Annotated in this window: 61 protein-coding genes and 4 tRNA genes (2 of these 65 running past the window's edge); 56 read left to right on the top strand and 9 right to left on the bottom strand. The window is 68.8% G+C overall.

Annotated features, from left to right (window positions below; genetic code table 11):
- On the top strand, window positions 1-591 hold the final stretch of the coding sequence (locus tag ABZX40_RS24230) for an NADH-quinone oxidoreductase subunit N (protein ID WP_355741526.1). It extends 936 nt beyond the left edge of the window; the window shows 591 of its 1,527 coding nt (coding positions 937-1,527); the start codon falls outside the window, past its left edge; the stop codon is at window positions 589-591.
- 293 nt (window positions 592-884) lie between these two features.
- The gene (htpX, locus tag ABZX40_RS24225; RefSeq protein ID WP_355741528.1) at window positions 885-1,751 is read left to right on the top strand and encodes a zinc metalloprotease HtpX; all 867 of its coding nucleotides are present in this window, start codon (window positions 885-887) and stop codon (window positions 1,749-1,751) included.
- A 12-nt stretch (window positions 1,752-1,763) separates the two neighbouring features.
- Here htpX and ABZX40_RS24220 read toward each other — a convergent pair whose 3' ends face one another.
- Window positions 1,764-2,165, bottom strand: coding sequence for a YccF domain-containing protein (locus ABZX40_RS24220; protein ID WP_355741529.1), 402 nt, complete (start codon window positions 2,163-2,165; stop codon window positions 1,764-1,766).
- Between the two features lie 1,498 nt (window positions 2,166-3,663).
- Between ABZX40_RS24220 and ABZX40_RS24215 the strand changes: the two genes are divergently transcribed.
- Window positions 3,664-4,230 carry an SMI1/KNR4 family protein gene (locus ABZX40_RS24215; protein ID WP_355741530.1) on the top strand — a complete coding sequence of 189 codons (567 nt, stop codon included), beginning with the start codon at window positions 3,664-3,666 and terminating at the stop codon, window positions 4,228-4,230.
- 68 nt (window positions 4,231-4,298) lie between these two features.
- Here ABZX40_RS24215 and ABZX40_RS24210 read toward each other — a convergent pair whose 3' ends face one another.
- Window positions 4,299-5,552, bottom strand: a complete 1,254-nt coding sequence (locus tag ABZX40_RS24210; protein ID WP_355741531.1) for an APC family permease — start codon at window positions 5,550-5,552, stop codon at window positions 4,299-4,301.
- A gap of 267 nt (window positions 5,553-5,819) precedes the next feature.
- Here ABZX40_RS24210 and ABZX40_RS24205 point away from each other — a divergent pair, with 267 nt between their 5' ends.
- Entirely contained in the window at window positions 5,820-6,086 is a 267-nt protein-coding gene (locus ABZX40_RS24205; protein WP_355741532.1) for a GlsB/YeaQ/YmgE family stress response membrane protein, read from the top strand.
- A gap of 278 nt (window positions 6,087-6,364) precedes the next feature.
- On the opposite strand, the gene ABZX40_RS24200 is transcribed toward ABZX40_RS24205, so the two are convergent.
- A complete protein-coding gene (locus ABZX40_RS24200) occupies window positions 6,365-6,853 on the bottom strand; it encodes a YajQ family cyclic di-GMP-binding protein (RefSeq protein ID WP_355741533.1) in 489 nt (162 codons plus the stop codon).
- 225 nt (window positions 6,854-7,078) lie between these two features.
- Between ABZX40_RS24200 and ABZX40_RS24195 the strand changes: the two genes are divergently transcribed.
- Together ABZX40_RS24195 and ABZX40_RS24190 are read left to right on the top strand one after the other, a co-directional pair.
- Window positions 7,079-7,160 (top strand) — tRNA-Tyr (locus ABZX40_RS24195).
- A 230-nt stretch (window positions 7,161-7,390) separates the two neighbouring features.
- Window positions 7,391-7,603: a hypothetical protein gene (locus ABZX40_RS24190; RefSeq protein ID WP_355741534.1), complete on the top strand. Its 213-nt coding sequence runs from the start codon at window positions 7,391-7,393 to the stop codon at window positions 7,601-7,603.
- Window positions 7,604-7,700: 97 nt separating this feature from the next.
- Here ABZX40_RS24190 and ABZX40_RS24185 read toward each other — a convergent pair whose 3' ends face one another.
- Complete coding sequence (locus ABZX40_RS24185; RefSeq protein ID WP_355741535.1) at window positions 7,701-8,357, bottom strand: SDR family oxidoreductase; 657 nt, start codon at window positions 8,355-8,357, stop codon at window positions 7,701-7,703.
- Between the two features lie 121 nt (window positions 8,358-8,478).
- Entirely contained in the window at window positions 8,479-9,708 is a 1,230-nt protein-coding gene (locus tag ABZX40_RS24180) for an amidohydrolase family protein (protein WP_355741536.1), read from the bottom strand.
- Between the two features lie 737 nt (window positions 9,709-10,445).
- Here ABZX40_RS24180 and ABZX40_RS24175 point away from each other — a divergent pair.
- From ABZX40_RS24175 to ABZX40_RS24135, 9 genes are all read left to right on the top strand, one after another.
- Window positions 10,446-10,518: transfer RNA gene (locus ABZX40_RS24175), tRNA-Thr, on the top strand.
- 46 nt (window positions 10,519-10,564) lie between these two features.
- Window positions 10,565-10,637, top strand: a tRNA-Met gene (locus ABZX40_RS24170).
- An 88-nt stretch (window positions 10,638-10,725) separates the two neighbouring features.
- Complete coding sequence (gene rpmG / locus ABZX40_RS24165; protein WP_003948671.1) at window positions 10,726-10,890, top strand: 50S ribosomal protein L33; 165 nt, start codon at window positions 10,726-10,728, stop codon at window positions 10,888-10,890.
- Between the two features lie 98 nt (window positions 10,891-10,988).
- Entirely contained in the window at window positions 10,989-11,441 is a 453-nt protein-coding gene (locus tag ABZX40_RS24160; RefSeq protein ID WP_355741538.1) for a MaoC family dehydratase N-terminal domain-containing protein, read from the top strand.
- A gap of 5 nt (window positions 11,442-11,446) precedes the next feature.
- Window positions 11,447-11,875, top strand: coding sequence for a MaoC family dehydratase (locus ABZX40_RS24155; RefSeq protein ID WP_355741540.1), 429 nt, complete (start codon window positions 11,447-11,449; stop codon window positions 11,873-11,875).
- A 170-nt stretch (window positions 11,876-12,045) separates the two neighbouring features.
- The gene (locus ABZX40_RS24150; protein WP_355741542.1) at window positions 12,046-12,615 is read left to right on the top strand and encodes a TetR/AcrR family transcriptional regulator; all 570 of its coding nucleotides are present in this window, start codon (window positions 12,046-12,048) and stop codon (window positions 12,613-12,615) included.
- A gap of 191 nt (window positions 12,616-12,806) precedes the next feature.
- Complete coding sequence (locus ABZX40_RS24145; RefSeq protein WP_355741543.1) at window positions 12,807-14,327, top strand: MFS transporter; 1,521 nt, start codon at window positions 12,807-12,809, stop codon at window positions 14,325-14,327.
- Between the two features lie 70 nt (window positions 14,328-14,397).
- Window positions 14,398-14,787: a DUF3291 domain-containing protein gene (locus tag ABZX40_RS24140; RefSeq protein ID WP_355741545.1), complete on the top strand. Its 390-nt coding sequence runs from the start codon at window positions 14,398-14,400 to the stop codon at window positions 14,785-14,787.
- Window positions 14,788-14,831: 44 nt separating this feature from the next.
- Window positions 14,832-15,887, top strand: coding sequence for a UDP-N-acetylmuramate dehydrogenase (locus ABZX40_RS24135; protein ID WP_355741547.1), 1,056 nt, complete (start codon window positions 14,832-14,834; stop codon window positions 15,885-15,887).
- A 70-nt stretch (window positions 15,888-15,957) separates the two neighbouring features.
- Here the strand turns inward: ABZX40_RS24135 and ABZX40_RS24130 are convergent, their stop codons facing one another.
- On the bottom strand, window positions 15,958-16,590 hold the full coding sequence (locus ABZX40_RS24130) for an NAD(P)H-binding protein (protein ID WP_355741549.1): 633 nt from the start codon (window positions 16,588-16,590) through the stop codon (window positions 15,958-15,960).
- A 127-nt stretch (window positions 16,591-16,717) separates the two neighbouring features.
- Between ABZX40_RS24130 and ABZX40_RS24125 the strand changes: the two genes are divergently transcribed.
- Window positions 16,718-17,362, top strand: a complete 645-nt coding sequence (locus tag ABZX40_RS24125; RefSeq protein WP_355741551.1) for a TetR/AcrR family transcriptional regulator — start codon at window positions 16,718-16,720, stop codon at window positions 17,360-17,362.
- A gap of 13 nt (window positions 17,363-17,375) precedes the next feature.
- Here ABZX40_RS24125 and ABZX40_RS24120 read toward each other — a convergent pair whose 3' ends face one another.
- Together ABZX40_RS24120 and ABZX40_RS24115 are read right to left on the bottom strand one after the other, a co-directional pair.
- Window positions 17,376-18,413, bottom strand: a complete 1,038-nt coding sequence (locus ABZX40_RS24120; protein WP_355741553.1) for an adenosine deaminase — start codon at window positions 18,411-18,413, stop codon at window positions 17,376-17,378.
- A 205-nt stretch (window positions 18,414-18,618) separates the two neighbouring features.
- Window positions 18,619-19,845, bottom strand: coding sequence for a pyridoxal phosphate-dependent aminotransferase (locus ABZX40_RS24115; protein ID WP_355741555.1), 1,227 nt, complete (start codon window positions 19,843-19,845; stop codon window positions 18,619-18,621).
- A 283-nt stretch (window positions 19,846-20,128) separates the two neighbouring features.
- Here ABZX40_RS24115 and ABZX40_RS24110 point away from each other — a divergent pair.
- From ABZX40_RS24110 to ABZX40_RS24060, 11 genes are all read left to right on the top strand, one after another.
- Window positions 20,129-20,201, top strand: a tRNA-Trp gene (locus tag ABZX40_RS24110).
- Between the two features lie 105 nt (window positions 20,202-20,306).
- Window positions 20,307-20,594: a preprotein translocase subunit SecE gene (secE, locus tag ABZX40_RS24105; RefSeq protein WP_355741723.1), complete on the top strand. Its 288-nt coding sequence runs from the start codon at window positions 20,307-20,309 to the stop codon at window positions 20,592-20,594.
- A gap of 77 nt (window positions 20,595-20,671) precedes the next feature.
- Entirely contained in the window at window positions 20,672-21,586 is a 915-nt protein-coding gene (gene nusG, locus ABZX40_RS24100) for a transcription termination/antitermination protein NusG (protein WP_355741557.1), read from the top strand.
- A 241-nt stretch (window positions 21,587-21,827) separates the two neighbouring features.
- Window positions 21,828-22,262: a 50S ribosomal protein L11 gene (gene rplK / locus ABZX40_RS24095; RefSeq protein ID WP_355741559.1), complete on the top strand. Its 435-nt coding sequence runs from the start codon at window positions 21,828-21,830 to the stop codon at window positions 22,260-22,262.
- A 73-nt stretch (window positions 22,263-22,335) separates the two neighbouring features.
- Window positions 22,336-23,061 carry a 50S ribosomal protein L1 gene (gene rplA, locus ABZX40_RS24090; protein WP_355741561.1) on the top strand — a complete coding sequence of 242 codons (726 nt, stop codon included), beginning with the start codon at window positions 22,336-22,338 and terminating at the stop codon, window positions 23,059-23,061.
- A 173-nt stretch (window positions 23,062-23,234) separates the two neighbouring features.
- Entirely contained in the window at window positions 23,235-24,089 is an 855-nt protein-coding gene (locus ABZX40_RS24085) for a hypothetical protein (RefSeq protein ID WP_355741563.1), read from the top strand.
- A 168-nt stretch (window positions 24,090-24,257) separates the two neighbouring features.
- Window positions 24,258-25,112: a DUF1396 domain-containing protein gene (locus tag ABZX40_RS24080; protein ID WP_355741565.1), complete on the top strand. Its 855-nt coding sequence runs from the start codon at window positions 24,258-24,260 to the stop codon at window positions 25,110-25,112.
- A 337-nt stretch (window positions 25,113-25,449) separates the two neighbouring features.
- Complete coding sequence (gene rplJ / locus ABZX40_RS24075) at window positions 25,450-25,980, top strand: 50S ribosomal protein L10 (RefSeq protein WP_355741566.1); 531 nt, start codon at window positions 25,450-25,452, stop codon at window positions 25,978-25,980.
- Window positions 25,981-26,100: 120 nt separating this feature from the next.
- Entirely contained in the window at window positions 26,101-26,487 is a 387-nt protein-coding gene (gene rplL / locus ABZX40_RS24070) for a 50S ribosomal protein L7/L12 (protein WP_355741726.1), read from the top strand.
- 591 nt (window positions 26,488-27,078) lie between these two features.
- Window positions 27,079-30,564, top strand: coding sequence for a DNA-directed RNA polymerase subunit beta (rpoB, locus tag ABZX40_RS24065; protein ID WP_355741568.1), 3,486 nt, complete (start codon window positions 27,079-27,081; stop codon window positions 30,562-30,564).
- A gap of 97 nt (window positions 30,565-30,661) precedes the next feature.
- The gene (locus ABZX40_RS24060) at window positions 30,662-34,561 is read left to right on the top strand and encodes a DNA-directed RNA polymerase subunit beta' (protein WP_355741570.1); all 3,900 of its coding nucleotides are present in this window, start codon (window positions 30,662-30,664) and stop codon (window positions 34,559-34,561) included.
- Between the two features lie 140 nt (window positions 34,562-34,701).
- Here ABZX40_RS24060 and ABZX40_RS24055 read toward each other — a convergent pair whose 3' ends face one another.
- Complete coding sequence (locus ABZX40_RS24055; protein WP_355741572.1) at window positions 34,702-35,118, bottom strand: helix-turn-helix transcriptional regulator; 417 nt, start codon at window positions 35,116-35,118, stop codon at window positions 34,702-34,704.
- A gap of 390 nt (window positions 35,119-35,508) precedes the next feature.
- Between ABZX40_RS24055 and ABZX40_RS24050 the strand changes: the two genes are divergently transcribed.
- The 29 genes from ABZX40_RS24050 to map all read left to right on the top strand — a co-directional run.
- Window positions 35,509-36,000 carry a DUF1707 and DUF4190 domain-containing protein gene (locus tag ABZX40_RS24050; RefSeq protein ID WP_355741574.1) on the top strand — a complete coding sequence of 164 codons (492 nt, stop codon included), beginning with the start codon at window positions 35,509-35,511 and terminating at the stop codon, window positions 35,998-36,000.
- Window positions 36,001-36,984: 984 nt separating this feature from the next.
- The gene (gene rpsL / locus ABZX40_RS24045) at window positions 36,985-37,356 is read left to right on the top strand and encodes a 30S ribosomal protein S12 (RefSeq protein WP_007823146.1); all 372 of its coding nucleotides are present in this window, start codon (window positions 36,985-36,987) and stop codon (window positions 37,354-37,356) included.
- A gap of 2 nt (window positions 37,357-37,358) precedes the next feature.
- Entirely contained in the window at window positions 37,359-37,829 is a 471-nt protein-coding gene (gene rpsG, locus ABZX40_RS24040; RefSeq protein WP_007384059.1) for a 30S ribosomal protein S7, read from the top strand.
- A 39-nt stretch (window positions 37,830-37,868) separates the two neighbouring features.
- Complete coding sequence (fusA, locus tag ABZX40_RS24035) at window positions 37,869-39,995, top strand: elongation factor G (RefSeq protein WP_355741577.1); 2,127 nt, start codon at window positions 37,869-37,871, stop codon at window positions 39,993-39,995.
- A gap of 157 nt (window positions 39,996-40,152) precedes the next feature.
- Window positions 40,153-41,346, top strand: coding sequence for an elongation factor Tu (gene tuf / locus ABZX40_RS24030; RefSeq protein WP_355741579.1), 1,194 nt, complete (start codon window positions 40,153-40,155; stop codon window positions 41,344-41,346).
- A 1,400-nt stretch (window positions 41,347-42,746) separates the two neighbouring features.
- Entirely contained in the window at window positions 42,747-43,055 is a 309-nt protein-coding gene (gene rpsJ / locus ABZX40_RS24025) for a 30S ribosomal protein S10 (protein WP_003948644.1), read from the top strand.
- An 18-nt stretch (window positions 43,056-43,073) separates the two neighbouring features.
- Window positions 43,074-43,718 (top strand): 50S ribosomal protein L3, encoded by a 645-nt coding sequence (rplC, locus tag ABZX40_RS24020; protein ID WP_355741581.1) that lies wholly within the window; start codon window positions 43,074-43,076, stop codon window positions 43,716-43,718.
- An 8-nt stretch (window positions 43,719-43,726) separates the two neighbouring features.
- A complete protein-coding gene (gene rplD, locus ABZX40_RS24015) occupies window positions 43,727-44,386 on the top strand; it encodes a 50S ribosomal protein L4 (RefSeq protein ID WP_355741583.1) in 660 nt (219 codons plus the stop codon).
- Window positions 44,386-44,805, top strand: coding sequence for a 50S ribosomal protein L23 (gene rplW / locus ABZX40_RS24010; protein ID WP_355741585.1), 420 nt, complete (start codon window positions 44,386-44,388; stop codon window positions 44,803-44,805). The genes rplD and rplW overlap by 1 nt, the downstream gene beginning before the upstream one ends.
- Before the next feature lie 40 nt (window positions 44,806-44,845).
- Window positions 44,846-45,682 (top strand): 50S ribosomal protein L2, encoded by an 837-nt coding sequence (rplB, locus tag ABZX40_RS24005; RefSeq protein WP_355741587.1) that lies wholly within the window; start codon window positions 44,846-44,848, stop codon window positions 45,680-45,682.
- A 12-nt stretch (window positions 45,683-45,694) separates the two neighbouring features.
- Entirely contained in the window at window positions 45,695-45,976 is a 282-nt protein-coding gene (gene rpsS, locus ABZX40_RS24000) for a 30S ribosomal protein S19 (protein ID WP_355741589.1), read from the top strand.
- Between the two features lie 44 nt (window positions 45,977-46,020).
- Window positions 46,021-46,368, top strand: a complete 348-nt coding sequence (rplV, locus tag ABZX40_RS23995) for a 50S ribosomal protein L22 (protein ID WP_030619142.1) — start codon at window positions 46,021-46,023, stop codon at window positions 46,366-46,368.
- A complete protein-coding gene (gene rpsC, locus ABZX40_RS23990; protein ID WP_355741591.1) occupies window positions 46,368-47,213 on the top strand; it encodes a 30S ribosomal protein S3 in 846 nt (281 codons plus the stop codon). Before rplV ends, rpsC begins: the two co-directional genes overlap by 1 nt.
- 5 nt (window positions 47,214-47,218) lie before the next feature.
- Window positions 47,219-47,638, top strand: a complete 420-nt coding sequence (gene rplP, locus ABZX40_RS23985) for a 50S ribosomal protein L16 (RefSeq protein WP_009327094.1) — start codon at window positions 47,219-47,221, stop codon at window positions 47,636-47,638.
- Complete coding sequence (gene rpmC, locus ABZX40_RS23980) at window positions 47,638-47,862, top strand: 50S ribosomal protein L29 (protein WP_355741593.1); 225 nt, start codon at window positions 47,638-47,640, stop codon at window positions 47,860-47,862. Before rplP ends, rpmC begins: the two co-directional genes overlap by 1 nt.
- A complete protein-coding gene (gene rpsQ / locus ABZX40_RS23975) occupies window positions 47,862-48,152 on the top strand; it encodes a 30S ribosomal protein S17 (protein ID WP_355741595.1) in 291 nt (96 codons plus the stop codon). The genes rpmC and rpsQ overlap by 1 nt, the downstream gene beginning before the upstream one ends.
- Before the next feature lie 99 nt (window positions 48,153-48,251).
- Window positions 48,252-48,620 (top strand): 50S ribosomal protein L14, encoded by a 369-nt coding sequence (rplN, locus tag ABZX40_RS23970; RefSeq protein WP_003992364.1) that lies wholly within the window; start codon window positions 48,252-48,254, stop codon window positions 48,618-48,620.
- A gap of 2 nt (window positions 48,621-48,622) precedes the next feature.
- Window positions 48,623-48,946: a 50S ribosomal protein L24 gene (rplX, locus tag ABZX40_RS23965; protein WP_355741597.1), complete on the top strand. Its 324-nt coding sequence runs from the start codon at window positions 48,623-48,625 to the stop codon at window positions 48,944-48,946.
- Window positions 48,946-49,503 carry a 50S ribosomal protein L5 gene (rplE, locus tag ABZX40_RS23960; protein WP_355741599.1) on the top strand — a complete coding sequence of 186 codons (558 nt, stop codon included), beginning with the start codon at window positions 48,946-48,948 and terminating at the stop codon, window positions 49,501-49,503. The genes rplX and rplE overlap by 1 nt, the downstream gene beginning before the upstream one ends.
- A gap of 5 nt (window positions 49,504-49,508) precedes the next feature.
- Entirely contained in the window at window positions 49,509-49,694 is a 186-nt protein-coding gene (locus ABZX40_RS23955; RefSeq protein ID WP_003948630.1) for a type Z 30S ribosomal protein S14, read from the top strand.
- A 210-nt stretch (window positions 49,695-49,904) separates the two neighbouring features.
- Complete coding sequence (rpsH, locus tag ABZX40_RS23950) at window positions 49,905-50,303, top strand: 30S ribosomal protein S8 (protein ID WP_014674378.1); 399 nt, start codon at window positions 49,905-49,907, stop codon at window positions 50,301-50,303.
- A gap of 24 nt (window positions 50,304-50,327) precedes the next feature.
- Window positions 50,328-50,867, top strand: a complete 540-nt coding sequence (gene rplF / locus ABZX40_RS23945; RefSeq protein WP_355741601.1) for a 50S ribosomal protein L6 — start codon at window positions 50,328-50,330, stop codon at window positions 50,865-50,867.
- A gap of 3 nt (window positions 50,868-50,870) precedes the next feature.
- The gene (gene rplR, locus ABZX40_RS23940) at window positions 50,871-51,254 is read left to right on the top strand and encodes a 50S ribosomal protein L18 (RefSeq protein ID WP_355741603.1); all 384 of its coding nucleotides are present in this window, start codon (window positions 50,871-50,873) and stop codon (window positions 51,252-51,254) included.
- Between the two features lie 36 nt (window positions 51,255-51,290).
- Entirely contained in the window at window positions 51,291-51,896 is a 606-nt protein-coding gene (gene rpsE / locus ABZX40_RS23935) for a 30S ribosomal protein S5 (RefSeq protein WP_094054455.1), read from the top strand.
- A gap of 2 nt (window positions 51,897-51,898) precedes the next feature.
- Complete coding sequence (gene rpmD, locus ABZX40_RS23930) at window positions 51,899-52,081, top strand: 50S ribosomal protein L30 (RefSeq protein ID WP_129307387.1); 183 nt, start codon at window positions 51,899-51,901, stop codon at window positions 52,079-52,081.
- 2 nt (window positions 52,082-52,083) lie between these two features.
- Window positions 52,084-52,539 carry a 50S ribosomal protein L15 gene (gene rplO / locus ABZX40_RS23925; protein ID WP_355741606.1) on the top strand — a complete coding sequence of 152 codons (456 nt, stop codon included), beginning with the start codon at window positions 52,084-52,086 and terminating at the stop codon, window positions 52,537-52,539.
- Between the two features lie 317 nt (window positions 52,540-52,856).
- Window positions 52,857-54,170, top strand: a complete 1,314-nt coding sequence (gene secY, locus ABZX40_RS23920; protein ID WP_355741608.1) for a preprotein translocase subunit SecY — start codon at window positions 52,857-52,859, stop codon at window positions 54,168-54,170.
- The gene (locus ABZX40_RS23915; RefSeq protein ID WP_355741610.1) at window positions 54,170-54,820 is read left to right on the top strand and encodes an adenylate kinase; all 651 of its coding nucleotides are present in this window, start codon (window positions 54,170-54,172) and stop codon (window positions 54,818-54,820) included. The genes secY and ABZX40_RS23915 overlap by 1 nt, the downstream gene beginning before the upstream one ends.
- A gap of 156 nt (window positions 54,821-54,976) precedes the next feature.
- Window positions 54,977-55,233: the start of a type I methionyl aminopeptidase gene (gene map / locus ABZX40_RS23910; protein WP_355741612.1), read on the top strand. It continues 580 nt past the right edge of the window; 257 of the gene's 837 nt are visible here — the first part of the coding sequence; its start codon is at window positions 54,977-54,979; its stop codon lies off the right edge, out of view.

Raw genomic sequence — 55,233 nt, 5'->3', positions numbered from 1 at the left:
CGGCAGCGCCCCACGCGCGCGTACAGCGCCGTACGCCTGCTCGCCTGGTCCTCCGTGGGCCAGGCCGGCTACCTCCTCGTCCCGATCGCCGCCGCCGCGTACTCCGACGACCCCCGCCGCTCCATCGGCTCCACCCTCGCCTACGCCCTGATGTACGCCGCCGTGAACCTCGGCGCGTTCGCGGTGGCCGCCCTGGTGGCCCGTACGAAGCCCCGCAACCGGGTCGCCGACTACCGGGGCCTGTACGCCACAAGCCCGCTCACCGCGCTCCTGATGGCGTTCTTCCTGCTCTGCCTCGCCGGACTGCCGCCGGGCATCATCGGCCTCTTCGCCAAGGTCACCGTGTTCGGCGCGGCCGTGGACGCGGGCCTCGGCTGGCTCGCCGTCGTCATGGCCGCCAACGTCGTGATCGCCCTGTACTACTACCTCCAGTGGACGGCGCTGCTCTTCCGCGCCCCCGAGGGCACCCCCGCCGCCCTGCGGGCCCCCGCCCCCGTCACCGCCGCCATCGCCCTCACCGCCGTCATCGGCATCGCCCTGTCGGGAGCCCCCCAGCTCGTCCTGCGCTTCGCGGACACGACCCTCTTCTGACCCTCCCGGCCCCCCTCCAGCCCACTCCCGCCCCTCCCGAGCGGCCTCCGCCCACCGCGCCCCGCCCCCTGACGCGTCCTACGCCCCGTCACCCGGACGGCCCACCCGTGCCCCGGCGAACAAAAGGGAACTAGTGGCCTTCGCCTGGCGTTGACCAGAACGGGAGGGTCCACTGGACCGTGACAGGACGTGACACCACGGCCCCAGTGGCATCGCACACCAGACAGCGCGTACCAGACAGCGCAGACCAGACAGCAAAGGGTTCCCCTGCCGCACCACTTGGAGGGCGTACCGTGCACCGCCGGCACAACGGGCTCAGGACCGCAGTACTCCTCGGGGGACTGTCCGCACTCATCATCGTCATCGGCAGCTTCTTCGGCCGCACGGGCCTGATCGTGGCGGTCCTGATCGCGCTGGGGACGAACGCGTACGCGTACTGGAACAGCGACAAGCTGGCGCTGCGCGCGATGCGGGCCCGTCCGGTGAGCGAGTTCGAGGCCCCCGCCCTGTACCGCATGGTGCGTGAGCTGTCCACGCAGGCCCGCCAGCCCATGCCCCGCCTCTACATCTCGCCGACGGAGGCCCCCAACGCCTTCGCGACCGGCCGCAACCCGCGCAACGCGGCGGTGTGCTGCACGGAAGGCATCCTGCGCCTGCTGGACGAGCGCGAGCTGCGCGGGGTGATCGGCCATGAACTGAGCCATGTCTACAACCGGGACATCCTGATCTCCTCGGTGGCGGGTGCCCTGGCCTCCGTGATCATGTTCCTGGTCAACTTCGCCTGGCTCATCCCCATCGGCCGCTCCGATGACGACGACGGCCCCGGTCTGCTCGGCATGCTGCTGATCATGATCCTGGGCCCGCTCGCGGCCGGCCTCATCCAGCTGGCCATCAGCAGATCCCGGGAGTACGAGGCGGACGCCTCCGGCGCCCAGCTCACGGGCGACCCGCTCGCCCTGGCCAGCGCCCTGCGCAAGCTGGAGACGGGCACCAAGCAGCTTCCGCTGCCCCCCGAGCCCCGGATCGAGACGGCGAGCCACATGATGATCGCGAACCCGTTCCGCCCCGGTCAGGGCCTGTCCAAGATGTTCTCCACCCACCCGCCGATGGCCGAGCGCATCGCCCGACTGGAGCGGATGGCGGGCGGCCGGGAGCAGTGACCCGCGCGCGGGTCACCAGCCGGCGAACCGCCGGTCGGTCGAGACGACCTCCTGCCCCAGCGGCATCAGGGACAGCGGAATCATCTTGAGGTTGGCCCAGCCGAACGGAATCCCGATGATCGACAGGAACAGCGGGATGCTGGTGATGATGTGCCCGATGGCCAGCCACCACCCGGCGAAGATGATCCAGATGACATTGCCGATCAGCGAGCCCACTCCGGCCTCCGGCTTGACCACGGTCGTGCGGCCGAACGGCCAGAGCACATAACCGGCGATCCGCAGCGAGGCGATGCCGAACGGGATGGTGATGATCAGGATGAAACAGATGATCGCCGCCAGCGTGTAGGCCAGTGCGAGCCAGATACCGCTGAAGATCAACCACAGGATGTTGAGGACAAGGTTGATGATTTTCACAGTCACTGCCCCTTCGCGGATTCCGCCCCGGGCCCGGTCCTACCTGCAAGTATCCAGCGTGCCCCGCGGAGGGGAAAACGCAGCGGCCCCACCTGGGCAGCAGTGACGCCCGAGTCGCGATCGACGCCGACGGCAGAACCCGCGCAGCCACCCCCCCCGCCACCCCACCTCCACCGAAGTACGCCCTCCTCTCGCACGACCAGAAGGCCGAGTACGAGGGCGAACCGGGCTACGAGGAGCCCTGGGGCACCCGCATGGACGCCACCGGCCCCCTGGCCGACACGCCCGCCCCCACCCCCGCCCGGGATTCATACGAACGGCTGGGCAGCGCCCCGGACGGCGCCCTGCGCGAAGCGGCGGCCCGCGCGTACCGACGGCTCGGCCCCGCCCGATGCCCTGACCCTGGAGATCCTCGACCGCCACGGAAGAGCCGTGGGGGAGTGGTGGCCGGAGGACATCCGCGTCCTCACCGCCCGCCCCTGCGCCCGCGACCTCTCCCGGACCGACATCACCATCAAGGGCACCCCCGCCGAGGACAACCCCAACGCCTACCCCCAGTGCCCACCCCTCTCCCCGGGCCACCGCACTCCGTCCCCGCCGGTCGAGCTGTACGGCACCTGCCGCGACCTGGCCCGCACCCCCATGCCCCCGACCCCGACGACCCGGAGCAGCCCCCCGGTACACCTGCTGGGCTGTTCCCCACGAGGCGCCCTGCGCTCCGCCCCGCACGGAACGGCGAAGAAGCCGAACGCAAGGGCCGGGCTGGGCCAGGCGAAACTGCTGCGCATCGACACCTCCGGCCACCCGGTGCAGTCGGCGACCGAGGGCCGACCGCTCTCCTGGACGCCATCGACACTCGCCCCCGACCTGGTCGACCTCACTCTCGACCGGGCTCGGACCGTCCCCCCTCGTGGCCGAGCAGGTCTGGCGGCTCTGGGACGACGGCAGGCCCACCGCACCGGGCCGCTGGGCGGAGCGCGCCACCGAAGCCCGCCAATTCTGACTGGGGACGGCACTCGACAACCACGACCACAACCATGCGCGCCGCCACCCATACCGCCGCCCCGCCGACCCCACCTACCACGTCGAGGGCCGCCACATCACGGACGCCCCCGGCTTCGTCTGCGCCCTCAGCGGAGCCGTCAACGGCCCCGGCGACTACTTCGGCTAGTGCTGCGGCGCCCTCATCGACTGCCTCGGAGGAACCCGGGGCACGGCCCCGGGCTTCACCCTCGTCCGGCACCACTCCGCCACCGCCCGCACCTGCCTGGGCGTCACTCCCCACGCCCACCCCCACACCGCAACCTTCGAGGAACTCCTCGCCCTCCTCGCGCACAACGGAGCCGCGGTACACCCCACCTGACTCTCCGCCCCCCCGAGCCACCCCAGCCACACACCTCACCGCCAGGACCGGCTTCCCGGCGAGGAAAGATATCCACAACCTCACGGTTGTCCACAGGGCTCCCCGATTGTCAGTGGCACCCGGCACCATGAAGTCATGACCGCGAACGAGCAGTTGCTGAGCCAGGTGCGGATGAAGGCAGCCAACGACCACCCGTGGGGCCGTACTTCCCTCCCCGCCCCGGTGGACCGGGACACCCTGTCCCGGGCCGAGGCCGCTCTGGGCTTCCGCCTGCCCGAACTGCTCGCGGACCTGTACCTGCGGATAGCCGACGGCGGGTTCGGCCCGGAGTACGGCCTGCTGCCCCTGCTCGACAGCTCCCCGTCCGAGGAGTCGTCGGCGGTCGCCGAGTACCTCGCCCGGCGCGGCTGGAGCAGCGACGACCCCGACTGGCTCTGGCCCGAGGGCGTCCTGCCGATATCCCACTGGGGCTGCGGCATGTTCGCCTGCGTCGACTGTCTGGCCCCGCACGCCCCGGTCCTGCTCTACGAGCCGAACGCCGACGACGCCGAACACGCCTGGTACGTGGACGCCCCGGCCCTGGAGGACTGGCTGCGCGCCTGGATAGCGGGCACGGGCTGGTACGAGGAGACCAACGAGGGCATGGACCTGACCCCCTGGGAGTCCTTCCGCACCCGCACGACCCAGACCCCCACCCCGTAGCCGCCACCGCACCGCCCCACCGAACCACCGACCACCCACCCCACCCCACAGTCCCACCCCCGGCCGCCCTACCGAGGCACGGACCCCCACCGCTTCCGCACGCCGTACGCGACCACACCCACCACCAGCACCCCCGCACCCACCAGCACGGACACCACCGGCAGAGCGAACGCCAGCACCACACACCCGACGAGCCCCACCACCGGCACCAGCCGTGTCCTCGCCGACGGATCCAGCGTCCAGGCCGAGGCGTTGGCGACCGCGTAGTACACCAGCACACCGAAGGAGGAGAAACCGATGGCACCGCGCACATCCACCGTGGCCGCCAGCACCGCGACCACCGCGCCGACCGCCAGTTCCGCCCGGTGCGGCACCTGCAACCGGGGATGGACGGCGGCCAGCGCGCCGGGCAGATACCGGTCCCGGGCCATGGCCAGCGTGGTCCGGGAGACGCCCAGGATCAGCGCGAGCAGCGACCCCAGCGCGGCCACGGCGGCGCCGACCCGCACCACCGGCGCCAGCTCCGGCATCCCGGCCGCCCGTACGGCGTCCGCCAGGGGCGCGCTCGCCCGCCCGAGACCGTCCGGCCCCAGCACGGAGAGCACGGCCACCGCCACACAGGCGTAGACCGCCAGGGTGATGCCGAGGGCCAGGGGAATCGCCCGGGGAATGGTCCGCGCCGGATCACGCACCTCCTCGCCCAGGGTGGCGATCCGCGCGTACCCCGCGAACGCGAAGAACAGCAGCCCCGCCGCCTGGAGCACCCCGCCCACCCCACCCGACGCCCCGAAGCCCAGCCGCCCGGCGTCGGACGCGTCCGATCCCAGAGACACGACCACCACGAGAGCGAGGACAGCCAGCACGACCGCCACGATCACCCGGGTCAGCCATGCGGACTTCCGGACCCCGCCGTAGTTCACCGCGGTCAGCGCCACCACAGCCGCCACCGCCACCGCATGTGCCTGCCCCGGCCACACATACGCGCCCACGGTGAGCGCCATCGCCGCACAGGAGGCCGTCTTGCCGACCACGAACGCCCAGCCGGCGAGATACCCCCAGAAAGGACCGAGCCGTTCGCGACCGTACACATAGGTGCCGCCCGACCGCGGATACCGTGCGGCCAGCCGCGCCGATGAGGCGGCGTTGCAGTACGCGACCAGGGCGGCCAGCGCGAGCCCGAGGAGCAGACCCGACCCGGCCGCGCGGGCTGCGGGCGCCAGCGCGGCGAAGACCCCGGCACCGATCATCGAGCCGAGCCCGATGACAACGGCGTCCCCGACCCCGAGGGTGCGCCGCAACTCAGGACCGGCGGACTGTGTCATGCGCCGCACCCTACTGATCGCTGCAACCACCACACACCGGGCGGACGTCCTTCCCACCAACGCGACACGAACGCCCGACCACCACCCGCCGCACCCCACCACTCCCCCCCACGAACCCACCGACTCACCCACTCAGCCAACTCACCCACTCACGACGGCAAAACCACCACAGCGCGACGCACGGCCGGAGCACACCCGACACGAGACAAGACGAATGTCACAGAGCGGGGACTGCACAGGCGCCGTGCGGAAGGGCAGGTTCACGGCATGGGCATCATCAGCTGGATCATTCTGGGACTGTTGGCCGGAGCCATCGCCAAGTTCCTCCTGCCGGGCCGCGACCCCGGCGGCTTCATCGGCACGACCCTGATCGGAGTCGTGGGCGCGTTCCTCGGCGGCTGGATCTCCGCCCGGTTCCTGGACAACCCGATCTCCAAGGACTTCTACGACGGCGCCACCTGGCTCTCCGCGATAGGCGGCTCGCTGGTCCTGCTGATCATCTACCGCCTGCTGTTCGGCAACTCGCGCAGCTGACGCCAGGGGAAGGGCGGTGGGCGGTGGCAGCGAGGGCCAGACAGCGAGCACAGCTCAGGCCAAGCACACCAGCACACCAAGCACACCGAACACCGAGAACGAAAAAGGGGCAGGCGCCAAAGCACCTGCCCCCTCCCCGCACAACTCGCCACGAGTCCCGCCCCGACCTGCCGCGCCGCGCCCCGCCCCGCCCCGCCCCATCGCGATCGGTGGCCCGCGGACCCGATCCGACCGGACCGACAGCCGACGACCGCGAAGCGATCACCGGCCGCTGACGATCACCGGTAGTTCACGAACTGCAGAGCGAAGTCGAAGTCCTTGCCCTTGAGGAGGGCGATGATGGCCTGGAGGTCGTCGCGGCTCTTGGAGGTGACGCGCAGTTCGTCGCCCTGGACCTGGGCCTTCACACCCTTGGGCCCCTCGTCCCGGATGATCTTCGCGACCTTCTTGGCGTTCTCCTGGGAGATGCCCTCCTCGATCGAGGCGAAGATCTTGTACTCCTTGCCCGAGAGCTGGGGCTCACCCGCGTCGAGGGCCTTCAGGGAGATACCGCGCTTGATCAGCTTGGACTGGAAGACGTCGAGGACAGCCTTCACCCGGTCCTCGGAGTTGGCCTCCATGAGGATCTTCTCGCCGGACCAGGCGATGGAGGCGCCGACGCCCTTGAAGTCGTAGCGCTGCGAGATCTCCTTGGCGGCCTGGTTGAGGGCGTTGTCGACCTCCTGCCGCTCGACCTTCGAGACGATGTCGAAACTGGAGTCGGCCATGTCCTGTGGCTCCTTGTATCAGGGGGCGAACGGGTGCGTCCCGACGTACCGCGAGCGGGCGCCGAGCCCGGCACAAGACCGGGTCCGCATCCGCACAAGCCTAGCCACCCACCTGGCTCAGGGCGCCGATCAATCGGGTGGCGGAGCACCCCTCGGCATCGGGTATTGTTTACGTCGTTGCCAGCGAGGACCGCCGAAAAGCGGTACGAAAGGCAACAAATCCCCGGCGGTGTGCCCGAGCGGCCAAAGGGAGCAGACTGTAAATCTGCCGGCTCAGCCTTCCCAGGTTCGAATCCTGGCGCCGCCACACGGAACAAAGGGTCCGTGACCTGTGCTCAGCACAGGTCACGGACCCTTTGTCATGCCGCCGCCCCCGGGTCACCGCTCATCTCACCGTGCCGCCGACGCACCGTGCCGCACCGTCTCTCTCTCCTCCCCCCCCGCGTGGTCACCTCACCCTGCCACCCCCTCGCGTGTCGCCGGACACGGCGATGTCACGGGCAGGGCGATGTCAGTGGTGGCGGGCAGACTGGGGGTATGTCGTCGCGTCGTAGGAAGTGTCCCGAGTGCCGTCGCGAGATCGCCGTCGTCGCCGGGCGGTACGCGCGGCACGACCCGCCCGGAGCACGGGAGAGCGGACGGCTCGTCTCGTGTCCGGGGTCGCGTAGCCAGGCGCAACTGGGGGCCGTGCAAGTGGGCTTGGACGGATATGTGCTGCCCGACTTTCCCGGCCAGCTGCCCCTCTTCTGACGATGCGGACAATCCCCCTCCTGGGAACCGCCCGGCGCCGACTGGCAGCGGCGGGGGCGGACCCGTGGCTAGTCGCGCCCTCGACGAACAGCCCCGCTCAGTTGCCCGCCACCGACTTCACCGCCACCGGCACCGGCGTCGAGCCGCCGATCAGCTCCAGGGTCAGGCCCGCCGTCGCCGGGGTCTCCAGCAGCTCCACCAGGATCGTGGCCACGTCGTCGCGGGAGATCGCCCCGCGCCCGGTGTGCGCCTCCAGCCGGACCAGGCCCTTGCCGGGGTCATTGGTCAGGGAACCGGGCCGCAGGATCGTCCAGTCCAGCGCGTCCAGACCCCGCACATACGCGTCGGCCGCGCCCTTGGCCCGCAGATAGATGTCGAAGACCTCGTCGCCGGGGTGCTCGGGGTCGGCGCCGTACGAGGAGACGACGACGAAGCGGCGTACGCCCGCGCGGACCGCCGCGTCCGCGAACAGCACCGCCGCGTCCTTGTCCACCGTGTCCTTGCGCGCAGCCCCGCTGCCCGGCCCCGCACCCGCCGCGAACACCGCCGCATCCGCGCCCCGCAGATGCGCCGCGACCTCCTCGACCGAGGCCGACTCCAGATCCACCAGCACCGGTTCGGCACCGGCCGCCCGCAGGGCCTCACCCTGCTCGGCACGGCGGATGATGCCCGCGACCCCGTACCCGTGCGCGGCGAGCAAGCGCTCCAGCCGCAGCGCGATCTGACCATGACCACCAGCAATCACAATGCGCATGCCTTTGACCGTACGCCCGGACAGCGGCGTTTGCCGCACGACTTCCGGGCGACCCACGGACGCACCCTCGCCTCCCCCGGCGCACGCGCGGGAGCGCGCCCTCCCCGACCTCACCACCCCGTCACGACAACTCCCCCCGCCCCTGCCGCGGCAGCCCCAACTCGGCGGCCACCGCCGAGTTGCAGTACTCCCGCACCGCGCTGGTGCGCGCCACCACCCGCCCCCGGTGCACCACGATCCGGCTGTACGCGAGGGACAGCGCGCCGGAGAGCCGCTCCCCGCGGACGGCGAGCAGTTCCGCCGGGAAACCGGCCTCCACCCGCACCTCGGGCAGCCCCAGCGCCGCCCGCGCGGCGGAGCTGACACAGTCGTAGGCGTCCTCCGGCCGCAGGCCCTCCCGGGAGGCCAGCAGAAACGCGGCCTCCAGGGGGTCGCCGCGACCGACCGGGTTCGACACGTCCCGCAGGGCGCCGCTGCCCGCGGCCACCCGGACACCGGCCGCGCGCAGCAGCCGCACCGGAGCCGTCCCCGCCCCCGTGCCCGTCCCCGCCCGGTCGATACCGCCGCAGCCGCCCTGCGGCAGACAGACGACGGTCACCCCGGCCGCGGCCAGCTGGTCGGCGGTCCTGGACGCCAGTTCGGAGGGCAGGTCGCCCAGGCCGCCGCACGGACCCAGGGTCACGCCCGGCCGCAGACCACCGGCCATCGCCGCCAGCCGGGACAGCCGGGCCGGATCGGTGGCGTCGGTGTGCAGATCGACCGGGCAGCCGTGTTCCGAGGCCACCTCCAGGACCGTCTGCGCGTAACCCGTCGGATCCGGGTCCAGATCCGGACAGCCACCCACCACCGCCGCGCCCATCTTCACCGCGTCCCGCAGCATCGCCAGCCCGTCGGCGCCGGCCAGCCCGGTCAGGACGCGCGGCACCGCCACCGTCGTCAGCTCCGCGAGCCCGCGCAGCGAACGCCGGGCCTGGAGCACGGCCTCCAGCACGCTCAGCCCCTGGACATCGCCCACCCGCACATGCGCGCGCAACGCGGTGGCACCGTGCCCGAGCTGCAGCAGCGCCGCCTCCGTGGCCCGCCGCTGGACGTCCCCGGGGTCGTACGAGACCGGGCCGTCCGCGTCGGCGGTGAGCGCGGTGTCGGAGTGCGCGTGCGGCTCGGCGGGCGCGGGCAGCAGCAGATAGCCGGACAGGTCCACGCGCGTACCCGAGCCGCGCCCGACACCCAGACTGCCCGCCGTACCGACCGCCTCGATCCGGCCATGATCCAGCCGTACGTCCACCTGCCGACCGTCCGTGAGCCGGGCGCCGCACAGGAGCAGCGACGAACCGCCGTCCGCCGGGCCCACGACCCCGGAGGACCCCGTAGATCCTGGAGACCCCCCACACCCCCCGAGCGCTTCGGACGCCCCAGGACCACCGGAGGAACCCGCAGGCACCCCCGACGGCGTCCCCGACAAGGACCCGGACGATGACCCGGACGAAGGCTCCGACGAAGACCCGGACGAGGCCCCTGACGAGGCCCCCTTGGACGACCCGGTGGCCGACCCTGGGGCCGACCCCGAGGGCGACGACGGCGTACCCGACGCGGAATCGGGCGAATGGGGCGGCTGCGGCTGGCTGTCGGGCATCGCGCTCCAGGGACTCGGCGCTCGGACGGCGGAACTCGGCGGGACAGGGCGGCATCGCGCGGGCGGGACGACATCCAGGACGGGGGAGGGGGAGGGGGAGGGGGGGAACGGTGACGGAGACAGTGAAGGGCGGCGCCGCGCGTGATCACACAGAGTGAGTCGAGCCTAGGGTGGTGATCCTTGCCTCACGGGGAGGAGCGCAATAGTCGTACCGGTGTGGTTGCCCAGGCGGGGGAGGCCCCTGAGACACCCGCGACAGCCCATGCCAGCACTCCAGCCAGCACCCAAGCCAGCACCCAAGCCAGCACCCATGGCAGCACCCACAAAAGGGCCCACAAAAGGGCCCACAACGGCGCCCGTGATGGGGCCTGCGACCGGGCCCGGACAGGGGTGGACGGGCCCGGCGAAACGGATTTGGGTGAACGGCTGCCGAGCGTGTAATGTCTTCATCGCTCGCCCCAATAGCTCAGTCGGCAGAGCGTCTCCATGGTAAGGAGAAGGTCAACGGTTCGATTCCGTTTTGGGGCTCTGGTGTGTGAGGTTCCCGTCGCAAGACGGGATCCGATCGCATCACAGCGGTGTAGCTCAGTCGGTAGAGCAAGCGGCTCATAATCGCTGTGTCACCGGTTCAAGTCCGGTCACCGCTACTCACAGTAGCCGATTGCGGGGTCGGTCCTCCGATCGGCTACTCTTTCTTGCGTTAAACATCCCATCCGTTCGTCAAGGAGCACTCACGTGGCTGCCACCGACGTCCGCCCGAAGATCACGCTGGCCTGCGTGGAGTGCAAGGAGCGGAACTACATCACCAAGAAGAACCGGCGTAACAACCCGGACCGACTGGAGATGAAGAAGCACTGCCCGCGTTGCAACGCGCACACCGCGCACCGCGAGACGCGATAACCCAAGGCTCGTTCACGAGGCCGCCCCCAGCCAGGGGGCGGCCTCGTGTCGTTTGACCGTACGACCGTGCGACGACAGACACCAGGAGGTCCGCTGCCATGGCGCTCGACCAGTCCTTCGTGGGGCGCAGCTACCCGCCCACCGAGCCCTATGAGGTGGGCCGGGAGAAGATCCGCGAGTTCGCGGAGGCCGTGGGTGACGCCAACCCGGTCTACACGGACCCGGAGGCGGCCCAGGCGCTGGGGCATCCGGATGTGATCGCTCCGCCGACCTTTGTGTTCGCGATCACCTTCAAGGCCGCGGGAGAGGTCATCGCCGACCCGCAACTGGGCCTCGACTACAGCCGGGTGGTGCACGGCGACCAGAAGTTCTCGTACGTCCGTCCGGTCCGCGCGGGGGACCGGCTGAGCGTGACCTCGACCATCGAGGCGATCAAGTCCCTGGCGGGCAACGACATCATCGACATCCGCGGCGAGGTGCACGACGAGGCCGGCACGCCCGTCGTGACCGCCTACACCAAGCTCGTGGCCCGCGCGGCCGGGGAGGCGTGAGCACCATGACCGCGAAGATCGCGTACGCCGATGTCGAGGTCGGCACGGAGCTTCCCGCGCAGAGCTTCCCGGTGACGCGCGCCACCCTCGTCCAGTACGCGGGGGCCTCCGGGGACTTCAATCCGATCCACTGGAACGAGAGGTTCGCCAAGGAGGTCGGGCTGCCGGACGTCATCGCGCACGGCATGTTCACCATGGCCGAGGCGATCCGCGTGGTGACCGACTGGACCGGGGACCCGGCGGCGGTCATCGAGTACGGGGTCCGCTTCACCAAGCCGGTCGTCGTCCCGAACGACGACAAGGGGGCCATGATCGAGGTCTCCGGCAAGGTCGCCGCCAAGCTGGACGACAACACCGTGCGGGTGGATCTGACGGCCACCAGCGGGGGACAGAAGGTGCTGGGCATGTCTCGGGCGGTCGTCCGGCTGGCCTGAGGACGGGAGACGGGGGCCTGCCCTGAGCCTGAGGGCGCCAGACGAGGGCCTGCCCTGAGCCGTGAGGGCGGGCCCCTTCCCATCGGCGGCAACCGGAGGCAGCCACCCTCCCCGTTCCCCCTGCCCCCGCTCCCTTGACTTAGTTAGTGATTGTGCACTAACTTACTCCCATGGCCAGGATGAGCGCAGAAGAGCGACGCGACAGCGTCATCCGCGCGGCGGCACGCGAGTTCGCGCGAGGTGGCTACTACGGCACCTCCACCGAGGCGATCGCCAAGCAGGTCGGCGTCTCGCAGCCTTATCTCTTCCGGCTCTTCCCGGGCAAGAAGGCGATCTTCCTGGCGACGGTCCAGTGGTGCATGAACGACCTCATCCGGACCTTCGAGGAGGCGTCCGACGGGCTGGAGGGCGAGGAGGCCCTGCACGCCATGGCGAACGCCTACATCCGGATCGTCACCGAGGATCCCGATCGGCTGCTGATGCAGATGCAGATGTACGTCACGGTCGCCGCCGCCGAGCAGGCCGGTGATCATGAACTGGGGGAGGAAGTGCGGGCCGGCTGGATGCGGCTCTGGGACACCGTGCACCTGCCGCTCGGTGGCGACGCCGCTGAGACGACCAACTTCATGGCGTACGGCATGCTCATCAACTCGCTGGTCGCGATGGGCTTCCCGCCCGGCCACCGGGTCTGGGAAGGGTGTAGTCCGTCGGCGCGGGACAAGGGCCGATCGACCACGTAGGGCTCCGCCCGGCGGCGCGCCCCTGCGTTGACGTCCGTCACTCGCCCCTCTTCGGCCCCCTCCGGCCCTTGGTCCCTGGCCCCTTGGTACTTGGTTCCTGCCTCGCTGTCCGCTCAAGTTAGTCAGCGATGACTAATTTTTGCGATCCGAAATTAGTAATCAATCACTAGATAGATCTCTCAGGGGGAGTGATGGCACAGCACAACGCACCGGGAAACAGCGACAGCGCATCGGGCATACGCCGCGGCGGTGTGGGGTGGGCGTTGGCGCTCACCGGCGCCGCCGGGTTCATGGCGGCCCTGGACAACCTCGTCGTCACCACCGCGCTGCCCTCCATCCGTGAGGACCTCGGCGGGGGGCTGCACGACCTGGAATGGACCGTGAGCGCCTATACGCTCACCTTCGCCGTGCTGCTGATGTTCGGCGCGGCGCTGGGGGACCGGTTCGGGCGGCGGCGGATGTTCATCGCCGGGCTCGCCGTGTTCACCGCCGCCTCCGCCGCCGCGGCGCTCGCACCCGGCATCGACGAGCTGATCGCCGCCCGCGCGGTGCAGGGTGTCGGCGCGGCCGTGATGATGCCGCTGACGCTGACCCTGCTCACGGCGGCCGTCCCCGCCGAGAAGCGCGGCATGGCGTACGGCGTCTGGGGTGCCGTGAACGGGCTCGCGGTGGCGTCCGGACCGCTGATCGGCGGGACGCTGACCGAACATGTGTCCTGGCAGTGGATCTTCTGGCTGAACGTTCCGCTGGGGGTCGCGCTGCTGCCGCTGGCCCGGCTGCGGTTCTCCGAGTCCTACGGCACCGGCGCCCCGCTCGACATCCGCGGCACCCTGCTGGCCAGCGGCGGGCTCTTCGGGATCGTGTACGGGCTGGTGCGCGGGCCCGCCGACGGCTGGACCAGCACACCTGTGCTGCTCGGACTGTTCGGCGGGGGCGCGCTGCTCGCCGGGTTCGTGCTGCACGGCAGCCGCGCGGACCGGCCGATGCTGCCGATGCGGCTGTTCCGGTCCCGCGCGTTCGCCGGGATCAACGCGGCGAGCATGCTGATGTTCCTCGGGATGTTCGGGTCGATCTTCCTGCTCAGCCAGTATTTGCAGGGCGTACTCGGCTACTCGCCCACCGAGGCGGGCCTCAGGATGCTGCCCTGGACCGCGATGCCGATCCTCGTCGCCCCCCTCGCCGGGATCCTGTCCGACCGCATCGGCGGACGGCCCGTCGTCGCCACCGGCCTCTTCCTCCAGGCCGCCGGGCTCGGCCACCTCGCCGTCATCGTCACCCCGGACTCCTCCTACGCCAGTCAGCTCCCCGGGCTGATCCTCAGCGGCGTCGGCATGGCCCTGTTCTTCGCACCGGCCGCAGCCCTCGTCATGGCCAGCGTCACCACCGAGGAGCAGGGCATCGCCTCCGGAGCCAACAACGCGCTGCGCGAGGTCGGCGGCGCACTCGGGATCGCCATCATGTCCTCGATCTTCGCGGCCCGGGGCGGCTACGAGACCGGCCAGACCTTTGTCGACGGACTCCGGCCCGCGCTGGTCGTCGGTGCGGCGCTGGTCGCCGTCGCCGGTGCCGCCGCCCTGGCGATCCCGGCGCGGCGACGGTCCCGGGAAGAGGCACCCGGTCCCGCCGACGCGGCCCCCGCGCGCGTGCCGGACGACGATGGCCGGCTCGACGGCTCTCTCGTCGTCGGTACCGGTACCGGTTCCCGCCCCTGACGGACGAGCACCGCAGCACCACCCCCCTCCCCTCACGACTCACGATTCAGGACTCAGAACGGAGTACGTCATGCCCACCCTTCCCTGGAGCACCCCGAACACCCCGCCGCCCGGCGCCGATGTGCATGTCTTCGCCTCCCGGTTCGAGACCCGCACCCTGTGGGGCGCCCTGGTCTTCCTCGCCCGTACGCCCCGCGTCTGGCGGCAGGCGCTGCGGGCGCCCGGCGCCTATGGGGCCGGACTCAAGGCCGAGGTCTTCAAGCGGACGTTCTGGACGTTGTCCGCCTGGGAATCGCCCGAGGCGCTCAAGGAGTTCGCCCGGTCGGGCGCCCACGGGCCCACCTCCCGGGGGCTCGCACCCCGGATGCGCGATGCCGCCTTCGTCAGCTGGACCACCTCCGCCGATCGGCTGCCGGTCGACTGGGCGGAGGCGCGGCGGCGGCTGACGGCACGGGAGTAGCGGGCGGCGCGGGGTTGTCAGTGCCGTCTCGTAGTCTTGGGCGCGTGCAGGAAATCCACGATGCCCCGCTCGCCCCGCTGACCACCTTCCGGCTGGGCGGCCCCGCGACCCGGCTGGTCACCGCGACGACCGACGCCGAGGTGATCGACGCCGTCCGCGCTGCCGACGCCTCCGGTACGCCGCTGCTGCTGATCGGCGGCGGCTCCAACCTGGTCGTCTCGGACAAGGGCTTCGACGGCACCGCCCTGCGCATCGCCACCCGGGGCTTCGAGCTGTCCGGTACGGAGCTGGAGCTGGCCGCCGGTGAGGTGTGGACGGACGCGGTCGCCCGGGTGGTGGACGCCGGGCTCGCCGGGATCGAGTGCCTGGCCGGCATCCCCGGCTCGGCCGGCGCGACGCCGATCCAGAATGTGGGGGCGTACGGCCAGGAGGTCTCCGCCACCCTCACCAAGGTCCTCGCCTACGACCGCCGCGCGGGCGAGACCGTCACGCTCACCAACGCCGACTGCGCCTTCTCCTACCGGCACAGCCGCTTCAAGGACGACCCCGAGCGCCATGTCGTGCTGCGCGTCCGCTTCCTCCTGGAGGACGCGGGCGGGCTGTCGGCGCCCCTGAGATACGCCGAGACCGCCCGCGCGCTGGGCGTCGAGGCCGGGGAGCGGGTCCCGCTGGCCGACGCGCGCGAGACCGTGCTGAAGCTGCGCGCCGGGAAGGGCATGGTCCTGGACCCCGAGGACCATGACACCTGGTCGGCCGGTTCCTTCTTCACCAACCCGATCCTCACCGACGCCGACTTCGCGGTGTTCCGGGCGCGGGTCGGCGAGTGGCTGGGCGAGGGCGCGGAACCGCCCGCGTACCCGGCGGGGAGCGGCCACACCAAGACGTCCGCGGCCTGGCTGATCGACAAGGCCGGTTTCACCAAGGGCTACGGCAGCGGCCCGGCCCGGATCTCCACCAAGCACACCCTCGCCCTCACCAACCGGGGCGAGGCCACCACCGACGACCTCCTCGCCCTCGCCCGCGAAGTGGTCACCGGGGTCCGGGACGCCTTCGGCATCAGGCTGGTCAACGAGCCGGTGACGGTGGGCGTGAGCCTTTAGGCCCGCCTGGCTAGGGGGAGCTAGGCCCGCCTAGGGGAGCCTCAGCTCGCAGAACCGCCGATGGCGGACGTCAATACGCCACCCCCACCCCCTGCTTCACCGTCCCCGCATCCCCCACCGCCGCCAGCATCGCGTGGGCCACGTCCGCGCGACCGAGGAAACGGCCCTTGCGCGGGAAACCGCCGATCACCCTGCGGTACACCCCGGTCAGCGGCCTGTCCTGGAGCCGCGGCGGGCGCACGGACGTCCAGTCCGTGGCACTGCGCCCCAGCTCCGCCTCCATCTCCCGCAGATCCGCGTAGATGTCCTTCAGCACGGCGGAGACGATCCCGAGGACCAGCCGGTCCAAGGGGCCCTCGCCCTCGGCCGGCGGTCCGACCGGTGCCGCGCTGACCACCACCAGCCGCCGGACATGCTCGGCCTCCATCGCCTCCAGCACCGTACGGGTCAGCCGGGTCGTCACCCCCGCGGCCTTGCGGCTGGTGGCCCCGAGCCCGGACAGCACGGCGTCCCGCCCGGCGACCGCCGCCCGGACCGCCCCCGGATCACCGAGGTCGGCGCGGACCACCTCCAGGCCCGTACCCGTCACCGGCAGCCGGGCGGGGTCCCGTACCACCGCTGTGACCCGGTGGCCGGCGGACAGGGCCTGGCGGACGATCTCACGGCCGACACCGCCGGTCGCGCCGAAAACGGTGAGTTCCATGGCGTACTCCTACCAACTTGGTCGATCCACTGGACGAGTGCTCGGTGAGTGTTCACTCACCTCCCTCTCCTCTAGAGTGGGTAAGTACTCACCCACCCGTCAAGGGCAGAGCGGAAGGCCATGATCCTTGGACCCGACAGACGAGGCGCAGCAGCCGGACACGGCACCGCGGAAACCGGCCCGTGGCCGCATTCTCGACGCCGCGCACGAGCTGATGCTCACCGTGGGGCTCGCCCGCGCCACCACCAAGGAGATCGCCCGCGCCGCCGACTGCTCCGAGGCCGCGCTCTACAAGTACTTCGGCAGCAAGGAGGAACTCTTCATCCAGGTGCTGTCCGAGCGGCTGCCCCGGCTCGGCGCCCTGCTGAGCGGCCTCGCCGCCGAGCCGGGCCGCGGCTCACTGGAGGAGAACCTGACGGACATCGCCCGCCAGGCGTCCCTGTTCTACGAGCAGAGCTTCCCGATCGCCGGATCGCTGTACGCCGAGACGCGGCTCAAGCGGCGGCACGACGAGGTGCTGCGCGAGCTGGGGCGCGGACCGCACATCCCGATCCAGGCCCTGGAGGCCTATCTGCGGGCCGAGCGGGAGGCGGGCCGGGTGCGCCCCGACGCGGACCCCTTCGCCGCCGCCTCCCTGCTGCTCGGCGCCTGCGCCCAGCGCGCCTTCGCCTACGACTCCACCCCGGACGGGCGACGGCCCCCCGTCGACGACTTCGCCCGCCGCCTCGCCCGCACCCTGATGGCCGCCATCGCCGCCCCGCCGGCCGGGTGACCCGCCGTCCCCCTCACACGGGCGCCGTCAGCCACTCGTCCACCCCCGCCAGCAGCCGCCCCTTCACATCCTCCGGCGCCGCCGACGCCCGCAGCGACTGCCGGGCCAGCTCGGCCAGCTCGGCGTCCGAGAAACCGTGGTACTCGCGGGCCACGTCGTACTGCGCCGCCAGCCGCGCCCCGAACAGCAGCGGGTCGTCCGCGCCCAGCGCCATCGGCACCCCCGCCTCGAACAGCGCCCGCAGCGGCACGTCCTCCGGCTTCTCGTACACCCCCAGCGCCACATTGGACGTCGGGCACACCTCGCAGGTGATCTGCCGGTCCGCGAGCCGCTTCAGCAGCCGCGCGTCCTCCGCCGCGCGCACCCCGTGCCCCACCCGGTCCGCGTGCAGATCGTCCAGACAGTCCCGCACCGACGCCGGGCCGGTCAGCTCGCCGCCGTGCGGGGCCGACAGCAGCCCGCCCTCGCGCGCGATGTGGAAGGCCCGGTCGAAGTCGCGGGCCATGCCCCGGCGCTCGTCGTTGGAGAGCCCGAACCCGACCACACCCCGGTCCGCGTAGCGCACCGCCAGCCGGGCCAGGGTGCGGGCGTCCAGCGGATGCTTCATCCGGTTCGCCGCCACCAGCACCCGCATCCCGAGCCCGGTCTCCCGGCTCGCCGAGTCCACCGCGTCCAGGATGATCTCCAGCGCCGGGATCAGCCCGCCCAGCCGGGGCGCGTACGACGTCGGGTCGACCTGGATCTCCAGCCAGCCCGAGCCGTCCCGCACATCCTCCTCGGCGGCCTCCTTCACCAGCCGCTGGATGTCCTCCGGCTCCCGCAGACACGACCGGGCGGCGTCGTACAGCCGCTGGAAGCGGAACCAGCCCCGCTCGTCCGTGGCCCGCAGCTTCGGCGGCTCGCCGCTGACCAGCGACTCGGTCAGCGCGTCGGGCAGCCGCACCCCGTGCTTGTCGGCCAGTTCCAGCAGGGTCGCCTGACGCATCGAACCGGTGAAGTGCAGGTGCAGATGCGCCTTCGGTAGAGCGGAGACATCACGTACGCGTTCCATCCCAGGATCCTGCCGCACCGCCGTCGCGTGCCGGTACCGCTTTCCCCGTTCGTGGTCTTGCTCGCACAAACAAATGGTGCGGAGACGAAGAACGGAGACGAACAACCGAGACGAAGAAGAGGACGACGAAGGAGACAAAGAGAAGGAGGGGCACCCCCGATCAGTTCAAGGGTGCCCCTCCGGGGCGGAAACCGCTCGGACGACCTCAGTCGCGCGCCTCCGCCAGCAGCTTCTGGATCCGGCTGACGCCCTCGACCAGATCCTCGTCACCGAGCGCGTACGACAGCCGCAGATAGCCCGTCGTACCGAACGCCTCGCCGGGCACCACCGCGACCTCCACCTCCTCCAGGATCAGCGCGGCCAGCTCGACGCTGCTCTGCGGACGCTTGCCGCGGATCTCCTTGCCGATCAGCGCCTTCACCGACGGGTACACATAGAACGCGCCCTCGGGCTCCGGGCAGACCACGCCGTCGATCTCGTTCAGCATCCGCACGATCGTCCTGCGGCGCCGGTCGAACGCCTCGCGCATCTTCGCCACCGCGGTCAGATCACCGGAGACGGCGGCCAGCGCGGCGGCCTGCGAGACATTGGCGACGTTCGAGGTGGCGTGCGACTGGAGGTTGGCTGCCGCCTTGACGACATCCTTCGGGCCGATGACCCACCCGACCCGCCAGCCGGTCATGGCGTACGTCTTGGCCACGCCGTTGACCACGATGCACTTGTCGCGCAGCTCGGGCAGCAGGGCCGGCAGCGAGGTGGTGACCGCGTCGCCGTAGACCAGGTGCTCGTAGATCTCGTCGGTCAGGACCCACAGGCCGTGCTCCAGGGCCCAGCGGCCGATGGCCTCGGTGTCCTCACGGGAGTAGACCGCGCCGGTGGGGTTGGAGGGGGAGACGAACAGGACGACCTTGGTCCGCTCGGTGCGGGCGGCCTCCAGCTGCTCGACGCTGACCCGGTAGCCGGTCGTCTCATCGGCGACCACCTCCACCGGGACACCGCCGGCCAGCCGGATCGACTCGGGGTACGTCGTCCAGTACGGCGCCGGGACGATCACCTCGTCGCCCGGGTCGAGGATCGCGGCGAACGCCTCGTAGATCGCCTGCTTGCCGCCGTTGGTGACGAGGATCTCGGAGACCTCGGGCTCATAGCCGGAGTCGCGCAGCGTCTTGGCGGCGATGGCGGCCTTCAGCTCGGGCAGACCACCGGCCGGTGTGTACCGGTGATACTTGGGGTTCTTGCACGCCTCGACGGCGGCCTCGACGATGTAGTCCGGCGTCGGGAAGTCGGGCTCGCCCGCGCCGAAGCCGATGACCGGACGTCCGGCGGCCTTGAGGGCCTTGGCCTTGGCGTCCACGGCGAGGGTGGCGGATTCGGAGATAGCCCCGACGCGGGCGGAGACCCGGCGCTCGGTGGGAGGGGTTGCAGCGCTCATGGGACCCATGGTTTCAGACCCGAAACCCGCCCGGCACGCGGGTTTCATCTACTGAACAGTGCCGGGGGGCGGCCAGAACATCCTTCCGGAACCTCCGCGTGGCCTGGTGATCTTCCGGTGATCTGCACCCGAACCCGTACGGACAGCGCTTCCACGAGCGCATTCTGTTCGACGCCCGGCCCCGGAGCACGTACACTCTCACCTCGTTGGCCTTCAGCGAGCCCGCACTCACCCGGTGCACACCGAGCACCCGGGCGGATGCGGTACGTTGGGGGGCACGCGAAGGGTCGTAGCTCAATTGGTAGAGCACTGGTCTCCAAAACCAGCGGTTGGGGGTTCGAGTCCCTCCGGCCCTGCTCCACACTCCATCAGGATGTGTGCGCAGGTACTACAGCATTGCACCGCCGTGCGGCTCGGACCGGGCGCGGCACGGCCACGACCCGGGACCAGGTGAGGATGAAGTGACGGACGCCGTGGGCTCCATCGACACGCCTGATGCCCAGGATGAGACGCCGGAGTCGAAGAAGAAGACTCGTAAGGGCGGCAAGCGCGCGAAGAAGGGTCCGCTGAAGCGGCTCGCGCTGTTCTACCGCCAGGTCGTCGCCGAACTTCGCAAGGTCGTCTGGCCGACGCGCAATCAGCTGACCACGTACACCACCGTGGTGATCATCTTTGTCGTCATCATGATCGGCCTTGTGACCGTGATTGACTATGGGCTCGACAACGCCGCGAAGTACGTCTTCGGCTGAGCCTAGAGCGAAGGGCGCCCTGACCGGCGCCCCTTTCGCGTGTTCCACCCCTATGTATCCAGGAAGAAGCAGCCACCGTGTCTGACGCCAACCTGAACGAGTCCTATGAGTCCCACGAGCCGGACGACTCCGTGGACGACGAGGTCGACATCGTTGAGGGCGCGGACGCGGATCTGGACGAGGCCGAGGCCGCCGACGCCACCGCGGGCGAGCCCGCCGAGGAAGCCGCCCTCCACGCCGAGGACTCCGAGGACGAGGATTCCGACGACGAGGATTCCGACGACGCCGAGGAGGCGGAGGACGCCGACGAGGCGGCTGCCGAGGACGACGACGCCGCCGACGAGTCCGAGGAGCCCCGCGAGCCCGAGCCCCAGCTGGACCCGGTCACCGCGCTCCGCGAGGAACTGCGCGTCCTCCCCGGCGAGTGGTACGTGATCCACACCTACGCGGGTTACGAGAACCGGGTGAAGACCAACCTGGAGCAGCGCGCCGTCTCGCTGAACGTCGAGGACTACATCTTCCAGGCCGAGGTGCCGCAGGAAGAGGTCGTCCAGATCAAGAACGGCGACCGCAAGACGATCAAGCAGAACAAGCTCCCCGGCTATGTCCTGGTCCGGATGGATCTGACGAACGAGTCCTGGGGCGTCGTCCGCAACACCCCCGGTGTCACCGGCTTCGTGGGCAACGCCTACGACCCCTACCCGCTGACCCTGGACGAGATCGTCAAGATGCTCGCCCCGGAGGCCGAGGAGAAGGCCGCCCGTGAGGCCGCCGAGGCCGAGGGCAAGCCGGCGCCGCAGCGCAAGGTCGAGGTCCAGGTGCTGGACTTCGAGGTCGGCGACTCGGTCACCGTCACCGACGGCCCGTTCGCCACGCTCCAGGCCACGATCAACGAGATCAACGCCGACTCCAAGAAGGTCAAGGGTCTGGTGGAGATCTTCGGCCGGGAGACGCCGGTCGAGCTGTCGTTCGACCAGATCCAGAAGAACTGACGGATCCGGCAGAACTGGCGGATCCAGAAGAACTGACGGATCTAGAAAAACTGAGGCAGCGCCTCACCCGGCGCCCCTGGTGGGGCGCCCCGTGGACTTCCGTGTCAGGTCAGGGGCTCTCGGCTCCTGACCTGCTCGGTTTTTAGCCGCGCATCCATACCCGTTATCGTTGTGCGGTATGCCTGTATCCGGGTGGTCCCCGATTACGGGCAGGACCCGAACTGAAAGGACCCGGAGAGCAATGCCTCCCAAGAAGAAGAAGGTCACGGGGCTGATCAAGCTCCAGATCCAGGCCGGTGCCGCCAACCCGGCCCCGCCGGTCGGCCCCGCGCTGGGTCAGCACGGCGTCAACATCATGGAGTTCTGCAAGGCGTACAACGCCGCGACCGAGTCGCAGCGCGGGTGGGTCATCCCGGTGGAGATCACGGTCTACGAGGACCGTTCCTTCACCTTCATCACCAAGACCCCGCCGGCCGCCAAGATGATCCTCAAGGCCGCGGGCGTGGACAAGGGCTCCGGCGAGCCGCACAAGACCAAGGTCGCGAAGATCACCCGCGACCAGGTCCGCGAGATCGCCACCACCAAGATGCCCGACCTCAACGCCAACGACCTGGACGCCGCCGAGAAGATCATCGCCGGCACCGCCCGTTCCATGGGCATCACGGTCGAGGGCTGATCCCACCCACCAGCAGAAGTGGCGGGGCCTGCTCGGCCCGTACCACGACTCCTAAGAAACCCCAGGAGCAGTAGTGAGCAAGCGCAGCAAGTCTCTCCGCGCTGCGGACGCCAAGATCGACCGGGAGAAGCTGTACGCCCCGCTCGAAGCCGTGCGTCTCGCCAAGGAGACCTCCACGACCAAGTTCGACGGCACCGTCGAGGTCGCCTTCCGTCTGGGTGTCGACCCGCGCAAGGCCGACCAGATGGTCCGTGGCACCGTGAACCTCCCGCACGGCACCGGCAAGACCGCCCGGGTCCTGGTCTTCGCGACCGGTGACCGTGCCGAGGCCGCGACTGCCGCGGGCGCCGACATCGTCGGCTCCGACGAACTGATCGACGAGGTGGCGAAGGGCCGGCTGGACTTCGACGCCGTCGTCGCCACCCCGGACCTCATGGGCAAGGTCGGCCGCCTCGGCCGCGTCCTCGGCCCCCGTGGTCTGATGCCGAACCCCAAGACCGGCACGGTCACCCCGGACGTCGTCAAGGCTGTCAACGACATCAAGGGCGGCAAGATCGAGTTCCGCGTCGACAAGCACTCGAACCTGCACTTCATCATCGGCAAGGTGTCCTTCGACGACACCTTGCTGGTGGAGAACTACGGCGCCGCGCTGGAGGAGATCCTCCGTCTGAAGCCGTCCGCCGCCAAGGGTCGCTACATCAAGAAGGCCGCCATCACCACCACGATGGGCCCCGGCGTTCCGGTCGACCCCAACCGCACCCGCAACCTCCTCACCGAGGAGGACCCGGCCGCCGTCTGATCCGACGGTGACCGCGCGTTCGCAGTCGCCCGACGGGCCCCGCAGCCTTCCCGGCGCGGGGCCCGTCGGGCGTTTTCCGGGGCGGGGCCGCCGGGCTTCTCCGGGCCCTGTCCCGCCCGGCTGTCAGTGGCCTGAGCTACCGTGCGCTGACAGGACCGATACCGGGGGTGCGGATGAAGCGGGTGATCGCCGGGGCCGTCGCCGCCCTCATCGGCCTCTGCGGCTGCACCTCCGAGGGCACCCCCGCCCCCGCCCCCGACCCCAGCGACCGGGCCACCCCGACCTCCCGGGCCTCCCACCCGCCCGCCGACCGGGCCGCGCTGCGCGCCGCCGCCGACGCCACCGCGAAGGCCCGCTCCGCGCGCGTGGAGGCCGCCACGACCGTCGGCAGCTCCATCGACCTGACCTCCGAGGGCACCCTCGCCTGGGGCGACGGCCTGACCGGCACCCTGACCATCACCTACACCGGCGGCACCCTCGCCGACACCATGCGCGAGCTGGGCACCACCTCCATGGAGGCCCGCTACCTCCCCGACGCCTACTACGCGCGCATGGGCGACGCCTTCGCCGCACAGGCCGGCGGCAAGCACTGGGTGCGCTATCCCTGGAGCGCGCTGGAGCGGCTGGGCGGGGCCTCGGGGGCGTACGTCAGTGAGCAGCTGCGGGGGGCCACCCCGGACCGGTCGGTGGACTTTCTGCTCGCCGCGGACGAGGTGCGCGAGCTGGGGCCGGAGCAGGTCCGCGGCACCCGGGCCACCCGCTACTCGGCCACCTCCGAGGTCTCCGACCTGGACGACCCGGAGCTGCGCGCCCAGCTGGAGCGGGCCGGGGTCACCGTGCAGACCGTCGACCTGTGGATCGACGGGCGGGACCTCGTCGTCAAGAAGGTGGAGAAGGGCAGCGCCGCCACCGGGGAGCTGACCCAGACCGCCCACTACGACGGCTACGGCACCGAGGTCCAGGTCGAGCCGCCGCCCGCCGCCGACACCCAGGACTTCCAGGACCTGCTGGCGTCACCGGGCCCCTGAGGGCCCCTCGGGGAATTCCCGGGCCGCTGTCAGTGCCCTGGGATAGGCTCACGAGCCGGATCACTGTGTACCGGCCATGCATGGACCATGAACGGTCCCGCCCGTTTCCGTGATCCTTTCCTGTCAGTTGCTCGCTGTTTCCGATCTTCAGTTTCCGTGGGGGGAACCATGGGTCTTTCTGTACGTACGCGCGGTGGGGCGGCCGGTGCGGGGCTGGTGGCGCTGGTGCTCGCCGGTGGCGCGGTCGGCTGCGGCAGTGAGAAGACGCTGGACATCGATCCGGCCGCCGCGGTCGCCAAAGCGGCGAAGAACACCGAGGAGATCACCTCCCTCAACTACCGGATGAAGGGTGAGGTCCCCGGCGAGGGACAGGTCGAGGGCACCGCGTCCATGAGCATGAAGCCCCTCGCCATGAGCATGAAGATGGAGGTCGCGCCGGGCGGTGCGTCCGCTCCGGAGGGCGGCGAGGTCGAGATCCGCCTCGTCGACCAGGCGATGTTCATCAACGGCGGCGAAGAGGCCGCCAAGGAGATGGACGGCAAGAGTTGGATCAAGTTCGACCTGGCCGCCCTCGGCGCCGGTGACGAACTGAGCGAGCTGGGCGGCGCCGGCCAGGCCGAGAAGAACCCGGCGAGCGAGGCCGGTTTCATGGCGGACGCCGAGGGCGTCGAGGAGGTCGGCACCGAGACCGTCGACGGTGTGGAGACCACCCACTACAAGGGCACGATCACCCTCGCCGACCTGCGCGACTCCCTCAAGGACGAGGACAAGGAGACCCGCGAGGCCCGCGAGAAGAGCCTGGAGCAGTACGAGGACCTGGGCATCGAGAAGATGACCATGGACATGTGGGTCGACGGCGAGGAGCGCACCAAGCAGTTCCGGGTGCGCGGCGACGCCGAGCAGGGCCCGATGGACGTGACGATCACCTTCTTCGACATCAACAAGCCCGTCGAGGTCAAGGCCCCGCCGGCCGCGGAGACCGTGGACCTCGCCGAGATGATGAACGACCTCCAGGCCGGCTGACCGCCCGGCCCCGCAGCGGATCCGACCGGCCCGGCAGGGCCCCGCGCCGATCCCCGTACGAGCGGATTTGCCCGACGGGGATCGGGTCACGTACTCTCCTTGAGAAGCCAAAGACCGCTGGTTGTTGCCGTGCGCTCGAATGAGGGTGCGGTGGCCGAAGGATCCGCTGAACTGCGGACGGCCCGCGCAGGTGACTGTGGAAGAACTCCCGGAGTGCCTACACCTCGTATGCACAGCCGGTCGAGTCCGCCCCGTGCGCCTGCGCCGGGGCGTTTGTTTTTCCCGTCCTCCTTCGGATCCGCGCGGTCCGAATCACCCGGAAGGAGGCCGAGGCTCTATGGCGACGCCCGACAAGGCTGCCGCAGTCGCAGAGTTGACGGAGCAGTTCCGCAACTCCAGCGCTGCCGTGCTGACCGAGTACCGCGGTCTCACCGTGGCGCAGCTCAAGACGCTGCGTCGATCGCTCGGTGAGAACGCCCAGTATGCCGTGGTGAAGAACACACTGACCAAGATTGCGGCCAACGAGGCCGGGATCACGACGCTGGACGACCTGTTCAACGGTCCGACGGCTGTCGCCTTCGTCACCGGTGACCCGGTGGAGTCGGCGAAGGGTCTGCGTGACTTTGCCAAGGACAACCCGAACCTCGTCATCAAGGGCGGTGTCCTTGACGGCAAGGCGCTGTCCGCCGACGAGATCAAGAAGCTTGCGGACCTTGAGTCCCGCGAGGTTCTGCTCGCCAAGCTGGCGGGTGCGCTGAAGGGCAAGCAGACGCAGGCTGCTCAGGTCTTCCAGGCGCTCCCCTCGAAGCTCGTCCGCACCGTGGACGCGCTCCGTGCCAAGCAGGACGAGCAGGGCGGTGCCGAGTAATTCGGCTCGCATCATGACCGCCGCCTGAGGCGCTGAGCCGCAGGTCACGGTCGTAGCGGGCCGAACGTACGCCCGCCAGTCATGTACATACGGCACCCGCCGATTGAGTGGAAGGAAGCCATCGTGGCTCTCACCCAGGAAGAACTGCTCGCCGAGTTCGAGACGATGACCCTCATCCAGCTTTCCGAGTTCGTGAAGGCGTTCGAGGACAAGTTCGACGTCACGGCTGCCGCCGCTGCTGTCGCCATCGCCGCCCCGACCGGTGGTGGCGCTGCCGCCGACGCCGTCGAGGAGCAGGACGAGTTCGACGTCATCCTCACCGGTGCCGGCGAGAAGAAGATCCAGGTCATCAAGGTCGTGCGTGAGCTGACCTCGCTGGGCCTGAAGGAGGCCAAGGACCTGGTCGACGGCGCGCCGAAGGCCGTCCTGGAGAAGGTCGCCAAGGACGCCGCGGAGAAGGCCAAGGAGTCCCTTGAGGGCGCCGGCGCCTCCGTCGAGGTCAAGTAAGGCCGAGCGGTACCCGCAGCGGTACCCGGCGCCCGGCGGGCGGTCCGAGTCAAGGCTGTAACGCGGGCGCACCGAGGAGCGATCATCCATCCGGGTGGTCGCTCTTCGGCTTTCCCGGAGGTCCGACCACGGCTGCCTTGCCCCTCGGTGAACGGAGGGTATGGTGATCTTCGTCGTGCCTTTGGCGGCCCGGGTTCGGGTCGGGGGGCCTTGACGAACCGCACGCAGCGCGCAATTCTCAGGACGCGTCGTCACAAGGATCCGGAAATCCGAGGCATGGATCGGCGACGAAGAGGGCAGGATCAACGTGCGTTGAGGGTGTCGCCTTGTCGCAGGGGTTGAGTACAACGAGGGCAACGAGGGTTCCGCGAAACCCGGACTGGACATCAGTGTGCCAAGTGGCTACACTGACCCTTTGCGCTGCCTGTTAGCTGTCCCCTGCCCGTCACCAGGGGCATGCCCTCGCTGGAGCACCGACGACCGGACCATCCCTGACCTGGCCTTTTGGCTGGACCCGGGGAACCTGTCTCTGTGTATCGGTGAGGGGCCGGTACGCGCGTAGTGAGTCCGAGCCCTCGGAAGGACCCCCTCTTGGCCGCCTCGCGCAACGCCTCGACCGCGAATACGAACAACGGCGCCAGCACCGCCCCGCTGCGCATTTCCTTTGCAAAGATCAAGGAGCCTCTTGAGGTTCCGAACCTGCTTGCGCTCCAGACCGAGAGCTTTGACTGGCTGCTCGGCAACACCGCCTGGCAGAGTCGGGTCGAGGAGGCTCTGGAGAACGGTCAGGACGTCCCCACCAAGTCCGGTCTGGAGGAGATCTTCGAGGAGATCTCCCCGATCGAGGACTTCTCCGGGTCGATGTCCCTGACCTTCCGGGACCACCGCTTCGAGCCGCCGAAGAACTCCATCGACGAGTGCAAGGAGCGTGACTTCACCTACGCCGCTCCGCTCTTCGTCACCGCCGAGTTCACCAACAACGAGACCGGTGAGATCAAGTCCCAGACGGTCTTCATGGGCGACTTCCCGCTCATGACCAACAAGGGCACCTTCGTCATCAACGGCACCGAGCGTGTCGTGGTCTCGCAGCTCGTCCGCTCGCCGGGTGTCTACTTCGACTCCTCCATCGACAAGACCTCCGACAAGGACATCTTCTCCGCCAAGATCATCCCGTCCCGGGGTGCCTGGCTGGAGATGGAGATCGACAAGCGCGACATGGTCGGTGTGCGCATCGACCGCAAGCGCAAGCAGTCCGTCACCGTCCTGCTCAAGGCGCTCGGCTGGACCACCGAGCAGATCCTGGAGGAGTTCGGCGAGTACGAGTCGATGCGCGCCACCCTGGAGAAGGACCACACCCAGGGCCAGGACGACGCGCTGCTCGACATCTACCGCAAGCTGCGTCCGGGCGAGCCCCCCACGCGTGAGGCCGCGCAGACGCTGCTGGAGAACCTGTACTTCAACCCCAAGCGCTACGACCTCGCCAAGGTCGGCCGCTACAAGGTCAACAAGAAGCTGGGCACGGAGACCGGCCTGGAGGCCGGTGTCCTGACCGTCGACGACATCCTCGCGACGATCAAGTACCTGGTGCGTCTGCACGCCGGTGAGACCGAGACGGTCGGCGACAACGGCCGCTCGATCATGGTCGAGACCGATGACATCGACCACTTCGGCAACCGCCGTATCCGCAATGTCGGCGAGCTGATCCAGAACCAGGTCCGTACGGGTCTGGCGCGTATGGAGCGGGTCGTGCGCGAGCGCATGACTACCCAGGACGTCGAGGCGATCACCCCGCAGACGCTGATCAACATCCGGCCGGTCGTCGCCTCCATCAAGGAGTTCTTCGGCACCAGCCAGCTGTCCCAGTTCATGGACCAGAACAACCCGCTGTCGGGGCTGACGCACAAGCGTCGTCTGAACGCCCTCGGCCCGGGTGGTCTCTCCCGTGAGCGGGCCGGCTTCGAGGTCCGTGACGTGCACCCCTCGCACTACGGCCGGATGTGTCCCATCGAGACGCCCGAAGGCCCGAACATCGGTCTGATCGGTTCGCTCGCCTCGTACGGCCGGATCAACCCGTTCGGTTTCATCGAGACGCCGTACCGCAAGGTCGTCGAGGGCCGGGTCAGCGACGAGGTCGACTATCTGACCGCCGACGAAGAGGACCGCTTCGTCATCGCCCAGGCCAACGCCCCGCTGACCGACGACTCCGAGTTCGCCGAGAACCGCGTGCTGGTCCGCCGCCGCGGCGGCGAGGTCGACTACGTCGCCGGCGGCGAGGTCGACTACATGGACGTCTCGCCGCGCCAGATGGTGTCGGTCGCGACCGCCATGATCCCCTTCCTGGAGCACGACGACGCCAACCGTGCCCTCATGGGCGCGAACATGATGCGTCAGGCCGTGCCCCTGATCCGCTCCGAGTCCCCGCTCGTCGGCACCGGCATGGAGTACCGCTCCGCCGTCGACGCCGGTGACGTGGTCAAGGCGGAGAAGGCCGGTGTGGTCCAGGAGGTCTCCGCCGACTACATCACCACCGCCAACGACGACGGCACGTACATCACGTACCGCCTGGCCAAGTTCGCCCGGTCCAACCAGGGCACCTCGGTCAACCAGAAGGTCATCGTCAACGAGGGCGACCGGATCATCGAGGGCCAGGTCCTCGCCGACGGTCCGGCCACCCAGAACGGCGAGATGGCGCTCGGCAAGAACTTGCTGGTCGCGTTCATGCCGTGGGAGGGCCACAACTACGAGGACGCGATCATCCTGTCGCAGCGCCTCGTCCAGGACGACGTCCTCTCCTCGATCCACATCGAGGAGCACGAGGTCGACGCCCGGGACACCAAGCTGGGCCCCGAGGAGATCACCCGGGACATCCCGAACGTCTCCGAGGAGGTCCTCGCCGACCTCGACGAGCGCGGCATCATCCGCATCGGCGCCGAGGTCGTCGCCGGAGACATCCTGGTCGGCAAGGTCACGCCCAAGGGCGAGACCGAGCTGACGCCGGAGGAGCGCCTGCTGCGCGCGATCTTCGGTGAGAAGGCCCGCGAGGTCCGTGACACCTCGCTGAAGGTCCCGCACGGCGAGATCGGCAAGATCATCGGCGTCCGGGTCTTCGACCGCGAGGAGGGCGACGAGCTGCCCCCCGGTGTCAACCAGCTGGTGCGTGTGTACGTGGCGCAGAAGCGGAAGATCACCGACGGTGACAAGCTCGCCGGCCGGCACGGCAACAAGGGCGTCATCTCCAAGATCCTGCCGATCGAGGACATGCCGTTCCTGGAGGACGGCACCCCGGTCGACATCATCCTCAACCCGCTCGGCGTCCCGTCCCGGATGAACCCGGGACAGGTCCTGGAGATCCACCTCGGCTGGCTCGCCAGCCGCGGCTGGGACGTCTCCGGGCTCGCCGACGAGTGGGCCCAGCGGCTCCAGAACATCGGCGCCGACCAGGTCGTCCCCGGCACCAACGTCGCCACCCCGGTGTTCGACGGCGCCCGCGAGGACGAACTGTCCGGTCTGCTCCAGCACACCATCCCGAACCGCGACGGCGTCCGCATGGTCCTCCCGTCCGGCAAGGCCCGGCTGTTCGACGGCCGCAGCGGTGAGCCGTTCCCGGAGCCGGTCTCGGTCGGCTACATGTACATCCTCAAGCTCCACCACCTGGTCGACGACAAGCTGCACGCCCGGTCGACCGGTCCGTACTCGATGATCACCCAGCAGCCGCTGGGTGGTAAGGCCCAGTTCGGTGGCCAGCGGTTCGGCGAGATGGAGGTGTGGGCGCTGGAGGCATATGGCGCCGCGTACGCCCTCCAGGAGCTGCTGACCATCAAGTCCGACGACGTCACCGGCCGCGTGAAGGTCTACGAGGCCATCGTCAAGGGCGAGAACATCCCCGAGCCCGGCATCCCCGAGTCCTTCAAGGTGCTCATCAAGGAGATGCAGTCCCTGTGCCTCAACGTGGAGGTGCTGTCCTCGGACGGCATGTCCATTGAGATGCGCGACACCGACGAGGACGTCTTCCGCGCGGCGGAAGAGCTCGGCATCGACCTGTCCCGGCGCGAGCCGAGCAGCGTCGAAGAGGTCTGACGGGAGTCCGGCAGGGGTCTCGCCCAGAGGCCCCCGCCGACCCCCAGGCCCCCGAATCAGACCACAGACTTACAACCCTGAGAGGGATTGACGCATAGTGCTCGACGTCAACTTCTTCGACGAGCTCCGGATCGGTCTGGCCACCGCTGACGACATCCGTCAGTGGAGCCACGGCGAGGTCAAGAAGCCGGAGACCATCAACTACCGCACCCTCAAGCCCGAGAAGGACGGCCTCTTCTGCGAGAAGATCTTCGGCCCCACCCGGGACTGGGAGTGCTACTGCGGCAAGTACAAGCGCGTCCGCTTCAAGGGCATCATCTGTGAGCGCTGCGGCGTCGAGGTGACCCGCGCCAAGGTGCGCCGTGAGCGGATGGGCCACATCGAGCTGGCCGCCCCCGTCACCCACATCTGGTACTTCAAGGGCGTCCCGTCGCGCCTCGGCTACCTGCTCGACCTCGCCCCGAAGGACCTGGAGAAGGTCATCTACTTCGCGGCGTACATGATCACGTTCGTCGACGAGGAGCGCCGCACCCGCGATCTGCCCTCGCTGGAGGCGCATGTCTCCGTCGAGCGCCAGCAGATCGAGCAGCGCCGCGACGCCGACCTCGAAGGCCGCGCCAAGAAGCTGGAGACCGACCTCGGCGAGCTGGAGGCCGAGGGCGCCAAGGCCGATGTGCGCCGCAAGGTGCGCGAGGGCGCCGAGCGCGAGATGAAGCAGCTGCGCGACCGCGCGCAGCGCGAGATCGACCGTCTGGACGAGGTCTGGTCCCGCTTCAAGAACCTCAAGGTCCAGGACCTGGAGGGCGACGAGCTGCTCTACCGCGAGCTGCGCGACCGCTTCGGCACCTACTTCGACGGCTCGATGGGCGCCGCCGCGCTCCAGAAGCGCCTGGAGTCCTTCGACCTCAACGAGGAGGCCGAGCGCCTCCGCGAGATCATCCGCACCGGCAAGGGCCAGAAGAAGACCCGTGCCCTGAAGCGGCTGAAGGTCGTCTCCGCGTTCCTCCAGACCAGCAACAGCCCCAAGGGCATGGTCCTGGACTGCGTCCCGGTCATCCCGCCGGACCTGCGTCCGATGGTGCAGCTGGACGGTGGCCGCTTCGCGACCTCCGACCTCAACGACCTGTACCGCCGCGTCATCAACCGGAACAACCGCCTGAAGCGGCTTCTCGACCTCGGCGCCCCCGAGATCATCGTCAACAACGAGAAGCGGATGCTCCAGGAGGCCGTCGACGCGCTGTTCGACAACGGCCGCCGCGGCCGTCCGGTCACCGGGCCGGGCAACCGCCCGCTGAAGTCGCTGTCCGACATGCTCAAGGGCAAGCAGGGCCGCTTCCGGCAGAACCTGCTCGGCAAGCGCGTGGACTACTCCGCGCGTTCCGTGATCGTCGTCGGCCCGCAGCTCAAGCTGCACCAGTGCGGTCTGCCGAAGGCGATGGCGCTGGAGCTGTTCAAGCCGTTCGTGATGAAGCGCCTGGTCGATCTGAACCACGCGCAGAACATCAAGAGCGCCAAGCGCATGGTCGAGCGCGGCCGGACCGTGGTCTACGACGTCCTCGAAGAGGTCATCGCCGAGCACCCGGTCCTGCTGAACCGCGCGCCCACCCTGCACCGCCTCGGCATCCAGGCCTTCGAGCCGCAGCTGGTCGAGGGCAAGGCCATCCAGATCCACCCGCTCGTCTGCACCGCGTTCAACGCGGACTTCGACGGTGACCAGATGGCCGTCCACCTGCCGCTCTCCGCGGAGGCGCAGGCCGAGGCCCGCATCCTGATGCTGTCCTCGAACAACATCCTCAAGCCCGCCGACGGCCGCCCGGTGACGATGCCGACCCAGGACATGGTCCTCGGTCTGTACTTCCTCACCACGGACGCCGAGGGCCGCGACGCCAAGGGTGTCGACCGGGTGTTCTCCTCCAGCGCCGAGGCGATCATGGCGTTCGACGCCGGGGAGCTGTCGCTCCAGGCGCCGGTCGACATCCGCTTCCCGGTGGGCACCATCCCGCCGCGGGGCTGGGAGCCGCCGGTCCGCGAGGAGGGCGAGCCGGAGTGGCAGCAGGGTGACACCTTCACCCTGAGGACCACGCTGGGCCGCGCGCTCTTCAACGAGCTGCTGCCCGAGGACTACCCGTTCGTCGACTACGAGGTCGGCAAGAAGCAGCTCTCCCAGATCGTCAACGACCTGGCCGAGCGCTACCCGAAGGTCATCGTGGCGGCGACGCTCGACAACCTGAAGGCGTCCGGCTTCTTCTGGGCCACCCGCTCCGGTGTCACCGTCGCCATCTCGGACGTCGTCGTCCCCGAGGCGAAGAAGGACATCGTCGCCGGGTACGAGCTCCAGGACGAGAAGGTCCAGAAGCAGTACGAGCGCGGTCTGATCACCAAGGACGAGCGCACCCAGGAGCTCATCACCATCTGGAACAAGGCGACCAACGAGGTCGCCGAGGCGATGAACGCCAACTTCCCGAAGACCAACCCGATCTTCATGATGGTCCACTCGGGCGCGCGCGGAAACATGATGCAGATGCGTCAGATCGCCGGTATGCGTGGTCTGGTGTCCAACGCCAAGAACGAGACGATCCCGCGTCCCATCAAGGCGTCCTTCCGTGAGGGCCTGTCGGTGCTGGAGTACTTCATCTCCACCCACGGTGCCCGTAAGGGTCTGGCCGACACCGCCCTGCGGACCGCCGACTCGGGTTACCTGACCCGTCGTCTGGTGGATGTCTCGCAGGACGTGATCATCCGCGAGGAGGACTGCGGCACCGACCGCGGTCTGCGTCTGGAGATCGCCGAGCGCCAGTCCGACGGCTCGCTGATCAAGGCGGAGAACGTCGAGACGTCCGTCTACGCCCGTGCCCTCGCCGAGGACATCGTGGTGGACGGCAAGGTGCTGGCCCCGGCCGGTACCGACCTCGGTGACGTCCTGATCGACGAGCTGATCCTGCACGGCGTCGGTGAGGTCAAGACCCGCTCGGTGCTGACTTGCGAGTCCGCCGTCGGCACCTGCGCCATGTGCTACGGCCGCTCGCTGGCCACCGGCAAGCTGGTCGACATCGGTGAGGCGGTCGGCATCATCGCCGCCCAGTCCATCGGTGAGCCCGGCACCCAGCTGACGATGCGTACCTTCCACACCGGTGGTGTGGCCGGTGACGACATCACCCAGGGTCTGCCGCGTGTCGTCGAGCTGTTCGAGGCGCGGACCCCGAAGGGTGTCGCCCCGATCTCCGAGGCCGCCGGCCGCGTGCGGATCGAGGAGACCGAGAAGACCAAGAAGATCGTCATCACCCCGGACGACGGCTCGGACGAGACGGCGTTCCCGATCTCCAAGCGCGCGCGCCTGGAGGTCGGCGAGGGCGACCACGTCGAGGTGGGCCAGAAGCTCACCGCGGGTGCCACCAACCCGCACGACGTGCTGCGCATCCTCGGCCAGCGGGCCGTGCAGGTCCACCTGGTCGGCGAGGTCCAGAAGGTCTACAACTCGCAGGGTGTGTCGATCCACGACAAGCACATCGAGATCATCATCCGGCAGATGCTCCGCCGGGTGACGATCATCGAGTCCGGCGACGCCGAGCTGCTGCCCGGTGAGCTGGTCGAGCGCTCCAAGTTCGAGACCGAGAACCGCCGAGTGGTCCAGGAGGGCGGTCACCCGGCCTCCGGTCGTCCGCAGCTGATGGGTATCACCAAGGCATCGCTGGCGACCGAGTCCTGGCTGTCGGCGGCGTCCTTCCAGGAGACGACGCGAGTCCTCACCGACGCGGCGATCAACGCCAAGTCCGACTCGCTCATCGGCCTCAAGGAGAACGTCATCATCGGTAAGCTCATCCCGGCCGGTACGGGCCTGTCCCGCTACCGCAACATCCGGGTCGAGCCGACCGAGGAGGCCAAGGCCGCGATGTACTCGGCTGTCGGCTACGACGACATCGACTACTCGCCCTTCGGGACGGGGTCGGGCCAGGCTGTGCCGCTGGAGGACTACGACTACGGGCCGTACAACCAGTAGTCGGCAGGTGGTGTGAGTGAAGGGCGGTCATCCCGTGGTGTGCGGGGTGGCCGCCCTTCGGTGTGTGTGGTGCCGGATTCCCCGGCAGCGTGCGTGCGCGAGCGCAACACATCAGCCCTGCGGCTGAGCGCCGCGACCCGTCAGCCGCCCGCCCGCGCCGCGTCCGGCAGGAACTGCTCCACCACCCGTACGAACATCTCCCGTCGGTCCGCCGGTACGCCCAGCAGTTCGGCGACCTCCGCCGGCGTCGGAGGGCGGCCGGACCCCGCGCCGGACGGGTGCTCGTACGGGGCGGACAGTTCCTCCGCCGTCAGCCGGCCCGACCGGATCAGCATGTCCGTGACCGGCACGCCCAGCACTCCGGCCAGTCGCCGGGTGGTCTCCAGATCGGGCATGCTCCGGCGCTGCAACAGCCGGGTGACAGCGGCGCGATGGACGCCCGCCTCGTCCGCGATCCGTGACCGGCCGCCGCCGCGCGGGCTGTCGATGTCATAGCCGCGCAGGCGCATCAGCTCCTCGATCCACCCGGCGAACGCCTCCAGATCACGACCGGTCATCCCGCTCCTCGCTTCCCTGAGGGAGGTGTGGATTGCTCGCGCGAGCGCAATTATGCGCAGCTCGCGGACGCCGCCGTGCGGAAAACCCTGAGGTCCCGGCCCAGTCGCGCACCCTCCCGTAGGGCGGTGGCGGTGACGGACTGTCATGAGTCGCCGGAGAGGCCGGAGTCGTACCCCTTTTGCGTCGTCACCCGCTGCGTTCCTGACCCCGACGGTTTGTCATTGATGTCCGGATGAGGGAACCGCTGCCGATCCGCGTGCGTTGGAGGATGATGAAGGCGTTTCTCCGGCTGGGGGAGGTGTGCTGTGTCCGATCCGACACCGTGGCAGAGGCAGCCGCAGTGGTACGGGCAGCCGCAGCCGTGGCAGCAGGCCCAGACAGGACACTCCATGCTGGCCTCCCACGCCGACCGGGAGCGGGCCGTCGATGTGCTCAGAGCCGGCTTCGGTGAGGGGCGCCTCCAGCAGGACGAGCTGGAGAAGCGGATCGCGCGGGCGTACGCGGCGCGCACGGTGGGGGAGCTGGCGCTGCTGGTCGCCGATCTGCCCCAGGGGCCCGTACCGATGCAGGCCATGCAGCCGATGCCGATGATGCCGCCCCCGATGATGCACCAGGTGCCGCGGACGTTCCTGCCCGCTCCGGCGCCGCCCACCAATGGCAAGGCGGTGGGCTCCATGGTGCTCGGGGTGCTGACGACGATGACCTTCGGGGTCACCGGTCTGCCCGCGGTGATCCTCGGACACTCGGCGCGGGCCGAGATGAAGCGAACCGGGGAGGGCGGGGAGGGCTTCGCCATCACCGGGCTGGTGCTGGGGTGGCTGTCGGTGGCCGGATGGGCGGTCTTCCTGCTCGCGGTGATCGCGGCGGCGGCCTCCGGCTGACCTCGATCCGGGCAGCTGTCTCCGGGTGACGGCTCCGGCTCACCCTGGCCCGGCAGCAGCTTCCGGGCGGCGACAGCCTCCGGCTGACCTTGGCCTGTGCCCCGTTTCCGGGCGGCGGCTTCCGGCTGACCTGGTCCGGCAGCAGCATCCGGGCGACGGTGGCCTCCGACTGGCCTCGGTCCGGGCAGCAGCTTCCGGGTGACGGCGGCTTCCGGCTGGCCTCGGCTCGGCAGCCATCTCCGGGTGGTGGCCTCCGGCTGATCCCGGTCCGGCGGCTGTCTCCAGGTGACGGCTCCGGTTCACCCCGGCCCGGCAGCAGCATCCGGGCAACCCCGGCCTCCGCCAGATCCCGGCCCGGCAGCCGTCTCCGGGCGCCGCCCTCCCGCTCACCCCGGCCCGGCAGCCGCTTCCAGGCAACCCCGGCCTCCCCCCCCCGCCCACGTCCCAGCAGCCGTCTCTCGCCCAGCGAGGCCGACGCGCTGTCGGTCTGCGGCCGGCCTGCCGCAGAGGGTGCGCGAGAGGTGGGCGGACAGTAGGGCAGACCGGACGGAGGACCTGGGGGAGGCCCGGAGGGCGGACAGGCGGGCGGAGGGACCCGCGGAGGGACCGACGGAGCGGCTGGCGGAGGGACCGGCGGAGCGGCTGGCGGAGGGACCGGCGGAGCCGCCCGTCGAGAGTTCGTCCGGCGTTGAATCGAAGGCCATCCGCGATGCATGGCCTTGACATGCACCGCACGGTCATACGGGCGAGGCCCAGTTGTTTTGACCGCAGCGAATGAGGTAGGTACGCTCAGACCTTGTGCCTGGGGTGTGCCCTGGCTCTCGTGCGTGCCTTGAAACCGCAACGCGAGCTGTGAGCGGCCACCGTGATCTGCGCCCTTTCCGCCTTCCGGCGGGAGTCTGCGGGATTCGACACACCCGACCGCGTGGGTCGGCGACGTTCCAGGTTAGCTGTACCCATCGGCACACAGAAACCGGAGAAGTAGTGCCTACGATCCAGCAGCTGGTCCGCAAGGGCCGGCAGGACAAGGTCGAGAAGAACAAGACGCCCGCACTGGATGGTTCCCCCCAGCGCCGGGGCGTCTGCACGCGTGTGTTCACGACCACCCCGAAGAAGCCGAACTCGGCCCTGCGTAAGGTCGCGCGTGTGCGTCTGACCAGCGGGATCGAGGTCACCGCTTACATTCCGGGTGAGGGACACAACCTCCAGGAGCACTCCATCGTGCTCGTGCGCGGCGGCCGTGTGAAGGACCTGCCCGGTGTTCGCTACAAGATCATCCGCGGTTCCCTCGACACCCAGGGTGTCAAGAACCGCAAGCAGGCCCGCAGCCGCTACGGCGCCAAGAAGGAGAAGTAAGAATGCCTCGTAAGGGCCCCGCCCCGAAGCGCCCGGTCATCATCGACCCGGTCTACGGTTCTCCTCTTGTCACGTCGCTGATCAACAAGGTGCTGCTGAACGGCAAGCGCTCCACCGCCGAGCGCATCGTGTACGGCGCCATGGAGGGCCTGCGCGAGAAGACCAGCAACGACCCGGTCATCACGCTCAAGCGCGCGCTGGAGAACATCAAGCCGACCCTTGAGGTCAAGTCCCGCCGTGTCGGTGGCGCCACCTACCAGGTGCCGGTCGAGGTCAAGCCCGGCCGCGCCAACACCCTGGCGCTGCGCTGGCTGGTCGGTTACTCCCGCGCCCGTCGCGAGAAGACCATGACCGAGCGTCTGCTCAACGAACTCCTCGACGCCTCCAACGGCCTGGGCGCCGCTGTGAAGAAGCGTGAGGACACGCACAAGATGGCCGAGTCCAACAAGGCCTTCGCGCACTACCGCTGGTAGTCGCAGTCCACATCGAGACCGAGAGAAGACTGAAGCCCTATGGCTACCACTTCACTTGACCTGGCCAGGGTGCGCAACATCGGCATCATGGCCCACATCGACGCGGGCAAGACGACCACCACCGAGCGGATCCTCTTCTACACCGGCGTCTCGTACAAGATCGGTGAGGTCCACGACGGCGCCGCGACCATGGACTGGATGGAGCAGGAGCAGGAGCGTGGTATCACCATCACCTCCGCCGCCACCACCTGTCACTGGCCGCTGGAAGACGTCGACCACACCATCAACATCATCGACACCCCCGGGCACGTCGACTTCACCGTAGAGGTGGAGCGCTCCCTGCGCGTGCTCGACGGTGCCGTGACGGTGTTCGACGGCGTGGCCGGCGTCGAGCCGCAGTCCGAGACGGTGTGGCGTCAGGCGGACCGCTACGGCGTGCCGCGGATCTGCTTCGTCAACAAGCTCGACCGCACGGGTGCGGAGTTCCACCGCTGCGTCGACATGATCACCGACCGTCTGGGCGCGCAGCCGCTGGTCATGCAGCTGCCGATCGGTGCCGAGGCGGACTTCAAGGGCGTCGTAGACCTGGTGACGATGAAGGCGTTCGTCTGGTCCGCCGAGGCCACCAAGGGCGAGATGTACGACACCGTCGACATCCCGGACACCCACACCGAGGCGGCCGAGGAGTGGCGCGGCAAGCTGCTCGAAGCCGTCGCCGAGAACGACGAAGAGCTGATGGAGCTGTACCTGGAGGGCGAGGAGCCCACCGTGGAGCAGCTGTACGCGGCGATCCGCCGTATCACCATCGCCTCCGGCAAGGGCGACGGCACCACCGTCACCCCCGTGTTCTGCGGCACCGCGTTCAAGAACAAGGGTGTCCAGCCGCTGCTCGACGCGGTCGTGCGCTACCTGCCGTCCCCGCTGGACGTCGAGGCCATCGAGGGCCATGACGTCAAGGACGCGGAGAAGGTCGTCAAGCGCAAGCCGTCCGACGACGAGCCGCTGGCCGCCCTGGCGTTCAAGATCATGAGCGACCCGCACCTCGGCAAGCTCACCTTCGTCCGGGTCTACTCCGGCCGCCTGGAGTCCGGCACCGCCGTGCTGAACTCCGTCAAGGGCCGCAAGGAGCGCATCGGCAAGATCTACCGTATGCACGCCAACAAGCGTGAGGAGATCGAGTCGGTGGGTGCCGGTGACATCGTCGCCGTCATGGGCCTGAAGCAGACCACCACCGGTGAGACGCTGTCCGACGACAAGAACCCGGTCATCCTGGAGTCCATGGACTTCCCGGCGCCGGTCATCCAGGTCGCCATCGAGCCCAAGTCGAAGGGCGACCAGGAGAAGCTCGGCATCGCGATCCAGCGGCTGGCCGAGGAGGACCCGTCCTTCCAGGTCCACTCGGACGAGGAGACCGGCCAGACCATCATCGGCGGTATGGGCGAGCTGCACCTTGAGGTGCTGGTCGACCGGATGCGCCGGGAGTTCAAGGTCGAGGCCAATGTCGGCAAGCCGCAGGTCGCGTACCGCGAGACCATCCGCAAGGCGGTCGAGAAGGTCGAGTTCACCCACAAGAAGCAGACGGGTGGCACCGGCCAGTTCGCGCGCGTGATCATCGCGATCGAGCCGATCGAGGGCGGCGACACGTCCTACGAGTTCGTGAACAAGGTCACCGGTGGCCGTATCCCGAAGGAGTACATCCCTTCGGTCGACGCCGGTGCGCAGGAGGCCATGCAGTTCGGCATCCTCGCCGGTTACGAGATGACCGGTGTCCGGATCACGCTGCTCGACGGCGCCTACCACGAGGTCGACTCCTCCGAGCTGGCCTTCAAGATCGCCGGTTCCCAGGCGTTCAAGGAGGCCGCGCGCAAGGCGTCCCCCGTGCTCCTGGAGCCGATGATGGCCGTCGAGGTCACCACGCCCGAGGACTACATGGGCGATGTCATCGGCGACATCAACTCCCGCCGTGGCCAGATCCAGGCCATGGAGGAGCGGGCCGGTGCCCGCGTCGTGAAGGGCCTCGTGCCTCTCTCGGAGATGTTCGGCTACGTCGGCGACCTCCGCAGCAAGACATCGGGTCGCGCGAGCTACTCGATGCAGTTCGACTCCTACGCCGAGGTTCCGCGGAACGTCGCCGAGGAGATCATCGCGAAGGCCAAGGGCGAGTAACGCACCGCGTTCACACGCCGTAGGCTTGACTCCGGAACCTCAGGGGCATTCCGCCGTAAACCCGGTCGGAATGCCCCCGGGATCCGGGCCTTTACAGCAAAGATCACCTGGCGCCGATGAAGTAAGGCGTACAGAACCACTCCACAGGAGGACCCCAGTGGCGAAGGCGAAGTTCGAGCGGACTAAGCCGCACGTCAACATCGGCACCATCGGTCACATCGACCACGGTAAGACGACCCTCACGGCCGCCATTACCAAGGTGCTGCACGACGCGTTCCCGGACCTGAACGAGGCCACCGCATTCGACAACATCGACAAGGCGCCCGAGGAGCGCCAGCGCGGTATCACCATCTCCATCGCGCACGTCGAGTACCAGACGGAGACGCGGCACTACGCCCACGTCGACTGCCCGGGTCACGCGGACTACATCAAGAACATGATCACCGGTGCCGCCCAGATGGACGGCGCGATCCTGGTCGTGGCCGCCACCGACGGCCCGATGCCGCAGACCAAGGAGCACGTGCTCCTGGCCCGCCAGGTCGGCGTGCCGTACATCGTGGTCGCCCTGAACAAGGCCGACATGGTGGACGACGAGGAGATCCTGGAGCTCGTCGAGCTCGAGGTCCGTGAGCTCCTCACCGAGTACGAGTTCCCGGGCGACGACCTGCCGGTCGTCAAGGTCTCCGCGCTGAAGGCCCTCGAGGGCGAGGCGCAGTGGGTGGAGTCCGTCCTCGAGCTGATGAAGGCCGTCGACGAGTCGATCCCGCAGCCGGAGCGCGACGTCGACAAGCCGTTCCTCATGCCCGTCGAGGACGTCTTCACGATCACCGGTCGCGGTACGGTCGTCACCGGCCGTATCGAGCGCGGTGTCCTGAAGGTCAACGAGACCGTCGACATCATCGGCATCCACACCGAGAAGACCACCACCACGGTCACCGGTATCGAGATGTTCCGCAAGCTGCTCGACGAGGGCCAGGCCGGTGAGAACGTCGGTCTGCTGCTCCGTGGTGTCAAGCGCGAGGACGTCGAGCGCGGCCAGGTCATCATCAAGCCGGGCTCGGTCACCCCGCACACCGAGTTCGAGGCCACGGCCTACATCCTGTCGAAGGACGAGGGTGGTCGTCACACCCCGTTCTTCAACAACTACCGCCCGCAGTTCTACTTCCGTACCACGGACGTGACCGGCGTGGTGCACCTCCCCGAGGGCACCGAGATGGTCATGCCGGGCGACAACACCGACATGCGCGTGGAGCTGATCCAGCCCATCGCCATGGAGGAGGGCCTGAAGTTCGCCATCCGCGAGGGTGGCCGGACCGTCGGCGCCGGCCAGGTCACCAAGATCCTCAAGTAAGTTCCCTTGCTTGACGGGCGATTGACCCGGTAGCTCCGCGCGAGCAACGAGGGGCCCGTACGACTTCGGTCGTACGGGCCCTTTGCGCGTGTCCGGGCCGTGTCCGGGCCGTGGCGGTAGCGGTAGTCGGGGCTGTAGCCGGTCGGCGGGCGGCCGGCGGGGGGCTGGGATGCCGGGTGCTGCGGTGGTGGCGGGGGCTGGGGCTCCGGGCCCCACGGCGGCTGCGGGGATTGGTGCACCGGGCCTCGCGGCGGCTGGGCGGGCTGGGACGCGGCTGCGCCGACTGGGGTGCCAGATGCCTCGGCCGCTGCGCGGGCTGGGGCGCCGGGCCCGTGGCGGCTGCGCCGACTGAGGTGCCGGACCCCTCGGCCGCTCTGCGGGCCGGAAGGGCGGACCCGGCGGCGGCTCCGGGAGCGGGGCGCGGGGTCTGCGCGGGCCGGGACAGCGGGGGCGGTGAGCGCGGGCGCCCGGCGTCGGGGCGGGAGTGTCTGGCGGCGGTGCGCAGGACGGGATGCAGGGTCTGACGCGGGCCCGATGGCGGCGGCGCGGGCCTGGGTGGGGGTCTGCCGGCGTCCGCGTCGGCCGGCGGCGGGAGGGCTGGGGGCGACCGCCTGGGTTGGGACGCCAGCCCCTCGGCGGCTCCGCGGGCCCGATGGCGACCGGCGCGGGCCTGGGCGGAGCCCTGGCGGCGTCCACGTCGGCCGACGCGGGAAGCCGACGGCGTCCGCGCGGGCTGGCACGCCAGACCCCTCGGCGTCCGCGCGGGCCGGGACTCCAGACCCTCGGCGTCCGCGCGGGCCGCGACGCCAGACCCTCGGCCGCTCTGCGGGCCGGAAGGGCGGACCCGGCGGCGGCTCCCGGCGGCGGGGCTGCGCGGGCCGGGACAGCGGGGGGCGGTGAGCGGGCGCCCGGCGTCGGGGCGGCGGCTGCGAGGGGCGGCCGGGACGGCAGGGGCTGTCCCGGCCCGCACAGCCCTCGCCGTCCCCGGATGGGGACCCGTGTTTGACCTGCGTCACCCTCGGGGTATTCTCTCCGGCTCGATTGGCGCAGGCCCTGGGCCGTATGGCAGACTGTCCGAGTTGCTCGGTCGAGCGTTGATGCTGCGCGCCTCCCGCCGGGAGGACCGGAAGCGAGTCCCACAGTACTCGTCAACCCCGTGTGGGTTGGACGTACGGGAATCTTCCGGGAAGCGTGGGTGCGGCACCGGCCAGGCACCCGGTGGGCCGTTCGGTTCCCGGCTCGCGGTTCCGGATGGGCCGTGCGCAATCCCCGATGGGATGTTCGAACAAGGGGCATCCGTGTCAGCGGGACTGCGACACGCCCGACCGCGTGGGTCGGAGAGCAGGGCGACGGAACAACGGGTTCCAGAGCGTAAGAAGAGACAGGACTACTGAGTAGCCATGGCGGGACAGAAGATCCGCATTCGGCTCAAGGCCTACGACCACGAGGTCATCGACTCCTCGGCGAAGAAGATCGTCGAGACGGTGACGCGCACTGGTGCGTCGGTCGCGGGCCCGGTGCCGCTGCCCACTGAGAAGAACGTGTACTGCGTCATCAAGTCGCCGCACAAGTACAAGGACTCGCGCGAGCACTTCGAGATGCGCACGCACAAGCGCCTGATCGACATCCTCGACCCGACCCCCAAGACCGTTGACTCTCTGATGCGACTCGACCTCCCGGCCGGTGTCGACATCGAGATCAAGCTCTGAGGGCCGGTGATCTGAGAGATGGCTAAGCAGATCAAGGGCATCCTGGGCGAGAAGCTCGGCATGACGCAGGTGTGGGACGAGAACAACCGTGTTGTTCCGGTCACCGTCGTCAAGGCCGGCCCCAATGTCGTCACCCAGGTGCGTACCAACGACGTCGACGGCTACGAGTCCGTCCAGATCGCCTTCGGCGAGATCGACCCGCGCAAGGTGAACAAGCCCCTCAAGGGCCACTTCGCGAAGGCCGACGTCACCCCTCGTCGCCACCTTGTCGAGATCCGGACCGCTGACGCCGCCGAGTACACCCTCGGCCAGGAAGTCACCGCCGAGGTCTTCGAGGCCGGCGTCAAGGTCGACGTGACCGGCAAGAGCAAGGGCAAGGGCTTCGCCGGTGTCATGAAGCGCCACAACTTCCGTGGTCTCGGCGCCGGACACGGTACGCAGCGCAAGCACCGCTCCCCCGGCTCCATCGGTGGCTGTGCCACCCCGGGCCGTGTGTTCAAGGGCCTCCGCATGGCGGGTCGTATGGGCAACGAGCGGGTCACCACCCAGAACCTGACCGTCCACGCCGTTGACGCGGAGAAGGGTCTGCTGCTCATCAAGGGCGCGGTTCCCGGTCCGAACGGCGGCCTCGTCCTGGTCCGCACCGCGGCCAAGGGGGCCTGAGGTAACCGATGAGCACTGTTGACATCCTTTCGCCTGCCGGCGAGAAGACCGGTAGCGTCGAACTCCCCGCGGAGATCTTCGGCGTGGAGAAGGTCAGCATCCCGCTGATCCACCAGGTCGTCGTCGCGCAGAACGCGGCTGCCCGCCAGGGCACGCACAAGACCAAGACCCGCGGTGAAGTCCGCGGTGGCGGCAAGAAGCCGTACCGCCAGAAGGGCACCGGCCGCGCCCGCCAGGGTTCGACCCGCGCCCCGCAGTTCGCCGGCGGTGGCGTCGTGCACGGCCCGCAGCCCCGCGACTACTCGCAGCGCACCCCGAAGAAGATGAAGGCCGCCGCCCTGCGGCACGCCCTCACCGACCGGGCCCGCGCCAACCGCATCCACGTCGTCACCGGCGTGATCGAGGGCGAGACCCCCTCCACCAAGGCCGCCAAGGGCCTGTTCGGCAAGATCTCGGAGCGCAAGAACCTGCTCCTGGTCGTCGAGCGCGCCGACGAGGCCGCGTGGCTGTCCGCCCGCAACCTGCCCCAGGTCCACATCCTGGAGCCGGGCCAGCTGAACACGTACGACGTGATCGTCTCGGACGACGTGGTCTTCACCCAGGCCGCGCTGGAGTCCTTCGTCGCCGGCCCGAACAAGGCCAACGACACCGAAGGGACTGAGGTCTGATGGCCACCCGTCACCCCTCCATCGCCTCCAAGGCGGCCAAGGCCGCCAAGGCCGCGCGCGTCGCCAAGGCGCGTCGTCACGCCGCCGAGGGCAAGAACACCGTCGAGACCCCGCTGAGCAAGTCGTACACGGACCCCCGTGACGTGCTGCTCAAGCCGGTCGTCTCCGAGAAGAGCTACGCGCTCCTGGACGAGAACAAGTACACGTTCATCGTCGACCCGCGCTCCAACAAGACCCAGATCAAGCAGGCCGTCGAGGCGGTCTTCGAGGTCAAGGTCACCGGGGTCAACACGATCAACCGCGTCGGCAAGCGCAAGCGGACCCGTACGGGCTTCGGCCAGCGCGCCGCGACCAAGCGCGCGATCGTGACCCTCGCCGAGGGCGACCGTATCGACATCTTCGGCGGTCCGACCTCCTGACGGAGGTCCGGATCGTCCGGAATCGGACGAGGACTGAGAAATGGGAATCCGCAAGTACAAGCCGACTACGCCGGGCCGTCGTGGCGCCAGCGTCGCCGACTTCGTCGAGGTCACGCGGTCCACGCCGGAGAAGTCGCTGGTTCGCCCCCTGCACAGCAAGGGTGGCCGTAACAACTCCGGCCGTGTGACCGTCCGCCACCAGGGCGGTGGCCACAAGCGCGCCTTCCGTGTGATCGACTTCCGTCGGCACGACAAGGACGGCGTGCCGGCGAAGGTCGCGCACATCGAGTACGACCCCAACCGCACCGCGCGCATCGCGCTGCTGCACTACGCCGACGGCGAGAAGCGCTACATCCTCGCGCCGCGCGGCCTGGTGCAGGGCGACCGCGTCGAGAACGGCCCCGGCGCCGACATCAAGCCGGGCAACAACCTCGCGCTGCGCAACATCCCGGTCGGTACCACGCTGCACGCCATCGAGCTGCGGCCGGGCGGCGGCGCCAAGTTCGCCCGCTCCGCCGGTGCCTCGGTGCAGCTGCTGGCGAAGGAGGGCACCATGGCCCACCTTCGTATGCCGTCCGGTGAGATCCGCCTGGTCGACGTGCGCTGCCGCGCCACCGTCGGCGAGGTCGGCAACGCCGAGCAGTCGAACATCAACTGGGGCAAGGCCGGCCGCAAGCGGTGGAAGGGCGTTCGCCCGACCGTCCGTGGTGTGGTCATGAACCCGGTCGACCACCCGCACGGTGGTGGTGAGGGCCGGACGTCCGGTGGCCGCCACCCCGTGTCCCCGTGGGGCAAGAAGGAAGGCCGTACTCGTTCGCCCAAGAAGGCGTCGAACAAGTACATCGTCCGCCGCCGCAAGACGAACAAGAAGCGCTAAGGACGGGTTGAGATGCCTCGTAGCTTGAAGAAGGGACCCTTCGTCGACGACCACCTGCTCAAGAAGGTGGACGCCCAGAACGAAGCCGGTTCCAAGAACGTCATCAAGACCTGGTCCCGACGCTCCATGATCGTGCCGGCCATGCTCGGCCACACGCTCGCGGTGCACAACGGCAAGACCCACATCCCGGTGTTCGTCACCGAGTCGATGGTCGGTCACAAGCTCGGCGAGTTCTCGCCGACCCGTACCTTCCGGGGCCACGTCAAGGACGACCGGAAGTCGAAGCGCCGCTAGCCGCGGATCGCATCAGACACGTAAGTAACTCTGAAGGGACAACCATGGAAGCCAGGGCCCAGGCGCGGTACATCCGCGTCACGCCCATGAAGGCCCGCCGTGTGGTGGACCTCATCCGTGGCATGGACGCCACGGAGGCCCAGGCTGTTCTGCGATTCGCTCCGCAGGCAGCCTCGGTTCCGGTCGGCAAGGTGCTCGACAGCGCCATCGCCAATGCCGCGCACAACTACGACCACACCGACGCCGACAGCCTCGTCATCTCCGAGGCGTATGTCGACGAGGGTCCGACCCTGAAGCGGTTCCGACCGCGCGCCCAGGGCCGTGCCTACCGGATCCGCAAGCGGACCAGCCACATCACCGTGGTCGTCAGCAGCAAGGAAGGAACCCGGTAATGGGCCAGAAGGTAAACCCGCACGGGTTCCGGCTCGGTATCACCACCGACTTCAAGTCGCGCTGGTACGCCGACAAGCTGTACAAGGACTACGTCAAGGAGGACGTCGCCATCCGCCGGATGCTGACGTCCGGCATGGAGCGCGCCGGTATCTCCAAGGTGGAGATCGAGCGCACCCGTGACCGCGTCCGCGTCGACATCCACACCGCGCGTCCGGGCATCGTCATCGGCCGCCGCGGCGCGGAGGCCGACAAGATCCGCGGCCAGCTGGAGAAGCTGACCGGCAAGCAGGTCCAGCTCAACATCCTTGAGGTCAAGAACCCCGAGACGGACGCTCAGCTGGTGGCCCAGGCCGTCGCCGAGCAGCTCTCCTCCCGGGTCTCCTTCCGCCGTGCCATGCGCAAGAGCATGCAGTCGGCGATGAAGGCGGGCGCCAAGGGCATCAAGATCCAGTGCGGTGGCCGTCTCGGCGGCGCCGAGATGTCCCGCTCGGAGTTCTACCGCGAGGGCCGCGTGCCCCTGCACACGCTCCGCGCGAACGTGGACTACGGCTTCTTCGAGGCCAAGACGACCTTCGGCCGTATCGGTGTGAAGGTCTGGATCTACAAGGGCGACGTCAAGAACATCGCCGAGGTCCGCGCCGAGAACGCCGCCGCCCGTGCGGGCAACCGCCCGGCCCGTGGCGGCGGCAACGACCGCCCGGCCCGTGGTGGCCGCGGTGGCGGCGAGCGGCGCGGTCGCAAGCCGCAGCAGGCCGGCGGTGCCGAGGCCCCCAAGGCCGACGCCCCCGCCGCAGCCGCTCCGGCCGAGGCGCCGTCTTCTTCTAGCGGCGGAACGGAGGCCTGACCGACATGCTGATCCCCCGTAGGGTCAAGCACCGCAAGCAGCACCACCCCAAGCGCTCCGGCGCTGCCAAGGGCGGTACGCAGGTCGCGTTCGGCGAGTACGGCATCCAGGCGCTGACCCCGGCGTATGTCACGAACCGCCAGATCGAAGCGGCTCGTATCGCCATGACCCGCCACATCAAGCGTGGCGGCAAGGTCTGGATCAACATCTACCCGGACCGTCCGCTCACCAAGAAGCCGGCCGAGACCCGCATGGGTTCCGGTAAGGGTTCCCCCGAGTGGTGGATCGCCAACGTCAAGCCCGGACGAGTGATGTTCGAGCTGTCGTACCCCAACGAGAAGATCGCCCGTGAGGCGCTGACCCGTGCGGCCCACAAGCTGCCGATGAAGTGCCGGATCGTCAAGCGCGAGGCAGGTGAAGCGTGATGTCGGTCGGTACCAAGGCGTCCGAGCTGCGCGAGCTGGGCAACGAGGAGCTTCTGGCGAAGCTCCGCGAGGCCAAGGAAGAGCTGTTCAACCTCCGCTTCCAGGCGGCGACGGGGCAGCTTGAGAACCATGGCCGTCTGAAGGCGGTCCGCAAGGACATCGCGCGGATCTACACCCTGATGCGCGAGCGTGAGCTGGGCATCGAAACGGTGGAGAGCGCCTGATGAGCGAGAACAATGTGACTGAGAACAGCGCCCCCCAGGCGCGTGGCTTCCGCAAGACCCGTGAGGGTCTCGTCGTCAGCGACAAGATGGACAAGACCGTCGTCGTCGCCGTCGAGGACCGTGTGAAGCACGCGCTGTACGGCAAGGTCATCCGCCGTACGAACAAGCTCAAGGCGCACGACGAGCAGAACGCCGCGGGCGTCGGCGACCGGGTCCTCCTGATGGAGACCCGCCCGCTGTCGGCGACCAAGCGCTGGCGCGTCGTCGAGATTCTCGAAAAGGCCAAGTAAACCTCCTGCGGGGGATTCCCCGCAGGCCAGTTCCGCCAGGCTCCGGGGGCCGCTCACCGAGCGGCCCCCGGGGAACCGGCAGACAAACAGGAGATAGACGTGATCCAGCAGGAGTCGCGACTGCGCGTCGCCGACAACACGGGCGCGAAGGAGATCCTTTGCATCCGTGTCCTCGGTGGCTCCGGTCGCCGCTACGCGGGCATCGGTGACGTCATCGTCGCCACCGTCAAGGACGCGATCCCCGGTGGCAACGTGAAGAAGGGTGACGTCATCAAGGCGGTCATCGTTCGCACCGTCAAGGAGCGCCGCCGTCCGGACGGCTCGTACATCCGCTTCGACGAGAACGCCGCTGTCATTCTGAAGAACGACGGCGACCCTCGTGGTACCCGCATCTTCGGCCCGGTCGGGCGCGAGCTGCGCGAGAAGAAGTTCATGAAGATCATCTCGCTGGCTCCGGAGGTGCTGTAAGCATGAAGATCAAGAAGGGCGACCTGGTCCAGGTCATCACCGGCAAGGACAAGGGCAAGCAGGGCAAGGTCATCGCCTCTTACCCGCGCGACGAGCGTGTCCTGGTCGAGGGTGTCAACCGGGTCAAGAAGCACACCAAGGCCGGTCCCACGGCTCGTGGGTCCCAGGCCGGCGGCATCGTGACGACCGAGGCCCCGATCCATGTCTCCAACGTCCAGCTGGTCGTGGAGAAGGACGGCAAGAAGGTCGTGACCCGCGTCGGTTACCGCTTCGACGACGAGGGCAACAAGATCCGCGTTGCCAAGCGGACGGGTGAGGACATCTGATGGCTACCACCACCACTCCGCGTCTGAAGACGAAGTACCGCGAGGAGATCGCGGGCAAGCTGCGTGACGAGTTCAAGTACGAGAACGTCATGCAGGTTCCCGGCCTCGTCAAGATCGTGGTCAACATGGGTGTCGGCGACGCCGCCCGTGACTCGAAGCTGATCGAGGGGGCCATCAAGGACCTCACCACGATCACCGGTCAGAAGCCGGCCGTCACCAAGGCCCGCAAGTCCATCGCGCAGTTCAAGCTGCGTGAGGGTCAGCCGATCGGTGCCCATGTCACGCTCCGTGGCGACCGCATGTGGGAGTTCCTGGACCGCACCCTGTCGCTCGCGCTGCCGCGCATCCGCGACTTCCGCGGTCTGTCCCCCAAGCAGTTCGACGGCCGTGGCAACTACACCTTCGGTCTCACCGAGCAGGTCATGTTCCACGAGATCGACCAGGACAAGATCGACCGCGTCCGGGGTATGGACATCACCGTGGTCACCACGGCGACCAACGACGCTGAGGGCCGCGCGCTCCTTCGTCACCTCGGCTTCCCCTTCAAGGAGGCGTGAGCGAGATGGCGAAGAAGGCTCTGATCGCTAAGGCTGCTCGCAAGCCCAAGTTCGGGGTGCGTGGCTACACCCGCTGCCAGCGCTGTGGCCGCCCCCACTCCGTCTACCGCAAGTTCGGCCTGTGCCGCGTGTGCCTTCGTGAGATGGCTCACCGTGGCGAGCTGCCGGGCGTGACCAAGAGCTCCTGGTAGTCCCGGTAATCCCGGACTCCCAGGGCTCTCGGTAAGCAATGGGTGGACAGGGGCCCGCTCCACATGGCTTAGGCTTGTGGGGTTGGGCGCCTGTCGCGCCCGTCAGACTTACTACGCCGTAGGTCCACCGCGCCGCACCCGTCCCGTCCCGGATCGGGGAGAGGGATGGCGCACCAGGAAACCCCGGCGAGAGAGGCCGAAGGCCACTTCATGACCATGACTGATCCGATCGCAGACATGCTGACGCGTCTGCGGAATGCGAACTCGGCGTACCACGACTCGGTGTCGATGCCGCACTCCAAGATCAAGTCTCACATCGCAGAGATCCTCCAGCAGGAGGGCTTCATCACGGGCTGGAAGGTCGAGGACGCCGAGGTCGGCAAGAACCTCGTCCTGGAGCTGAAGTTCGGCCCCAACCGTGAGCGCTCCATCGCGGGCATCAAGCGGATCTCCAAGCCCGGTCTCCGGGTGTACGCGAAGTCCACCAACCTGCCGAAGGTGCTGGGCGGCCTGGGCGTGGCGATCATCTCCACGTCGCACGGGCTCCTCACCGACAAGCAGGCCGGCAAGAAGGGCGTGGGTGGGGAAGTCCTCGCCTACGTCTGGTAGCGGAAGGGAACGGAGGAAACAGCTATGTCGCGCATCGGCAAGCTCCCCATCGCGGTTCCCGCCGGCGTGGACGTCACCATCGACGGCCGTACGGTCAAGGTCAAGGGCCCCAAGGGCGAGCTGACCCACACCGTCGCCGCGCCGATCGATGTCGCCAAGGGTGAGGACGGCGTACTGAGCGTCACCCGCCCGAACGACGAGCGTCAGAACAAGGCCCTGCACGGCCTGTCCCGCACGCTGGTGGCGAACATGATCACCGGCGTGACCCAGGGTTACGTGAAGAAGCTCGAAATCAGCGGTGTCGGTTACCGCGTGACCGCCAAGGGCTCCAACCTGGAGTTCGCGCTCGGTTACAGCCACCCGATCGTGGTCGAGGCCCCCGAGGGCATCTCCTTCAAGGTCGAGGCCCCCACCCGGTTCTCGGTCGAGGGCATCGACAAGCAGAAGGTCGGCGAGGTCGCGGCCAACATCCGCAAGCTGCGCAAGCCCGACCCGTACAAGGCCAAGGGCGTCAAGTACGAGGGCGAAGTCATCCGCCGCAAGGTCGGAAAGGCGGGTAAGTAAGCCATGGCATACGGGCAGAAGATCCTCAAGGGCGACGCCTACAAGCGCGCCGCGATCAAGCGCCGTCACATCCGGATCCGCAAGCGGATCAACGGTACGGCGGAGCGTCCCCGTCTGGTCGTTACCCGTTCCAACCGCCACATCGTGGCGCAGGTGATCGACGACCTGAAGGGCCACACCGTGGCTTCGGCGTCCACGCTGGACACCTCGATCCGCGGCGGCGAGGGCGACAAGTCGGCCCAGGCCAAGCAGGTCGGGGCCCTGGTCGCCGAGCGCGCCAAGGCCGCCGGTGTCGAGGCCGTGGTGTTCGACCGTGGTGGTAACCAGTACGCCGGGCGCATCGCCGCCCTGGCGGACGCCGCCCGCGAGGCCGGGCTCAAGTTCTGAGCCGCTTGTAGCTAGCGGAAAGAGAGAGGTAATCCAATGGCTGGACCCCAGCGCCGCGGAAGCGGTGCCGGTGGCGGCGAGCGGCGGGACCGGAAGGGCCGTGACGGCGGCGCTGCTGCCGCCGAGAAGACCGCGTACGTTGAGCGCGTTGTCGCGATCAACCGCGTCGCCAAGGTTGTGAAGGGTGGTCGTCGCTTCAGCTTCACCGCGCTTGTCGTGGTGGGTGACGGTGACGGCACCGTGGGTGTCGGTTACGGCAAGGCCAAGGAGGTGCCGGCCGCCATCGCCAAGGGTGTGGAGGAGGCCAAGAAGCACTTCTTCAAGGTCCCCCGGATCCAGGGCACCATCCCGCACCCCATCCAGGGTGAGAAGGCTGCCGGAGTCGTGCTGCTCAAGCCGGCGTCCCCGGGTACCGGCGTGATCGCCGGTGGTCCGGTGCGTGCCGTGCTGGAGTGCGCCGGTATCCACGACGTGCTGTCGAAGTCGCTCGGCTCCGACAACGCGATCAACATCGTGCACGCCACCGTGGCGGCCCTCAAGGGCCTCCAGCGTCCCGAGGAGATCGCGGCCCGCCGCGGTCTGCCCCTGGAGGACGTGGCCCCCGCGGCTCTGCTGCGCGCACGTGCCGGGGCGGGTGTGTGATCATGGCGCAGCTCAAGATCACGCAGGTCAAGTCCTACATCGGCAGCAAGCAGAACCACCGTGACACCCTGCGTTCCCTCGGTCTCAAGGGGATCAACACGCAGGTCGTCAAGGAGGACCGCCCCGAGTTCCGCGGCATGGTGCGCCATGTCCGCCACCTCGTGACGGTCGAGGAGGTCGACTGATCATGGCGGAGCAGAACCCGCTGAAGATCCACAACCTCCGTCCCGCCCCCGGTGCCAAGACCGCCAAGACCCGTGTCGGTCGTGGTGAGGCGTCCAAGGGCAAGACGGCCGGTCGTGGTACCAAGGGCACCAAGGCCCGCTACCAGGTTCCGGAGCGCTTCGAGGGCGGCCAGATGCCGCTCCACATGCGCCTCCCGAAGCTGAAGGGCTTCAAGAACCCGTTCAGGACCGAGTACCAGGTCGTGAACCTCGACAAGCTGGCCGCGCTCTACCCCGAGGGTGGCGAGGTCACGGTCGAGGGTCTGGTGACCAAGGGTGCCGTTCGCAAGAACAGCCTCGTCAAGGTCCTCGGCCAGGGCGAGATCTCCGTGGCGCTGCAGGTGACGGTGGACGCCGTCTCCGGCTCCGCCAAGGAGAAGATCACCGCCGCCGGCGGTACCGTCACCGAGCTCGTCTGAACACCTCAGGCGTCTCGATGACTTGAGCGATCCCGACCGGGGATACCCCACAAATGGGGTATCCCCGGTTGGTCGTTCCAAGGGCGGTGGTGTCGCCGGTAAGGTGACCTACGCTGCCCACTTTCGCGGGGTGTCGCCTCCCCGAGGGGCACCTTGCGCGGCGGTCGGCCGTTACACAAGTCGTTCCGCAAGCCGCACCACACGCTGTTCCACAAGTTGTTGAAGTTGTTGCACAAGTCGTTTCATCAGTCGTAGTCGTACTGGACTCTCAAAACCGTCACCCTTGACGCAGACGCGCGGGGGTCGCAGGAGGCACCGTGCTCACCGCGTTCGCCCGAGCGTTTAAGACGCCCGACCTGCGCAAGAAGCTGCTGTTCACGCTCGGCATCATCGTGATCTACCGGATCGGTACGCATATCCCGATCCCGGGTGTCGACTATCGCAACGTGCAGACCTGTCTGGACCAGGCCAGCGCCAACCAGGGTCTCTTCGGACTGGTGAACATGTTCAGCGGTGGCGCGCTGCTCCAGATCACGATCTTCGCGCTCGGCATCATGCCGTACATCACGGCGAGCATCATCCTCCAGCTCCTGACGGTGGTGATCCCCCGCCTGGAGGCCCTGAAGAAGGAGGGCCAGGCCGGAACGGCGAAGATCACGCAGTACACCCGCTATCTGACCGTCGCGCTCGCCGTGCTCCAGGGCACCGGCCTGGTCGCCACCGCCCGCTCCGGCGCGCTGTTCAGCGGCTGCTCCGTGGCCGGTCAGATCGTGCCCGACCAGTCCATCTTCGTGACCATCACCATGGTCATCACCATGACCGCCGGTACGGCCGTCGTCATGTGGCTCGGTGAGCTGATCACCGACCGCGGCATCGGCAACGGCATGTCGATCCTGATGTTCATCTCGATCGCCGCCACCTTCCCGTCCGCGCTGTGGGCCATCAAGCAGCAGGGCTCGCTGGCCGACGGCTGGATCGAGTTCGGCACGGTCATCCTCGTCGGCCTCTTCATGGTCGGCCTGGTGGTCTTCGTCGAGCAGGCCCAGCGCCGTATCCCGGTGCAGTACGCCAAGCGCATGATCGGCCGCCGCTCCTACGGTGGTACGTCTACGTACATCCCGCTCAAGGTGAACCAGGCCGGTGTGATTCCGGTCATCTTCGCCTCGTCGCTGCTCTACATCCCGGCCTTGATCGCGCAGTTCTCCAGCGGTACGTCCGGCTGGAAGACCTGGATCGAAGGGCACCTCGTCCAGGGTGACCACCCGTACTACATCACTCTGTACTTCCTGCTGATCGTGTTCTTCGCCTTCTTCTACGTGGCCATCACGTTCAACCCCGAAGAAGTAGCGGACAACATGAAGAAGTATGGTGGCTTCATCCCGGGCATCCGGGCTGGCCGACCGACCGCTGAGTACCTGAGCTACGTACTCAACCGGATCACCTGGCCGGGCTCGCTGTATCTGGGCCTGATCGCTCTCGTGCCGACAATGGCGTTGGCTGGTTTCGGGGCAAACCAGAACTTCCCCTTCGGCGGGACCAGCATCCTGATCATCGTGGGTGTCGGCCTGGAGACGGTGAAGCAGATCGAGAGCCAGCTCCAGCAGCGCAATTACGAAGGGTTCCTCCGCTGATGCGAATCGTCCTCGTGGGGCCGCCGGGTGCGGGCAAGGGCACCCAGGCCACGCGCCTTGCCGAGACGCTGCGAGTACCGCACATCTCCACCGGTGACCTGTTCCGCGCCAACATCAGCAAGCAGACCGAGCTGGGTAAGCTCGCGAAGTCTTACATGGACGCCGGGAATCTCGTCCCCGACGAGGTGACCATCGCGATGGCCAAGGACCGCATGGAGCAGCCGGACGCCGAGAACGGCTTCCTGCTCGACGGCTTTCCCCGCAATGTCTCGCAGGCCGAGGCGCTGGACGAGCTGCTGACGACCGAGAGCATCAAGCTGGACGCGGTGCTGGATCTTGAGGCGCCGGAGGAGGAGGTCGTCAAGCGGATCGCCGGCCGGCGGATCTGCCGCAACGACTCCTCGCATGTGTTCCATGTGACGTACAAGAAGCCGGCCGTCGAGGGCGTCTGCGATGTCTGCGGCGGTGAGCTGTACCAGCGGGACGACGACTCCGAGGAGACGGTCCGCAAGCGGCTTGAGGTCTACCACACGCAGACCGAGCCGATCATCGACTACTACAAGGCTCAGGGGCTTGTGGTGACGATTTCGGCGACGGGCGCGGTGGACGAAGTGACCGTGCGGGCGCTGGCGGCGCTGAAGCAGGGTTAGGTTCTCTGATTGTTCGTACGGTGGTGATGGCCGCGGTTCCCTTTGGGGGGCCGCGGCTGTTGCGTGCCGCCCTGCGGCACGACTGCCCGCAGCTGGGGGCAGTCGCCGTAGGATTGCTGGCAGTCCGTTTTCCGGTGCAGGAAGGCCGTTGTTCTTATGGTGCAGATCAAGAATCCCGAGCAGATCGCCAAGATGCGGGCGGCGGGGCTGGTCGTGGCCGCCATTCATGCGGCGACTCGGGAGGCGGCTGTGCCGGGGGCGTCGACCAGGGATCTGGACGAGGTGGCCCGCAAGGTGCTCGCCGAGCACAACGCGACCTCGAATTTCCTCGGGTACGGCGGTTTCCCCGCCACCATCTGCACGTCCGCGAACGATGTCGTCGTCCATGGGATCCCGTCCGAGAGCGTGGTGCT

It is taken from the genome of Streptomyces sp. NPDC004610 (assembly GCF_040609715.1).
Lineage (GTDB): Bacteria > Actinomycetota > Actinomycetes > Streptomycetales > Streptomycetaceae > Streptomyces.
This window is presented reverse-complemented; position numbering and strand designations above follow the sequence as displayed.

What these genes read in the sequence shown, in the direction of transcription:
- ABZX40_RS24190 (WP_355741534.1), top strand. Translation starts at nt 7,391, where the DNA reads ATGTCGTCGCGTCGTAGGAAGTGTCCCGAGTGCCGTCGCGAGATCGCC.
- ABZX40_RS23955 (WP_003948630.1), top strand. Translation starts at nt 49,509, where the DNA reads ATGGCGAAGAAGGCTCTGATCGCTAAGGCTGCTCGCAAGCCCAAGTTC.
- rpsQ (WP_355741595.1), top strand. Translation starts at nt 47,862, where the DNA reads ATGAGCGAGAACAATGTGACTGAGAACAGCGCCCCCCAGGCGCGTGGC.
- ABZX40_RS23915 (WP_355741610.1), top strand. Translation starts at nt 54,170, where the DNA reads ATGCGAATCGTCCTCGTGGGGCCGCCGGGTGCGGGCAAGGGCACCCAG.
- rplJ (WP_355741566.1), top strand. Translation starts at nt 25,450, where the DNA reads ATGGCGACGCCCGACAAGGCTGCCGCAGTCGCAGAGTTGACGGAGCAG.
- rpsC (WP_355741591.1), top strand. Translation starts at nt 46,368, where the DNA reads ATGGGCCAGAAGGTAAACCCGCACGGGTTCCGGCTCGGTATCACCACC.
- rpmD (WP_129307387.1), top strand. Translation starts at nt 51,899, where the DNA reads ATGGCGCAGCTCAAGATCACGCAGGTCAAGTCCTACATCGGCAGCAAG.
- fusA (WP_355741577.1), top strand. Translation starts at nt 37,869, where the DNA reads ATGGCTACCACTTCACTTGACCTGGCCAGGGTGCGCAACATCGGCATC.
- ABZX40_RS24150 (WP_355741542.1), top strand. Translation starts at nt 12,046, where the DNA reads ATGGCCAGGATGAGCGCAGAAGAGCGACGCGACAGCGTCATCCGCGCG.
- rplP (WP_009327094.1), top strand. Translation starts at nt 47,219, where the DNA reads ATGCTGATCCCCCGTAGGGTCAAGCACCGCAAGCAGCACCACCCCAAG.
- rpsH (WP_014674378.1), top strand. Translation starts at nt 49,905, where the DNA reads ATGACCATGACTGATCCGATCGCAGACATGCTGACGCGTCTGCGGAAT.
- ABZX40_RS24080 (WP_355741565.1), top strand. Translation starts at nt 24,258, where the DNA reads ATGGGTCTTTCTGTACGTACGCGCGGTGGGGCGGCCGGTGCGGGGCTG.
- ABZX40_RS24205 (WP_355741532.1), top strand. Translation starts at nt 5,820, where the DNA reads ATGGGCATCATCAGCTGGATCATTCTGGGACTGTTGGCCGGAGCCATC.
- ABZX40_RS24120 (WP_355741553.1), bottom strand. Translation starts at nt 18,413, where the DNA reads ATGGAACGCGTACGTGATGTCTCCGCTCTACCGAAGGCGCATCTGCAC.
- rplR (WP_355741603.1), top strand. Translation starts at nt 50,871, where the DNA reads ATGGCATACGGGCAGAAGATCCTCAAGGGCGACGCCTACAAGCGCGCC.
- rplV (WP_030619142.1), top strand. Translation starts at nt 46,021, where the DNA reads ATGGAAGCCAGGGCCCAGGCGCGGTACATCCGCGTCACGCCCATGAAG.
- rplF (WP_355741601.1), top strand. Translation starts at nt 50,328, where the DNA reads ATGTCGCGCATCGGCAAGCTCCCCATCGCGGTTCCCGCCGGCGTGGAC.
- rpsS (WP_355741589.1), top strand. Translation starts at nt 45,695, where the DNA reads ATGCCTCGTAGCTTGAAGAAGGGACCCTTCGTCGACGACCACCTGCTC.
- rplX (WP_355741597.1), top strand. Translation starts at nt 48,623, where the DNA reads ATGAAGATCAAGAAGGGCGACCTGGTCCAGGTCATCACCGGCAAGGAC.
- ABZX40_RS24145 (WP_355741543.1), top strand. Translation starts at nt 12,807, where the DNA reads ATGGCACAGCACAACGCACCGGGAAACAGCGACAGCGCATCGGGCATA.
- ABZX40_RS24050 (WP_355741574.1), top strand. Translation starts at nt 35,509, where the DNA reads ATGCTGGCCTCCCACGCCGACCGGGAGCGGGCCGTCGATGTGCTCAGA.
- ABZX40_RS24055 (WP_355741572.1), bottom strand. Translation starts at nt 35,118, where the DNA reads ATGACCGGTCGTGATCTGGAGGCGTTCGCCGGGTGGATCGAGGAGCTG.
- ABZX40_RS24140 (WP_355741545.1), top strand. Translation starts at nt 14,398, where the DNA reads ATGCCCACCCTTCCCTGGAGCACCCCGAACACCCCGCCGCCCGGCGCC.
- rplC (WP_355741581.1), top strand. Translation starts at nt 43,074, where the DNA reads ATGGCTAAGCAGATCAAGGGCATCCTGGGCGAGAAGCTCGGCATGACG.
- ABZX40_RS24155 (WP_355741540.1), top strand. Translation starts at nt 11,447, where the DNA reads ATGACCGCGAAGATCGCGTACGCCGATGTCGAGGTCGGCACGGAGCTT.
- rplD (WP_355741583.1), top strand. Translation starts at nt 43,727, where the DNA reads ATGAGCACTGTTGACATCCTTTCGCCTGCCGGCGAGAAGACCGGTAGC.
- rplK (WP_355741559.1), top strand. Translation starts at nt 21,828, where the DNA reads ATGCCTCCCAAGAAGAAGAAGGTCACGGGGCTGATCAAGCTCCAGATC.
- ABZX40_RS24210 (WP_355741531.1), bottom strand. Translation starts at nt 5,552, where the DNA reads ATGACACAGTCCGCCGGTCCTGAGTTGCGGCGCACCCTCGGGGTCGGG.
- rplE (WP_355741599.1), top strand. Translation starts at nt 48,946, where the DNA reads ATGGCTACCACCACCACTCCGCGTCTGAAGACGAAGTACCGCGAGGAG.
- rplB (WP_355741587.1), top strand. Translation starts at nt 44,846, where the DNA reads ATGGGAATCCGCAAGTACAAGCCGACTACGCCGGGCCGTCGTGGCGCC.
- rpsE (WP_094054455.1), top strand. Translation starts at nt 51,291, where the DNA reads ATGGCTGGACCCCAGCGCCGCGGAAGCGGTGCCGGTGGCGGCGAGCGG.
- rplO (WP_355741606.1), top strand. Translation starts at nt 52,084, where the DNA reads ATGGCGGAGCAGAACCCGCTGAAGATCCACAACCTCCGTCCCGCCCCC.
- rpmC (WP_355741593.1), top strand. Translation starts at nt 47,638, where the DNA reads ATGTCGGTCGGTACCAAGGCGTCCGAGCTGCGCGAGCTGGGCAACGAG.
- rpsJ (WP_003948644.1), top strand. Translation starts at nt 42,747, where the DNA reads ATGGCGGGACAGAAGATCCGCATTCGGCTCAAGGCCTACGACCACGAG.
- ABZX40_RS24130 (WP_355741549.1), bottom strand. Translation starts at nt 16,590, where the DNA reads ATGGAACTCACCGTTTTCGGCGCGACCGGCGGTGTCGGCCGTGAGATC.
- ABZX40_RS24215 (WP_355741530.1), top strand. Translation starts at nt 3,664, where the DNA reads ATGACCGCGAACGAGCAGTTGCTGAGCCAGGTGCGGATGAAGGCAGCC.
- ABZX40_RS24185 (WP_355741535.1), bottom strand. Translation starts at nt 8,357, where the DNA reads ATGCGCATTGTGATTGCTGGTGGTCATGGTCAGATCGCGCTGCGGCTG.
- ABZX40_RS24200 (WP_355741533.1), bottom strand. Translation starts at nt 6,853, where the DNA reads ATGGCCGACTCCAGTTTCGACATCGTCTCGAAGGTCGAGCGGCAGGAG.
- ABZX40_RS24160 (WP_355741538.1), top strand. Translation starts at nt 10,989, where the DNA reads ATGGCGCTCGACCAGTCCTTCGTGGGGCGCAGCTACCCGCCCACCGAG.
- rpsG (WP_007384059.1), top strand. Translation starts at nt 37,359, where the DNA reads ATGCCTCGTAAGGGCCCCGCCCCGAAGCGCCCGGTCATCATCGACCCG.
- ABZX40_RS24085 (WP_355741563.1), top strand. Translation starts at nt 23,235, where the DNA reads ATGAAGCGGGTGATCGCCGGGGCCGTCGCCGCCCTCATCGGCCTCTGC.
- ABZX40_RS24115 (WP_355741555.1), bottom strand. Translation starts at nt 19,845, where the DNA reads ATGAGCGCTGCAACCCCTCCCACCGAGCGCCGGGTCTCCGCCCGCGTC.
- rplW (WP_355741585.1), top strand. Translation starts at nt 44,386, where the DNA reads ATGGCCACCCGTCACCCCTCCATCGCCTCCAAGGCGGCCAAGGCCGCC.